54 protein-coding genes (2 of these 54 only partly in view) are annotated in these 56,614 nt (G+C 72.0%); 32 read left to right on the top strand and 22 right to left on the bottom strand.

Annotated elements, in window-relative coordinates; genetic code table 11:
- From ABTW72_RS13760 to ABTW72_RS13775, 4 genes are all read right to left on the bottom strand, one after another.
- On the bottom strand, positions 1-2,635 hold the 5' portion of the coding sequence (locus ABTW72_RS13760; RefSeq protein WP_350858338.1) for a multifunctional oxoglutarate decarboxylase/oxoglutarate dehydrogenase thiamine pyrophosphate-binding subunit/dihydrolipoyllysine-residue succinyltransferase subunit. The gene continues 1,136 nt to the left of window position 1, outside the view; only the first 2,635 of its 3,771 coding nucleotides appear in the window; its start codon is at positions 2,633-2,635; its stop codon lies off the left edge, out of view.
- Between the two features lie 287 nt (positions 2,636-2,922).
- Positions 2,923-3,735, bottom strand: a complete 813-nt coding sequence (locus ABTW72_RS13765) for an ABC transporter permease (protein WP_350858340.1) — start codon at positions 3,733-3,735, stop codon at positions 2,923-2,925.
- A complete protein-coding gene (locus tag ABTW72_RS13770; RefSeq protein ID WP_350858343.1) occupies positions 3,732-4,667 on the bottom strand; it encodes an ABC transporter ATP-binding protein in 936 nt (311 codons plus the stop codon). The genes ABTW72_RS13765 and ABTW72_RS13770 overlap by 4 nt, the downstream gene beginning before the upstream one ends.
- Positions 4,668-4,809: 142 nt before the next feature.
- Complete coding sequence (locus ABTW72_RS13775; RefSeq protein ID WP_350858346.1) at positions 4,810-5,457, bottom strand: hypothetical protein; 648 nt, start codon at positions 5,455-5,457, stop codon at positions 4,810-4,812.
- 149 nt (positions 5,458-5,606) lie between these two features.
- Here ABTW72_RS13775 and ABTW72_RS13780 point away from each other — a divergent pair, with 149 nt between their 5' ends.
- The 9 genes from ABTW72_RS13780 (at position 5,607) to ABTW72_RS13820 (ending at position 14,950) form a co-directional block, all read left to right on the top strand.
- A complete protein-coding gene (locus ABTW72_RS13780) occupies positions 5,607-6,377 on the top strand; it encodes a GNAT family N-acetyltransferase (protein WP_350858349.1) in 771 nt (256 codons plus the stop codon).
- Positions 6,374-7,312, top strand: a complete 939-nt coding sequence (locus ABTW72_RS13785; protein WP_350858352.1) for a lysophospholipid acyltransferase family protein — start codon at positions 6,374-6,376, stop codon at positions 7,310-7,312. The genes ABTW72_RS13780 and ABTW72_RS13785 overlap by 4 nt, the downstream gene beginning before the upstream one ends.
- 129 nt (positions 7,313-7,441) lie before the next feature.
- A complete protein-coding gene (locus tag ABTW72_RS13790; protein ID WP_350858355.1) occupies positions 7,442-8,266 on the top strand; it encodes a DUF4097 family beta strand repeat-containing protein in 825 nt (274 codons plus the stop codon).
- Entirely contained in the window at positions 8,263-8,874 is a 612-nt protein-coding gene (locus ABTW72_RS13795) for a PadR family transcriptional regulator (RefSeq protein ID WP_350858357.1), read from the top strand. Before ABTW72_RS13790 ends, ABTW72_RS13795 begins: the two co-directional genes overlap by 4 nt.
- An 86-nt stretch (positions 8,875-8,960) precedes the next feature.
- On the top strand, positions 8,961-9,662 hold the full coding sequence (locus ABTW72_RS13800; protein ID WP_110561683.1) for a response regulator transcription factor: 702 nt from the start codon (positions 8,961-8,963) through the stop codon (positions 9,660-9,662).
- Positions 9,659-11,215 carry a sensor histidine kinase gene (locus ABTW72_RS13805; protein WP_350858361.1) on the top strand — a complete coding sequence of 519 codons (1,557 nt, stop codon included), beginning with the start codon at positions 9,659-9,661 and terminating at the stop codon, positions 11,213-11,215. The genes ABTW72_RS13800 and ABTW72_RS13805 overlap by 4 nt, the downstream gene beginning before the upstream one ends.
- Before the next feature lie 62 nt (positions 11,216-11,277).
- Positions 11,278-12,894 carry a trypsin-like peptidase domain-containing protein gene (locus tag ABTW72_RS13810; protein ID WP_350858364.1) on the top strand — a complete coding sequence of 539 codons (1,617 nt, stop codon included), beginning with the start codon at positions 11,278-11,280 and terminating at the stop codon, positions 12,892-12,894.
- A gap of 179 nt (positions 12,895-13,073) precedes the next feature.
- On the top strand, positions 13,074-13,745 hold the full coding sequence (locus ABTW72_RS13815) for a BON domain-containing protein (RefSeq protein WP_210785378.1): 672 nt from the start codon (positions 13,074-13,076) through the stop codon (positions 13,743-13,745).
- Between the two features lie 149 nt (positions 13,746-13,894).
- Entirely contained in the window at positions 13,895-14,950 is a 1,056-nt protein-coding gene (locus tag ABTW72_RS13820; protein ID WP_350858898.1) for a glycosyltransferase family 4 protein, read from the top strand.
- Between the two features lie 18 nt (positions 14,951-14,968).
- Here ABTW72_RS13820 and ABTW72_RS13825 read toward each other — a convergent pair whose 3' ends face one another.
- A complete protein-coding gene (locus ABTW72_RS13825; RefSeq protein WP_350858367.1) occupies positions 14,969-16,468 on the bottom strand; it encodes a serine/threonine-protein kinase in 1,500 nt (499 codons plus the stop codon).
- 165 nt (positions 16,469-16,633) lie between these two features.
- On the opposite strand from ABTW72_RS13825, the gene ABTW72_RS13830 reads away from it, so the two are divergent.
- The 8 genes from ABTW72_RS13830 (at position 16,634) to ABTW72_RS13865 (ending at position 25,604) form a co-directional block, all read left to right on the top strand.
- On the top strand, positions 16,634-17,467 hold the full coding sequence (locus ABTW72_RS13830; protein ID WP_238661642.1) for a patatin-like phospholipase family protein: 834 nt from the start codon (positions 16,634-16,636) through the stop codon (positions 17,465-17,467).
- Entirely contained in the window at positions 17,467-18,471 is a 1,005-nt protein-coding gene (locus tag ABTW72_RS13835) for a 1-acyl-sn-glycerol-3-phosphate acyltransferase (protein ID WP_350858370.1), read from the top strand. Before ABTW72_RS13830 ends, ABTW72_RS13835 begins: the two co-directional genes overlap by 1 nt.
- A gap of 21 nt (positions 18,472-18,492) precedes the next feature.
- The gene (gene cutA, locus ABTW72_RS13840; RefSeq protein ID WP_091406014.1) at positions 18,493-18,813 is read left to right on the top strand and encodes a divalent-cation tolerance protein CutA; all 321 of its coding nucleotides are present in this window, start codon (positions 18,493-18,495) and stop codon (positions 18,811-18,813) included.
- A gap of 48 nt (positions 18,814-18,861) precedes the next feature.
- Positions 18,862-22,323 carry an SCO7613 C-terminal domain-containing membrane protein gene (locus tag ABTW72_RS13845; RefSeq protein WP_350858374.1) on the top strand — a complete coding sequence of 1,154 codons (3,462 nt, stop codon included), beginning with the start codon at positions 18,862-18,864 and terminating at the stop codon, positions 22,321-22,323.
- Between the two features lie 136 nt (positions 22,324-22,459).
- Positions 22,460-23,509: a fatty acid desaturase family protein gene (locus tag ABTW72_RS13850; protein ID WP_350858377.1), complete on the top strand. Its 1,050-nt coding sequence runs from the start codon at positions 22,460-22,462 to the stop codon at positions 23,507-23,509.
- A 291-nt stretch (positions 23,510-23,800) separates the two neighbouring features.
- On the top strand, positions 23,801-24,043 hold the full coding sequence (locus tag ABTW72_RS13855) for a hypothetical protein (RefSeq protein WP_350858380.1): 243 nt from the start codon (positions 23,801-23,803) through the stop codon (positions 24,041-24,043).
- 116 nt (positions 24,044-24,159) lie between these two features.
- The gene (locus tag ABTW72_RS13860) at positions 24,160-24,453 is read left to right on the top strand and encodes a 4a-hydroxytetrahydrobiopterin dehydratase (RefSeq protein ID WP_186718179.1); all 294 of its coding nucleotides are present in this window, start codon (positions 24,160-24,162) and stop codon (positions 24,451-24,453) included.
- Positions 24,450-25,604 (top strand): FHA domain-containing protein, encoded by a 1,155-nt coding sequence (locus ABTW72_RS13865; protein ID WP_112676988.1) that lies wholly within the window; start codon positions 24,450-24,452, stop codon positions 25,602-25,604. The genes ABTW72_RS13860 and ABTW72_RS13865 overlap by 4 nt, the downstream gene beginning before the upstream one ends.
- A gap of 53 nt (positions 25,605-25,657) precedes the next feature.
- On the opposite strand, the gene rocD is transcribed toward ABTW72_RS13865, so the two are convergent.
- The 4 genes from rocD to ABTW72_RS13885 form a co-directional block, all read right to left on the bottom strand.
- Positions 25,658-26,872 (bottom strand): ornithine--oxo-acid transaminase, encoded by a 1,215-nt coding sequence (rocD, locus tag ABTW72_RS13870; protein ID WP_350858901.1) that lies wholly within the window; start codon positions 26,870-26,872, stop codon positions 25,658-25,660.
- Positions 26,872-27,687: a dimethylargininase gene (gene ddaH, locus ABTW72_RS13875; RefSeq protein WP_350858904.1), complete on the bottom strand. Its 816-nt coding sequence runs from the start codon at positions 27,685-27,687 to the stop codon at positions 26,872-26,874. The genes rocD and ddaH overlap by 1 nt, the downstream gene beginning before the upstream one ends.
- 503 nt (positions 27,688-28,190) lie before the next feature.
- Positions 28,191-29,099 carry a DMT family transporter gene (locus tag ABTW72_RS13880; protein ID WP_350858383.1) on the bottom strand — a complete coding sequence of 303 codons (909 nt, stop codon included), beginning with the start codon at positions 29,097-29,099 and terminating at the stop codon, positions 28,191-28,193.
- A gap of 245 nt (positions 29,100-29,344) precedes the next feature.
- The gene (locus ABTW72_RS13885; RefSeq protein ID WP_350858386.1) at positions 29,345-29,863 is read right to left on the bottom strand and encodes a hypothetical protein; all 519 of its coding nucleotides are present in this window, start codon (positions 29,861-29,863) and stop codon (positions 29,345-29,347) included.
- Between the two features lie 323 nt (positions 29,864-30,186).
- Between ABTW72_RS13885 and ABTW72_RS13890 the strand changes: the two genes are divergently transcribed.
- The 3 genes from ABTW72_RS13890 (at position 30,187) to ABTW72_RS13900 (ending at position 32,283) form a co-directional block, all read left to right on the top strand.
- The gene (locus tag ABTW72_RS13890; RefSeq protein WP_350858389.1) at positions 30,187-31,074 is read left to right on the top strand and encodes a helix-turn-helix domain-containing protein; all 888 of its coding nucleotides are present in this window, start codon (positions 30,187-30,189) and stop codon (positions 31,072-31,074) included.
- Positions 31,067-31,267 (top strand): DUF397 domain-containing protein, encoded by a 201-nt coding sequence (locus tag ABTW72_RS13895; RefSeq protein WP_350858391.1) that lies wholly within the window; start codon positions 31,067-31,069, stop codon positions 31,265-31,267. Before ABTW72_RS13890 ends, ABTW72_RS13895 begins: the two co-directional genes overlap by 8 nt.
- A gap of 206 nt (positions 31,268-31,473) precedes the next feature.
- Positions 31,474-32,283, top strand: coding sequence for an Fpg/Nei family DNA glycosylase (locus ABTW72_RS13900; RefSeq protein WP_350858393.1), 810 nt, complete (start codon positions 31,474-31,476; stop codon positions 32,281-32,283).
- A 149-nt stretch (positions 32,284-32,432) separates the two neighbouring features.
- Here the strand turns inward: ABTW72_RS13900 and ABTW72_RS13905 are convergent, their stop codons facing one another.
- Positions 32,433-32,582 carry a hypothetical protein gene (locus ABTW72_RS13905; protein ID WP_350858396.1) on the bottom strand — a complete coding sequence of 50 codons (150 nt, stop codon included), beginning with the start codon at positions 32,580-32,582 and terminating at the stop codon, positions 32,433-32,435.
- Between the two features lie 359 nt (positions 32,583-32,941).
- A complete protein-coding gene (locus ABTW72_RS13910) occupies positions 32,942-33,823 on the bottom strand; it encodes an aminoglycoside phosphotransferase family protein (RefSeq protein WP_350858399.1) in 882 nt (293 codons plus the stop codon).
- 99 nt (positions 33,824-33,922) lie between these two features.
- On the opposite strand from ABTW72_RS13910, the gene ABTW72_RS13915 reads away from it, so the two are divergent.
- From ABTW72_RS13915 to ABTW72_RS13930, 4 genes are all read left to right on the top strand, one after another.
- Positions 33,923-34,774 (top strand): LLM class flavin-dependent oxidoreductase, encoded by an 852-nt coding sequence (locus ABTW72_RS13915; RefSeq protein ID WP_350858402.1) that lies wholly within the window; start codon positions 33,923-33,925, stop codon positions 34,772-34,774.
- On the top strand, positions 34,771-35,196 hold the full coding sequence (locus ABTW72_RS13920; RefSeq protein WP_091405997.1) for a nucleoside deaminase: 426 nt from the start codon (positions 34,771-34,773) through the stop codon (positions 35,194-35,196). The genes ABTW72_RS13915 and ABTW72_RS13920 overlap by 4 nt, the downstream gene beginning before the upstream one ends.
- A gap of 236 nt (positions 35,197-35,432) precedes the next feature.
- The gene (locus tag ABTW72_RS13925) at positions 35,433-36,698 is read left to right on the top strand and encodes an AGE family epimerase/isomerase (RefSeq protein ID WP_350858404.1); all 1,266 of its coding nucleotides are present in this window, start codon (positions 35,433-35,435) and stop codon (positions 36,696-36,698) included.
- Positions 36,695-37,648 carry a carbohydrate kinase family protein gene (locus ABTW72_RS13930; protein WP_350858407.1) on the top strand — a complete coding sequence of 318 codons (954 nt, stop codon included), beginning with the start codon at positions 36,695-36,697 and terminating at the stop codon, positions 37,646-37,648. Before ABTW72_RS13925 ends, ABTW72_RS13930 begins: the two co-directional genes overlap by 4 nt.
- Before the next feature lie 174 nt (positions 37,649-37,822).
- On the opposite strand, the gene ABTW72_RS13935 is transcribed toward ABTW72_RS13930, so the two are convergent.
- The 3 genes from ABTW72_RS13935 to ABTW72_RS13945 form a co-directional block, all read right to left on the bottom strand.
- Positions 37,823-38,791, bottom strand: a complete 969-nt coding sequence (locus ABTW72_RS13935) for a LacI family DNA-binding transcriptional regulator (protein WP_350858907.1) — start codon at positions 38,789-38,791, stop codon at positions 37,823-37,825.
- 72 nt (positions 38,792-38,863) lie between these two features.
- Positions 38,864-40,243, bottom strand: coding sequence for an FAD-dependent oxidoreductase (locus ABTW72_RS13940; protein WP_350858409.1), 1,380 nt, complete (start codon positions 40,241-40,243; stop codon positions 38,864-38,866).
- A gap of 23 nt (positions 40,244-40,266) precedes the next feature.
- Complete coding sequence (locus ABTW72_RS13945) at positions 40,267-41,409, bottom strand: carboxylate-amine ligase (protein WP_372488423.1); 1,143 nt, start codon at positions 41,407-41,409, stop codon at positions 40,267-40,269.
- Positions 41,410-41,565: 156 nt separating this feature from the next.
- On the opposite strand from ABTW72_RS13945, the gene ABTW72_RS13950 reads away from it, so the two are divergent.
- The 4 genes from ABTW72_RS13950 (at position 41,566) to ABTW72_RS13965 (ending at position 45,728) form a co-directional block, all read left to right on the top strand.
- Positions 41,566-41,859, top strand: coding sequence for a DUF6412 domain-containing protein (locus tag ABTW72_RS13950; protein WP_350858412.1), 294 nt, complete (start codon positions 41,566-41,568; stop codon positions 41,857-41,859).
- Between the two features lie 102 nt (positions 41,860-41,961).
- On the top strand, positions 41,962-42,714 hold the full coding sequence (locus ABTW72_RS13955) for a YidC/Oxa1 family membrane protein insertase (protein ID WP_350858414.1): 753 nt from the start codon (positions 41,962-41,964) through the stop codon (positions 42,712-42,714).
- A 71-nt stretch (positions 42,715-42,785) separates the two neighbouring features.
- A complete protein-coding gene (locus ABTW72_RS13960; protein ID WP_502892197.1) occupies positions 42,786-44,192 on the top strand; it encodes a carbohydrate-binding protein in 1,407 nt (468 codons plus the stop codon).
- Between the two features lie 150 nt (positions 44,193-44,342).
- Positions 44,343-45,728, top strand: coding sequence for a chitinase (locus tag ABTW72_RS13965; protein WP_350858417.1), 1,386 nt, complete (start codon positions 44,343-44,345; stop codon positions 45,726-45,728).
- A gap of 51 nt (positions 45,729-45,779) precedes the next feature.
- Here the strand turns inward: ABTW72_RS13965 and ABTW72_RS13970 are convergent, their stop codons facing one another.
- Together ABTW72_RS13970 and ABTW72_RS13975 are read right to left on the bottom strand one after the other, a co-directional pair.
- Positions 45,780-46,451 carry a DedA family protein gene (locus ABTW72_RS13970; protein WP_350858420.1) on the bottom strand — a complete coding sequence of 224 codons (672 nt, stop codon included), beginning with the start codon at positions 46,449-46,451 and terminating at the stop codon, positions 45,780-45,782.
- A gap of 69 nt (positions 46,452-46,520) precedes the next feature.
- Positions 46,521-47,135: a DUF1349 domain-containing protein gene (locus ABTW72_RS13975; RefSeq protein ID WP_350858423.1), complete on the bottom strand. Its 615-nt coding sequence runs from the start codon at positions 47,133-47,135 to the stop codon at positions 46,521-46,523.
- An 86-nt stretch (positions 47,136-47,221) separates the two neighbouring features.
- Between ABTW72_RS13975 and ABTW72_RS13980 the strand changes: the two genes are divergently transcribed.
- Positions 47,222-48,874 (top strand): alpha-amylase family protein, encoded by a 1,653-nt coding sequence (locus ABTW72_RS13980; RefSeq protein ID WP_350858912.1) that lies wholly within the window; start codon positions 47,222-47,224, stop codon positions 48,872-48,874.
- A gap of 43 nt (positions 48,875-48,917) precedes the next feature.
- Positions 48,918-49,676 (top strand): 3-oxoacyl-ACP reductase FabG, encoded by a 759-nt coding sequence (gene fabG, locus ABTW72_RS13985; protein WP_091405975.1) that lies wholly within the window; start codon positions 48,918-48,920, stop codon positions 49,674-49,676.
- Between the two features lie 103 nt (positions 49,677-49,779).
- Here fabG and ABTW72_RS13990 read toward each other — a convergent pair whose 3' ends face one another.
- The 3 genes from ABTW72_RS13990 to ABTW72_RS14000 all read right to left on the bottom strand — a co-directional run bounded on the left by ABTW72_RS13990 (position 49,780) and on the right by ABTW72_RS14000 (position 51,367).
- Positions 49,780-50,196, bottom strand: a complete 417-nt coding sequence (locus ABTW72_RS13990; protein WP_091405972.1) for a hypothetical protein — start codon at positions 50,194-50,196, stop codon at positions 49,780-49,782.
- Positions 50,189-50,581 carry a hypothetical protein gene (locus ABTW72_RS13995; RefSeq protein ID WP_350858426.1) on the bottom strand — a complete coding sequence of 131 codons (393 nt, stop codon included), beginning with the start codon at positions 50,579-50,581 and terminating at the stop codon, positions 50,189-50,191. The genes ABTW72_RS13990 and ABTW72_RS13995 overlap by 8 nt, the downstream gene beginning before the upstream one ends.
- A gap of 138 nt (positions 50,582-50,719) precedes the next feature.
- Positions 50,720-51,367: a cupin domain-containing protein gene (locus tag ABTW72_RS14000; protein WP_350858429.1), complete on the bottom strand. Its 648-nt coding sequence runs from the start codon at positions 51,365-51,367 to the stop codon at positions 50,720-50,722.
- Between ABTW72_RS14000 and ABTW72_RS14005 the strand changes: the two genes are divergently transcribed.
- Complete coding sequence (locus ABTW72_RS14005) at positions 51,342-52,244, top strand: Gfo/Idh/MocA family protein (protein WP_350858431.1); 903 nt, start codon at positions 51,342-51,344, stop codon at positions 52,242-52,244. The two genes, ABTW72_RS14000 and ABTW72_RS14005, sit on opposite strands and share 26 nt — an antisense overlap.
- Positions 52,245-52,424: 180 nt before the next feature.
- Here ABTW72_RS14005 and ABTW72_RS14010 read toward each other — a convergent pair whose 3' ends face one another.
- Entirely contained in the window at positions 52,425-52,616 is a 192-nt protein-coding gene (locus tag ABTW72_RS14010) for a DUF2795 domain-containing protein (RefSeq protein ID WP_350858434.1), read from the bottom strand.
- 127 nt (positions 52,617-52,743) lie between these two features.
- On the opposite strand from ABTW72_RS14010, the gene ABTW72_RS14015 reads away from it, so the two are divergent.
- Positions 52,744-54,000, top strand: coding sequence for an erythromycin esterase family protein (locus ABTW72_RS14015; protein ID WP_350858437.1), 1,257 nt, complete (start codon positions 52,744-52,746; stop codon positions 53,998-54,000).
- A 99-nt stretch (positions 54,001-54,099) separates the two neighbouring features.
- On the opposite strand, the gene ABTW72_RS14020 is transcribed toward ABTW72_RS14015, so the two are convergent.
- Both ABTW72_RS14020 and ABTW72_RS14025 read right to left on the bottom strand, forming a co-directional pair.
- Positions 54,100-56,301, bottom strand: a complete 2,202-nt coding sequence (locus tag ABTW72_RS14020) for an MMPL family transporter (protein WP_350858440.1) — start codon at positions 56,299-56,301, stop codon at positions 54,100-54,102.
- Positions 56,301-56,614: the 3' portion of a TetR/AcrR family transcriptional regulator gene (locus ABTW72_RS14025; protein WP_350858443.1), read on the bottom strand. 274 nt of this gene lie beyond the right edge of the window; only the last 314 of its 588 coding nucleotides appear in the window; its start codon lies off the right edge, out of view; its stop codon occupies positions 56,301-56,303. The genes ABTW72_RS14020 and ABTW72_RS14025 overlap by 1 nt, the downstream gene beginning before the upstream one ends.

A 56,614-nucleotide genomic window follows, 5' to 3' on the forward strand; every position in this document is an offset into this window, starting at 1 on the left:
CCTTGACCACTGACGCGTCGGTGGCGGTCTCGACCTGCGGCTCCGGCTCCTCCTCGCGGCGCGGCCGGTTGAGCTGGCGCGGTGCCGAGGCGGCGTCCCGGGTGGCCTTGAAGACCTTCTCCAGCTGCGCCTGGTAGTCGCGCAGCAGCTCCTCCGCGTCCTCCACGGTGATGTCACCGCGACCGATCAGCTCCTCGGTGTAGAGCTTGCGGACCGAGCGCTTCGAGTCGATGATCTTGTACATCTGGGGGTTGGACATCGACGGGTCGTCGCCCTCGTTGTGCCCGCGCCGGCGGTAGCAGACCATGTCGATCACGACGTCCTTGTTGAACGTCTGCCGGTATTCGAACGCCAGCCGGGCCACCCGGACCACGGCCTCCGGGTCGTCGCCGTTGACGTGGAAGATCGGCGCCTGGATCATCCGGGCCACGTCGGTGCTGTAGAGGCTGGACCGGCTGTACTCCGGGGCGGTGGTGAAGCCGACCTGGTTGTTCACCACCACGTGCACGGTGCCGCCGGTGCGGTAGCCGCGCAGCTGCGACAGGTTGAGCGTCTCGGCGACCACGCCCTGCCCGGCGAAGGCGGCGTCACCGTGCACCGCCAGCGGCAGCACGGTGTAGCCCTCCAGCTTGAGGTCGATCCGGTCCTGCTTGGCCCGGACGATGCCCTCCAGCACCGGGTCGACGGCCTCCAGGTGCGACGGGTTGGCCACCACCGACACCTTGACCGCGTGCTCGCCGTCGGGGGTGGTGAACTTGCCGTTCTGACCCAGGTGGTACTTCACGTCGCCGGAGCCCTGCGTCGAGCGCGGGTCCAGGTGACCCTCGAACTCCGAGAAGATCTTCTCGTACGGCTTGCCGACGATGTTGGCCAGCACGTTGAGCCGACCCCGGTGGGCCATGCCGATGACGACCTCGTCCAGCCCGTTCTCGGCGGAGGACTCCAGCACCTCGCCGAGCAGCGGGATCAGCGACTCGCCGCCCTCCAGCGAGAAGCGCTTCTGGCCGACGTACTTCGTCTGCAGGAAGGTCTCGAACGCCTCGGCGGCGTTGAGCCGGTTGAGCACGTGCTTCTGCTCGTCGGCGGAAGGCTTCTCGTACTTGCGCTCGATCCGTTCCTGGACCCAGCGCCGCTCCTCCGGGTCCTGGATGTGCATGTACTCGATGCCGACCCGGCGGCAGTACGAGTCGCGCAGCACACCGAGGATCTCGCGCAGCTTCATCCGCTGCCGGCCGGCGAAGCCGTTGACCGGGAACTCGCGGTCCAGGTCCCACAGGGTGAGCCCGTGCTGGAGGACGTCCAGGTCGGGGTGCTTGCGGATCTTGAATTCCAGCGGGTCGGTGTCAGCCATCAGGTGACCGCGCACCCGGTACGCGTGGATCAACTCGTGCACCCGGGCGGTCTTGTTGATCTGACCCTCGGAGTTGACCGCGACGTCGCGCATCCAGCGCACCGGCTCGTACGGGATGCGCAGCGCGGTGAAGATCTGGTCGTAGAAGCCGTGCTCGCCCAGGATCAGCTCGTGCATCACCTTGAGGAACTCGCCGGACTGCGCGCCCTGGATGATCCGGTGGTCGTACGTGCTGGTCAGCGTGATGATCTTGCTGACCGCCAGCTCGGCCAGGGTGGCCTCGGACATCCCCTGGTAGGGGGCCGGGTACTCCATCGCGCCGACGCCGATGATCGCGCTCTGCCCCTGCATGAGCCGCGGCATCGAGTGCACGGTGCCGATGCCGCCCGGGTTGGTCAGCGAGATCGTGGTGCCGGAGTAGTCCTCCATGGTCAGCTCGTTGCGCCGCGCCCGTCGGACCACGTCCTCGTACGCCTGCCAGAACTGCCGGAAGTCCATCTGCTCGCAGCCCTTGATGGAGGGGACCACCAGGTTGCGGCTGCCGTCCGGCTTGGCGAGGTCGATCGCGATGCCGAGGTTGACGTGTGCCGGGCGGAGCACCGCCGGCTTGCCGTTGGCCTCGGTGAAGGAGTTGTTCATCTCGGGGTGCTGGACCAGCGCGCGCACCATCGCGTAGCCGACCAGGTGGGTGAAGCTGACCTTGCCGCCCCGCCCACGGGCGAGGTGGTTGTTGATCACGATGCGGTTGTCCACCAGCAGCTTGGCCGGGACCGCGCGCACGCTGGTCGCGGTGGGCACGCTCAGCGAGGCGTCCATGTTCTGGACGATCTTCGCCGCGACGCCCCGCAGCGGCGTGGTCTGCGGGCCGTCGGCACTCGGCGCGGCGGCCTTGGCGGCCGGCTTGGCCGGGGCGGCCTTCTCCGGAGCGGTCTTCTCCGGAGCGGCCTTCGGTGTGGCCGGAGCGGCGGGCTTGGTCGGTGCCGGCTGGGCCGCGGCCGGCTTGCTCGCGGTCGCCGGCTTGGCCGGGGCGCTCGGCTGGGCGACCGTGGCGGCTGCCTCCGGCTGACCGTCCGGCTCCGGGGCGGCGGCCGGCTTGTCCGACGACTCGGCGCCGCGCGGGGTGCCCGCTCCCGGTGCCGGTCGGTAGTCGGCGAAGAAGTCGTGCCAGGCCGAATCGACGCTCGATGGGTCGGCGAGGTAACGCTGGTACATCTCCTCGACGATCCACTCATTCGGGCCGAAACCCGCCAGTGGGTTCTCCTGCGAAGTCTGCTGGGTCGACACGGCCGGTAATCGCCTCTTTCACGCGGGTTTGTGTGGCACGCGGTGGGTCCGTCGCGCCCGATGAGGAGCACGGACTGGACAGCTCCCAGGCTACGCCGTACCGATCCCGCGGGCATTTCCGCCTCGGTCCCGTGGCCGGTTTCACAGAAGATGCCAGAAGTTCAGCAACGCCTGCGCGCGCCGTGTCGAACTGGTAACACCCGGCCCTCGCGCGGCCGGTCGCCGAGGGTGACGCCCGACCCCGGGGCGGCCAGCCTGTCGTCGCCGCCCCGGGGTCGCAGACGCCATCAGGCGATGTCGCGCCGCCGGGTGAGCAGAACTCCGGCAATTCCGCTGACCAGCGCGTAGCCGATCAGCACCAGGGCACCGACCCACCAGGACGGTGTGAACTCCGAGGTGCCTTCCGTGATCATGACCTGGGATGCCACAGCGGGCCAGATCACCTGCCACTTGAGCACCGCCTGGCTGTCGAGGAGGTTCGACAGGAGCAGGAAGAGCAGCCCCACCACCTGGGTGCCGATCAGATAGAGCACCGCCGCCGTGATCACCGCACCGAGCTGGTTGGTGATCAGCGTGCCGATGCCCACCCCGAGGATCGTCCAGATGGCGTAGGCCAGCAGGTTGAACAGCAGCGCCCGCTGCACCGGCCACTCACCGAGCTGAGTTCCGTAGTCGTTCACGGACAGGAAGATCGCGCCGGCGGCCAGGTCGATGAGCGTGGTCGCCAGCCAGAACATGAAGCCGAGCAGGCTGGCGGCGACGAGCTTGCTGACGATGACCGACGTCCGCCGGGGGGTCGTCAGGAAGGTCGTGGTCGCGGTCTGGTGGAAGAACTCGTTGGTGACCATCAGGATGCCGATGAGCATCACGAACATCAGCCCGAGGTACTGCCCCGAGGTGTAGAGGTTCGCCGCCTGCGCCGGCGCGGTCGCCTGCTCGGCGCTGACGCCGATCTCCTCGGCGTCGCCGCCGAGCGTCGTGACGGCCAACCACGCGTTGACCGCGAACGCCAGGGCGATCGAGAGGAACGCGCCGAGGGCCAGCCACCACCAGGTGCTGGTGGTACGGATCTTGAGTAGCTCGGATCGGACCAGGTTCATCGGATGCCCGCCTTTCCGGCCGTCAGCTCCAGGAAGACCCGTTCCAGATCGGGCCGTTCGGTGGTCAGTTCGTGCAGCTCGACGCCGGCCGCGAGGGCGGACCGGCCGATCGTCGGGGCGTCCACCCCGCCGACCAGCAGCACACCCTGCTCGTCGGTCTCGATGGTCGCCGACTGCGCCTTGAGGGCGGCGGTCAACGCCTCGGCCTGCGGGGTGCGGACCCGGACCCGGGCGCCCTGGGCCATCGACCCGAGCACCTGGTCGACCGGACCCTGCCGGACCAACTGGCCGGCCGCGATGATCACCACGTCGTCGGCGAGGAGCTGCATCTCCGACAGCAGGTGGCTGGAGACCAGCACCGTGCGGCCCTCGTGGGCGAGGTTCTTGAGGAACCCACGCATCCACCGGATGCCCTCCGGGTCCAGCCCGTTGGCCGGCTCGTCGAGGATCAGCACGCGGGGGTCACCGAGCATCGCGGCGGCGATGCCGAGCCGCTGCTTCATGCCCAGCGAGTAACCCTTGAACTTGCGCTTCGCCGCCGGGGTCAGCCCGACCAGGGCCAACGCCTCGTCGGCCCGCTGCTTGGGCAGCCCGGCCGCCGCGCAGATGACCCGGAGGTGGTTGATGCCGGTGCGGCCCTTGTGCGCGCTGGACGCCTCCAGCACCGCGCCGACCTGCCGCAGCGGGTTGGGGAGGTCGGCGTACCGCTGGCCGCTGATGGTGGCCGTGCCGGCGGTCGGCGTGACCAGATTCAGCAGCATGCGCAGCGTGGTGGTCTTGCCTGCGCCGTTCGGGCCGAGGAAGCCGGTCACCCGTCCCGGCGCCACGGTGAAGGACAGGTTGTTCACCGCCCGGACGTTCTTGTACTGCTTCGTCAGACCGGACACCACGATCTGACCGTCGCTGGTGGGGCTTCGCTGCCCGTCAGTCATCGTTCTCCTCCCGTGTGTGGCGTCGAGGTACGCCGTGGCACAGCGTGACGGCCCGTGGCAACAAGGTCAATCAGGCGCGGTCAGTACGTTTGCCTCCGTCGCGGGGTGGACGCGACTCATCCCTGCGGACTACGGACCGGGTTCAGCGGGCGATCCAGGTTGCCCGCGCCGAGCCGAGCAACGACCCGTCCGGGCCGTACAGGCTGGTGTGCACGAGCGCCTTGCGCCCATCGACGCGCAGCAACGCCCCGGTCACCACGCACTCGTCGCCCGGCTCGGGCAGCGCCGCGACCACGGCGGCGATCCGGCCCAGCAGGTACGGGCGGCCCGGCGCGAGCACCGCCCAGCCACCGGGGCAGTCCAGCGCAGCCCAGACCGTGGCCGCACTGACCTCCGCGGGCCCGCGGAAGGGCGCGGCGGTCCGGCCATCGGGCAGCCGGCCGGGGAAGATCCGCAGCCCGTCGGCCCGCTGCGGCCCGCAGACGTAACAGCTGGGGAACGGATGCTCGACCAGGCCGGGGTAGCGGGCCGCGGCGGCCACCGCCGTCTCCAGGTCGACCGGGGGTACGACGGCATCGATCACCCCGGCCGGTCGCACCTCGGCCACCAGTTCGCCGGCCGGGTCCCGGACCTCGCCGTCGACCAGTGTCAGCTCGGTCTCCAACGGTGGCGGCCGGCGCAGCGTCACCTCGACCGGCCCGCTGCCGCCCGCCTCGGCGGCGAAGATCCCCGCGCTCCAGCCGCCGTTGCCGGAACCCGCGGGCCCGTTGTAGCGGGTTTCGATGCGCATCGTGGACCTCCGGTGGGGCGTGCCGGCGTCGTCGCCGGTCCGTTCCGCAGCCTCGCACGCCCGAGGTGGGAGCCATCTGCCGGCCGGCGTTCATCCTGCCGACACCAGTGGTCCCCGTGAATGGCAACCCGGGCCCTTACACAGATCCCATGGCCGTTCTGCATGCCGCTGGCGCACCCCTGAAGACCAGCGGATACACCCTGCTGATCGCCGACGACCCCACCCAGGTCGCGGCCGCGCAACGCCTGCGCCACGAGGTGTTCGCCACCGAGCTCGGCGCCACCCTCCCCGGCGAGGCCGGGTTGGACGTCGACCCCTTCGACGCGTACTGCGACCACCTGATCGTCCGCGAGGACAGCACCGGCGAGGTGGTCGGCACGTACCGGCTGCTGCCGCCCGGGCGCACCACCCGGCGCTACGCCGAGGACGAGTTCGACCTGAGCCAGCTCGACCCGCTCCGCGACGACCTGGTCGAGGCGGGTCGCTCCTGCGTGCACCCGGACCACCGCTCCGGCGCGGTGATCAACCTGATGTGGGCCGGCATCATCCGGTACCTGCACCTGCGCGGCTCCCGCTGGCTCGGCGGCTGCGCGTCGGTGCCGGTGGCCGACGGCGGGCGGACGGTGGCCGAGGTGTGGACCCAGGCCCTGGCCCGGCACCTGTCACCGCCGCCGCTGCGGGTCCGCCCGTTGCGGCCCTGGTTCACCGAGGCGGCTGCCGCCGGCCCGGTCGCCGCCGCCCCGGCCGGGCGGGTGGCGGTTCCGCCGCTGCTGCGTGGCTACCTCCGGCTCGGCGCGTGGATCTGCGGCGAGCCGTCGTACGACAGGGACTTCGGGTGCGCGGACTTCTACGTCCTCTTCTCCCTGGACCGGATGAACCCGCGCTACCTGCGGCACTTCCTCGGCGGGGAGCAGCGGTGACCGCCGTGGCGCGCGACCTGTGGCGCCCCGCCTCGGGTTGCGACGACGACTGTCTGCCGGCGGCCGGTGAGGTGCCCACGGTGCCGGTGGCCCGCCGGGTGCTCCGGCTGGTCGCCGCGCTCGGCATGCTGCTGGCCGGGATCCCGGTGGTGGTGCTGCTGCCCGTGCTTCCCACTCGGGAACGGCAGGCGCTGGTCAGTGGCTGGGCGCGGGCCACCGCGCGCGCCTTCGGCGTCCGCCTCGTGGTCCGGGGTCGGTTGCCCCGGCGGCGCGCGCTGCTGGTCGCCAACCATGTCTCCTGGCTGGACATCCTCGCGGTGCTGGCGGTCGCGCCCACCCGGATGGTGGCGAAACGGGAGGTCCGCTCCTGGCCGGTGGTCGGTCTGCTGGCCGCGGCGGCGGGCACTGTCTTCGTGGACCGCGCCCGGCCCCGGGCGCTGCCGAGGACTGTCGCCCGGGTCGCCGACGCGCTGCGCGCCGGGCGGTCGGTGGCGGTCTTTCCGGAGGGTACGACGTGGTGTGCCGGGAACGGTGCCACCGACTGCCGCCCCGGCGGTGGGTTCCGGCCCGCGACGTTCCAGGCGGCCATCGACACGGGCAGCCCGGTCGTTCCGCTGCGGCTCACCTATCGCTGTGCGGCCACCGGGTCGACCACCACGGCGGCCGCCTTCCTCGGTGCGGACACCCTGCTGCGCTCGGTGGCACGGGTGGTCGCGGCGCGGGAGCTGGTGGTCTCGGTGACGATCGCCGCCGCGCTGCACCCGGCCCGTGACGCCGACCGGCGGTTGCTGGCCCGGGCCGCCGAGTCGGCCGTACACCTGGTGCCGACGGCGGGGGCCGTGGCGCGGGCCCGGCTGCGGCCGGTGCCGACGGTGCCCCCGGCCGTTTCCGTGGCGGCTCCGCCTTCTGATCGGAAGCTGGACCTGGCGGCCTGAGGGAAGCACGCCGAAGGCCGGGCCCGGCCGGCCACCAACTCGCGACCTGTCTTGTGGTGTCGCGATGTATCGCGTTACATTCTCCTCCTGTTCGGCGTGCCTCCCGCGCGTCGTCGAGAGGGGGACGCCATGGCCGGATGGACGGTCGAGAGCCCGCAACGACTCACGGTGGACGCTCCGGTCGTGCGGCTGGACGTTCGACTGATCAGTGGGCGGCTCAACGTGGTCGCCACCGACGGGCCGACCCGGATCGACGTGACCCAGGTCGGCCGTCGGCCGGTTCTGATCGACCACACCGACGGTCGGCTCAGCATCCGCCAGGAGCGCGGTCGGGGCTGGTCGGACGTCCTGCGCTGGTTCCGGATGATCCACCGCTATCCCCGGGTGGACGTCTCCATCGCCGTGCCCGCCGACGTCCTCGCCGATCTGGGCCTGGTCGCGGGCTCCCTGGTCGCCTCCGGCCTGCGCCGGCAGACCACCGCCAACGTCGTCGCCGGCCAGATCACGCTGATGGGGCTGCGCGGCAGCACCTCCGCGAAGCTCACCTCGGGGCCGGTGGAGGCGCTCGGCGTCCGCGGCGACCTCACGGTGGAGACGGTCTCCGGGGAGGTGATCCTCGCCGACAGCGCCGCCGACCGGGTCCGGGCGCAGACCGTCTCAGGTCAGATCACCTGTGATCTGGACAACCCCCGGCGCAGCGAGATCCGGTTGACCACCATCTCGGGCAGCATCACCGTCCGGGTCCGCGCGGACAGCGACCTCGCCGTCCAGCTGAACACCGCCTCCGGCCGGATCACCAGCGGCTTTCCGCAGCTGCGCACCTCGACGTTCCCACTGCCCAGCAGCGAGGGAGTGCTCGGCGCCGGCGACGGTAAGCTCTGGGCTTCCGCGACCTCGGGGAGCATCGCCCTGCTCGCCCGAGCCGTCGACGACGACGCAGAGGAGCTGCCGTGACCGCCGTGTTCAGCCACGGGCGGCTCCGGCTCTACCTGCTCAAGCTCCTCGACGACGGCCCGAAGCACGGCTACGAGCTGATCCGCCTGCTGGAGGACCGCTTCCTCGGGCTGTACGCGCCCAGCGCCGGCACCATCTACCCCCGCCTGCAACGGCTGGAGGTCGAGGGTCTGGTCAGCCACACCGCGGCCGGCGGCCGCAAGACGTACGACATCACCGATGCCGGCCGGGCGGAGCTGCGCCAGCGGGCCGGCGAGTTGACCGCGCTGGAAACGGACATCGCGGCCTCCGTGGCGGACCTCTCCAGCCTGGCCGGCGAGATCCGCAGCGAGGTACGCGGATCGGCACGCGACCTCAAGCGGGAGCTGAGCGAGGCCACCCGGCAGACCCGGCGGGCCCGGTGGGAGGCGCCCGCACCGCCGCCCCGGCCGGCGTCGGCCGGAGGGCCGCAGGCCGAGCTGCTCGACGAGTTGGACCAGCGGCTGGCCGCGTTCACCGCCGAGGTGGGCCGGCTGACGCGCGCCCGACAGTTCAGCGACACCCAGCTGCGCACCGCGATCCGGCTGCTCGACGGCGCCCTCGACGGGCTGCGTCGCCTGCTGCGCTGACCAGCCTCGCCGGACGGCCGGCGACTCACAGCCTTTTTGCAGGAAGCGTCCAGCGCTGGCGCAGTGACGTCACCGATGATGGGCGCATGCCCGCTACCCAGACCGAGGCGCGACTGCTCGTCGTCGAGGACGACCCCAACATCCTCGAACTGCTCTCCGCGAGCCTGCGGTTCGCGGGCTTCGACGTGGCGACCGCGACAAGTGGAAGCGCCGCGCTCCACGCCGCCAAGGACCACCGGCCCGACCTGGTGGTGCTCGACGTGATGCTCCCCGACCTGGACGGCTTCGAGGTCATCCGGATGCTCCGCGAGGGCGGCACGCGTACCCCGGTGGTGTTCCTGACCGCCCGGGACGCCACCGACGACAAGATCCGTGGGCTGACCCTGGGCGGCGACGACTACGTCACGAAGCCGTTCAGCCTGGAGGAGCTGACCGCCCGGATCCGCGCCGTGCTGCGCCGCACCACGACCGGCGAGCAGGCCCCGTCCCGGCTCACCTTCGCCGACCTGGAGTTGGACGAGGAGACCCACGAGGTGCACCGTGCCGGCCAGCGGGTGCAGCTCTCGCCGACCGAGTTCAAGCTGCTGCGGTACCTGATGCTCAACGCCAACCGGGTGCTCTCCAAGGCGCAGATCCTCGACCATGTCTGGAACTACGACTTCCGGGGCGACGACAACATCGTCGAGTCCTACATCTCGTACCTGCGGCGCAAGGTCGACACCACCCAACCCCGGCTGATCCACACCCTGCGCGGCGTCGGCTACGTGCTGCGCAAGCCGGCGGCGTGAACGCGGTCCAGCAGGCGAAAGGGCGGGTCCGCAGCGTTCCGCTGCGGGTGAAGCTGGTCACCTCGGTGCTCGCGCTGGTCGCCGTCGCGCTTCTGGTGATCAGCTCGCTGACCGCGTACTTCCTCCGCAACTACCTGGAGGGCCAGGTCGACGGGCAGGTCCGGTCGACCGCCCAGGGCCTCGGTCAGTTGCTTCCGAAGCTGCGCAGCGGTGAGGTCGGCGCGATGCTGCCCAGCGACTACGTCGTCATCGTGGCCGACGAGCAGCAGGTGTACCCGCCCAAATACGACGACCTCAGCTACGACCTCGACCAACTGCCCGCGTTCCCCACCAGCCGCGCGGGTTTCGAGGCGGAGGAGGGCGAGCCGCAGACCGTCCTGTCCCACAACGGCTACACCCGCTGGCGGGTGTACTACGCCCCCCAGCCGGACGGCTCCGTGCTGGCCGTGGGTCAGCCGCTGACCGACGTGGACCGGGCGGTGAAGCAGCTCGTCTGGATAGACCTCCTGGTCGGTGGCGCAGTGCTGATCATGCTGGCCTCGGTCGGCGCGGCGATCGTCCGGACCAGCCTCAAGCCCCTCGTCGAGATCGAGCAGACCGCCGCCGCGATCGCCGGCGGTGACCTGACCCGCCGGGTGCCCGACCCGGAGGAGGGCCAGGCCGAGCCGACCTCGGAGCTGGGCCGGCTCTCCCGCGCGCTGAACGCGATGCTCACCCAGATCGAGGCGGCGTTCACCGCCCGAGCCGCGTCGGAGACCTCGGCCCGGTGGGCGGAGAGCGCCGCCCGGGATGCCGCCGCCGCCGCTCAGGCGTCCGAGGCGCGGGCCATCCGCTCCGAGGAGCGGATGCGGCAGTTCGTCGCCGACGCCTCCCACGAGCTGCGGACTCCGCTCACCACCATTCGTGGCTTCGCCGAGTTGTACCGGCAGGGTGCCGCCCGCGCGCCGGAGCAGACCGCCGGTCTGCTGCGCCGGATCGAGGACGAGGCGGCCCGGATGGGGCTGCTGGTGGAGGACCTGCTTCTGCTCGCCCGCTTGGACATGGAACGGCCGCTATCGCTCACCCCGGTGGAGCTGCCGGTGCTCGCCTCCGACGCGGTGCAGGCCGCCCGGGCGATGGCACCGGACCGGCAAATCGAGCTGGAGATCGCGCCCGAATCGGGCCCACTCGTCGTCTCCGCCGACGACGCGCGGCTACGGCAGGTGATCGGCAACCTGGTCACCAACGCGCTCACCCACACCCCGCCGGAGGCCGAGATCCGGGTACGGCTGCGTGCCGAACCGGGTGGCTTCGCCGTCGTGGAGGTGGCCGACACCGGCCCCGGTCTCTCGGCCGAGCAGGCGGAACGTGTCTTCGAGCGGTTCTACCGGGCCGACGCCGCCCGTACCCGGCGGGCCGACGGCAACACCGGCACCGGCCTCGGCCTGGCCATCGTGGCGGCGCTGGTCGCCGCCCACCACGGCTCGGTCGAGGTGGCCGAGACGCCCGGCGGCGGGGCCACCTTCCGGGTTCAACTGCCGCTGCTGCCGCAGGTCGACGGAGCGGGCGAGTGACTTTCAGCCAACTTCCAGGACGGTTCCAGGTTGATTGCAGTGCCGGGGGAGAAGGTAGTGCCATGACCGAGTTCGAGTCCGACCCGCAGCGCCGGCCGGCCCCCACCGACGCCGAGCCGTCGCACCCCACCGCCGAGCTGCCGCGCGACGAGCGCGTGCAGTCCGACTCCCCGACCACTCCCGTACCGGTCGTCTCGACCGGCGGTGACCCGACGGTCGCCTCCACCACCGGTGACGCGGAGACCACCGCCGGCACCCCGGCCGCGTACACCGGCTCCTCCGCGCCCGCCGGCCAGCCGGCCGCCGCCCAGCCGACCGGGTACGAGCCGTCGACCGGCTACGAGCGCCCGGCCGCCGCCGCGTCCGCGCCGCCGTACCCGGTCTCCGGTCACCCGGCGCCCGGCCAGCCCGGCTACCCACAGCCGGCCGCCGGCCACTACCCCGGTGCTCCCTGGTACCCGGGCCAGCAGTCCGGCTGGGCCGGCGGGGGCCAGCCGGGCATGCCGTACGCCCAGCACCAGCAGCACCCCGGGCAGCACGCCCAGCACCCCGGACAGCACCCGGGCCAGCCGGTCCCGCCGTGGGGCCCGCAGGTCGCGCCGCCCGGCAGCGGCCCCCGGCCGGGTCGGATCGCCAAGTTCGCCGGTGCCGGTGTCGCGGTGTTCGCCCTGATGCTCGGTTCCGGTGTTGCCGGTGGGGCACTCGCGCTCGCCCTCGACGGCGACGGCGGTGGCATCACCCGCACCTACTCCGCGGCTCCCGTGATCAATGGCGCCGACCTGCCGAAGATCGCCGCGTCGGTGCAGGACAGCGTCGTCTCGATCACCACCAACAGCGGTGAGGGTTCCGGGGTGGTGCTCAGCGCCGACGGGTACGTGCTGACCAACAACCACGTGGTCGCGTCCGCCGCCGGCGACGCCGTACGGGTGGTCTTCGCCGACGGCAAGACCGCCGACGCGAAGATCATCGGCACCGACCCGAAGACCGACCTGGCCGTGGTGAAGGCCAATGGGGTGAACGACCTCAAGCCGGCCAAGTTCGGCGACAGCGACGCCATGCAGGTCGGCGACCAGGTGCTCGCCCTGGGCAGCCCGCTCGGTCTGCAGGGTTCGGTGACCTCGGGCATCCTCAGCGCCCGGGACCGCACCATCCGGGCCGGTGAGGGGCAGCCGCAGGACCCGACCCAGCAGCAGAGCCAGCCGGTCAGCTCGATCTCCGGCCTGCTCCAGACGGACGCGCCGATCAACCCCGGCAACTCCGGCGGCGCACTGGTCAACACCCGAGGTGAGGTGATCGGCGTCAACACCGCCATCGCGACCTCCGGGCAGAGCACCGGCAACATCGGTGTCGGGTTCGCCATCCCCAGCAACAAGGCCAAGGACGTCGCGGGCAAGCTCCAGCGGGGCGAGAAGGTCAGTCACCCGTCGCTCGGAGTCGGCGTCAACCAGGCTGAGGGCGGCGGCGCCCTCGTCGCGTCGGTCACCCCGGGCAGCCCGGCGGAGAAGGCCGGCCTCCAGCGCGGCGACGTCGTCACCCGGTTCGGCGACAAGCCCGTCAACGACTCGGACGACCTGGTCGGCGCGGTGCAGGCCGGCAAGGTCGGCGACCGGGTCGAGGTGCAGTTCAAGCGCAACGGTGTCGAGAAGTCGGCGACCGTGACGCTCGCCGAAACGTCCTGACCAGCTGTCTGAACCTGCTTCCTCCCTCCGGCGGCGGGTGGCGGGGCCGAGGGGGTCGGCTCCGTCACCCGCCGCTTCTTTCCGCCCGGACGGCGGTTCACCCGGATCGGGTGAACCGCCGTCACCCGTCCGCCCGGCAGGTTCGGAGGGCGACGACCGGAACCGGGGGGTGGGGTGCCATGACCGAGGTGGTGGGTGTCCGCGACGACCAGCGGATCCAACGCGACGTTCTGGCCGAGCTGGCCTGGGACGCCCGGCTGCAACCGAACGAGATCGGCGTGACCGTCGATCAGGGCGTGGTCACCCTGACCGGATTTGTGGACGGTGCCGCCCGCGGCTGGGCCGCGACGCGGTGCGCACAGCGGGTTCGCGGCGTACGGGCGGTTGCCGACGAGATGGAGGTGCGGCTGCCCGGCACTCCGGGGCGTACCGACGCCGAGGTCGCCAACGCCGCCACCCGTGCCTTGGAGTGGGACAGTTTCGTGCCCGCCGAACGGCTGGACGTGACAGTGGCCAACGGCTGGCTGATGCTGCGCGGTGAGGTCGAGTTCGGATGGCAGCGGCGGGCCGCCGAGGGCGAGGTGCGCCGGCTCGACGGCGTACGGGGGATCACCAACCTGATCGAGGTACGACCCGCGGCGCCACCGGCTGCCGAGCGGCTGCGGCGCGACGTCCAGCGGGCGCTGCTGCGCACGCTCGGCGGCGAGCGGGTGACCGTCGAGGTGGACGGCGACACGCTGGTCCTCGCCGGCGTGGTCCGTTCCTGGTGGGAACGCGATCAGGTCGAGCGGGTGGCGTGGTCCGCGCCCGGGGTGCGGGTGGTCCACGACCAACTCCTGGTGGGTGGGTGATCGTCCGCCATGTCCGGTTTACCCGGGACGCCACCGGGAAACCGCCGCCGACCGGCGGTGCCGCCGCACCGGGGGAGCAACGGGGAGGACTCGTGGCCGTGAACCACCCGCCTGCGGGCCGCCCCGAGGAGCGGTCGCTGCGCATCGCGATGGTGGTTCCGCCGTGGTTGTCCGTACCGCCGCCCGGCTACGGCGGCCTTGAACAGGTCGTCGCCGCCCTGGTGGACGCGCTCTGCGGGCAGGGGCACTCGGTGACCCTGTTCGGCGCCGGAGGTGACCACGGCACGGCGGCCGACGGCTTCGTCTCCACGGTGGCCGAGGTCCAGTACGAGCGGCTCGGCGAGTCACTGCCCGAGCTGGCACACCTGGCCCGGGTGAATCGGCTGATCAGCCCGGCCGACTTCGACGTGATCCACGATCACACCACGATCGGTCCGCTGGTCGCCGGCCGCCGGGCCGTGCCGACGGTCGCGACCGTGCACGGCAACCCCGTGGGGGAGTACGGCGACGTGCTGAGCGACATCGACGCGGGCGTCGCACTGGTGGCCATCTCGCACGCCCAGCGCCGGCTGAACCCGAACCTGCCCTGGGCCGGCACGGTGCACAACGCGCTCGACATCCGCGGCTTCCCGCGCAAGCACACGCCCGGCGCGGGGCCGGTGCTGTGGCTGGCCCGGTTCAGCCCGGACAAGGGCCCGGACACCGCCATCCGGGCGTGCCGGGCGGCCGGGCTGCCCCTGCTGTTGGCCGGCAAGTGCAACGAGCCGGCCGAGCGTCGCTACTACGAGCAGGTCGTCGCGCCGATGGTCGACGACGACGTGACCGTCGTGCTCAACGCGGACCGCGCGACGACGTTGCGGATGCTTGTCGACGCGCGCTGCCTGATCATGCCGATCCAGTGGGATGAGCCGTTCGGCATGGTGATGCTGGAGGCGATGGCCACCGGCACGCCGGTGGTGGCGCTCAACCGGGGTGCGGTGCCGGAGCTGGTGCGGCCGGGGCTGACCGGGCTCGTCGTCGAACGGTCGGAGGAGCTACCGGCCGCGTTGCTCGCGGCGGAGCGACTCGACCCGGAGGACTGCGTGGCGCACGTCGCGCGGAACTTCTCGGTCGAGCGGATGGCGAGCGGCTACGCGGAGGTCTTCCAGCGCTTCGCCCTCGGCCGGCACGGCGTCCGTGAACCGGCCCGGATGCCGGTGCGCTGACCTGCCGGTGTCGCCGGGTCAGGCTCCGGTCGCGCCCAGCTCGGCCATGGCGGCGTCGAGCCGAGAGGCGTACGCCGGGCTGATGCCGCCCTCACCGAGACGGACGGCGACCTTCGCGCGTAGCCGGGCCACCGGCGGCGCGAGCTCTTCGCGCCCGGAGCTGACCGCCACGGTCAGGTTGCGCAGCTCGTTGCGCAGGTCGAGGGCCACGTCGTCGCGGATCTCACCGGCGTTCAGGCCGGCGCCGATCAACCCGTCGACCCGGTTCGCGACCTCGGTCAGGGTGCCCGGGTTCGAGGTGGGCGCCCCGGTGGTCGGTCTCGTCGACGGTGCCGCGGCCGGTGGGGTCGATGTGATCGGCGCGGACGACTCGGGGGCCGGCGGGTCGGTCGACGGGGTCGTCACCGGCCCGGCGGAGGGCTGCGCCCGGCGGGTCGGCTGCTGTTCGGGCAGCAGGGCCACCCCGGCCAGTGTCACTCCGACGGCCAGCACCAGCAGCAGCACCAACCGCCGCCGCGACCAGCCGGACCCGCTAGCCGGCTCGCCCGCGCCGGAGGGGGTTCCGCCGTCCGAGGTGTCTCCGCCCAGTCGTGCCGCCGCCGGTACGCCGGCCGTCGCGACCGCCGGCGACTGCGGTGGCAGGGGCTGGGTGGGCACCCGGATGGTCGCCGTCGGGGGCTCGGCGGGCAGCGAGTGGTCGCGGAGCGCGGTGGCTACCTGCCGGGCCGTCGGCCGATCGGCCGGGTTCCGGGCGAGGCTGCGCAGGCAGATCTGGGCCACCGGTGCGGGCAGGTCCGGTAGGTCGGCCAGCGTCGGCGGCGGACCACTGGCCAGCGCGGCGCTGAGCTGCTCCCAGGTGTCCGCCGGATACGGGACCCGGCCGGTGAGCGCCTCGTGCAGCAGTACGCCGAGCGAGTAGACGTCGGTGGACGGTTGGGCCGGCGCGCCGTCGAGGCGTTCCGGGGCGACGTACGCCGGGGTGCCGAAGGTCTCGCCGTCCTCGTCCTCGTCGGGCGCGCCGATCCGGGTGGCGATGCCGAAGTCGAGCACCTTGACGCCCGTCCCGGTCATCATCACGTTGGCCGGGGTGATGTCCCGGTGCACGATGCCGAGCCGGTGGGCGGCGGCCAGCGCGTCCGCGACCTGCGCGCCGACCTGGACCGCCTCGGTCCACGGCAGCGGCCCCTCGGTGAGCCGCAGCTTCAACTCCTCGCCGCTGAGCAGCTCCATCACCACGAACGAGGTGATCGAGCCGTCCGGGTCGACCGTCTCGCCGTAGTCGTGCACGGAGGTCAGGTGCGGGTGCACCAACTGGGCGGCGGCCCGTGCCTCCTCGCGCACCATGCCCCGGAACCGCGCGTCGGCGGCGAGTGACGGGGCGAGCACCTTCAGCGCGACGACCCGGTCCAGTACCTCGTCCCGGGCACGCCAGATGACCGACATGCCGCCGGCGCCGATCTGGTCCAGAAGTCGGTATCTGCGAGCCAGCAATCGGCCCGGATGCAGTGCTGCCTTCACGGATCGCACCTGCCTCAGGGGTGGGAGCGGTATCAGGTTGCGCGAATGCGTCCTGCCTGTCAACGCCGTCGCCACCAGCCGTCGACGGACGGTGCCTGCCGTGCGCTGACCGCCGGTCGACAGCGGCCCACCGGTCGGCGGCGGGCCCGTGCCAGGATGAGAGACATGGCGGGGGGACCGGTGGCGTTCGTGCTCGGCGGCGGGGGAGTGCTCGGCGCGGTCGAGGTCGGCATGTTGCGTGCCCTGTTCCGGGCCGGCATCCAACCCGACATGGTCCTCGGCACCTCGATCGGCGCGGTCAACGGCGCGCTGGTCGCCGCCGATCCGTCCGAGGCGGTGACCGACCGGCTGGTCCGGCTCTGGGCCTCACCGGAGGCGAGCGAGGTGTACGGCGACTCGGTCGCCCGCCAGTTGCGCCGCTTCGCCGCCCGCACCCACCTGCACTCACCCCGGCCGCTGCGCCGCCTCTTGGAAACCGAACTGGGGGTGGACACCACCTTCGCCGACCTGCGGGTGCCGTTCCGGTGCTGCGCCGCCCACATCGAGCGGGCCGCCGAGCACTGGTTCGACAGCGGCCCGGTGGTGCCGGCGGTGATGGCGTCGGCCTCGGTGCCGGGCCTCCTTCCGCCGATGCAGATCGACGGCGCGCACTACGTGGACGGAGGCATCGTCAACTCCATCCCGATCGGCGAGGCGGTGGCCGTCGGTGCCCGCCGGATCTACGTCCTCCAGGTGGGTCGGATCGAACGGGAGCTGACCCCGCCCCGTCGGCCGTGGGAGATCGCGCAGGTCGCGTTCGAGATCTCCCGCCGGCACCGCTTCTTCCGCGAGATGGCGGCGCTGCCGGAGGGGGTGGAGGTGCACGTCCTGCCGACCGGCGGGCTCAACCCGCGCGACGACACGCCGTGGGCCTACCGGGACATGGCGGCGGTGGGACGCCGGATCAGCCGCGCGTACACCGCCTCCCGGCGTTACCTCGCCACCCACCTGGAGCGTTGATGCCGCTGCCTCCCCGGTGGCTGCGTCGGCTGCTGATCGCCCCCGCCGTCGTGCTGCTCGCCTTCCTCGTGGTCACCACGTTGCCGATCTGGGCGTTGCTCGCCGCGGCCGCGTCCCCGCTGGTCCCGGGCCGGTTGCGCCCGCTGCGACTGCTCTGGATCGGCTGCTTCTACCTGGTCTGGGACGCCGCCGCGCTGCTCGCGCTCTTCCTGCTCTGGGTCGTCTCCGGCTTCGGCTGGCGGACCCGGTCGCCGGCCTTCCAGCGCGCGCACTACGTGCTGGCCGGCTGGTTCCTGCGGGTGCTGTTCTGGCAGGCACATTGGACACTGCGGTTGCGCATCGACGTCGTGGGCACCGACCCGGACACCGCGCTGCCCGGCCGGCCCGAGCTGGTGCTCTGTCGGCACGCCGGGCCGGGCGACTCGTTCATCCTGATCCACGGGCTGGTCAACTGGTTCCACCGGGAACCTCGGATCGTCCTCAAGGACAGCCTCCAGTGGGATCCGGCGATCGACGTGCTGCTCAACCGGCTGCCCAACCGGTTCATCGCGCCGACCCCGGAGCGCGGCGAGGAGACGGTACGCCAGGTCGGGCACCTCGCCACCGGCCTGGACGACAACGACGCGTTCGTGATCTTTCCCGAGGGCGGCAACTTCACCCCCAGGCGACGGCTGCGCGCCATCGCCCGGCTGCGCTCCCTCGGCCTGGAAAGGATGGCCCTGCGCGCCGAGCGGATGCGCCACGTGCTCGCCCCGCAGCCCGGTGGGATGCTCGCCGCGCTGGACGCGGCACCGGACGCCGGGGTCATCTTCGTCGCCCACACCGGTCTGGACCGGATGCTCACCGTCGCCGACGTGTGGCGGGAACTGCCGATGGACAAGCGGATCGTCATGCGGTTCTGGTCCGTGCCGCCGGAGGACGTACCGACCGGACGGCAGCAACGCATCGACTGGCTCTTCGATTGGTGGGCGCAGATTGACGCCTGGGTCGCCGCTAATCGGTAGATGTCCGCGTAGGGTGCGGGCGTGGACGAGATCTGCGTGGTGACAACGGTGGTGGATGCGCGTTCGGTCGCCGACGTGCTGGCGGCTGCGGCCGTCGCCGGCAGGCTCGCCGCCTGCGCCCAGGTGGGTGGTCAGGTGGACAGCACCTACTGGTGGCGGTCCGGGATGGAGACGAGCACCGAGTGGTCGGTGCAGTTCAAGACCGCACCGGATCGGCTCACCGCGTTGCTGGACCAGATCCGGGTCAGCCACCCGTACGAGGTGCCGGAGATCCTGGTGTCCAGGGTGGAGAGCGGCAACCCCGACTACGCCACCTGGGTGTACGAGCACACCCGCTCCTGAGTACGCGCACTCTGGGTCGCATCCCGGTCGGTTGTCGATGATGACCGGGTGGACGACACCCGTTACCCCTGCCCCGCCTGCGGTGCGCCGGCCGATCTGAGCGCCGGTTGTTCCGGCTGCCGGCGTGCGCCCGACCCGATCGCCGCCGAGGTGGTTCGGCTGAGCCGGGAGGTCGCCGAGCTTGAGCCGCAGGTGGAGCGGGCTCGCCGCGCGTACACCGAGCTGGCCGGACGGCTGTCGACCGTGTCCGGGCGGCGGGCCGAGCTGGCCGCGGTCGTCCGCGCCGGGTTGGCGGCCTCGGTCGTGGCGCGCCCGGCGCCTCTCGTCGGCCCGGCGCCGTCCATCGGCCCGGGTCCCGGGGTGGCGGCGGATCCTCGGCCGGGTGCGGCGGAGACCTCGACCCGGACGGTCCAGGGTCTGCTCTTCGTCCTCGGTGGACTCCTGCTGGGCACCGCGGCGGTGGTGTTCACCGCGGTCGCCTGGGCGGCGGTGGGGGTCGCCGGGAGGGCGTTGATCCTGGCGGCGTTCACAGCGCTCGCGCTGGGCGTACCGCTGCTGGCGGTCCGCCGGGGGCTGCGCGGTACGGCGGAGACGTTCGCCGCGGTGGGATTGCTGCTGGTGGTGCTGGACGGTTACGCGGCCTGGTCGGTGGACCTGGCCGGCGTGGCCGACTGGCCGGGCAGCCGGTACGCCGCGCTGGTCGGGGGGGCCAGCGCGGCGGTTGCCGTGGCGTACGGCCGGTGGAGCGGGTTGACGGGGCCCTGGTTCGCCGCCCTGGTGGCCGCCCAGCCGGCGTTGCCGCTGCTCGCCGCCGAGGCCGGGCTGGGTGCGGCGGGGTGGGCGTTGGTCCTGCTCGGGGTGGCGTCGCTGAACCTGGCCGTGCTGGCCGCGTTGCGCGGCCGGGAGGGGGCGGCACAGCTCGTCGGCCGGGTCCTGGCCGGCGCGGGTCACGTCGCCGCGCTGGTGGGCGCCTCGGCGTGCGCGGTGGTGCCGCTGGTCAGTGGGCGGGCGGGGGGTTCGCCACTGCTGGCCGGGGTGCCGCTGCTGCTGGTCGCGCTGACCGGGCTCGGCGCGGCCTGGCTCGTCGGGGGGCGGGCGCTGCGGGCGGTGGCGGCCGGGCTGCTGGTGCCGGTGCTCGCCGCCGCCCTGCTGCGTCCGGTGGCGGAGCTGCGGCCATCACTGCTGCTGCTCGCGGCGGCAATGGTGGCGCTGGGGATGGCCGCAGCCGTGCGGCTCCTGCCGACGGCGGCCGGGGCGGCGGTGGACGGTGGCGGCGGTTGGCGGACCGGTCCGCGGGCCGGCGCGCTGTTCGTCGCGGTGGGCACGGCGCAGCTCACCGTGTTGATCACCATCGGGCTGGCGGTCGCTGCCGTCGGCCGGTCGCTGCCGCCCTGGGGCGGGGCCGGGACGGGGCCGGAGCTGCGCTGGGGTTGGCAGCTGGCACCCGCTGTGGCGTTGGCGATCGGCGCGGTGGTGCTCCTGCTGCCCCGTGGCGCGCGGACGGTGCTCGCCACGGCCGGCGCGGTGGCGGTGCTGTTCGCCGTACCCGCCGGCTGGTCGGCCTCCTGGCCTCAGGTGGTGACCGTCGACCTGGTCGGCGGGGTCGCGTTGCTGCTCGCCGTGCTGGCCCGCCCGAGCACCCCATCGGTCGCCCTGCGCACCCGGGCGCTCGGCGGTGGCGTCCTGCTCGGGCACGGGCTGCTGGTCGCCCTGGCCACCCCGATCGGTGTTCTGGTGGCACTCGGCGTGCTCGCCGTGGTCGGGCTGGCGCTCGCCGTCCGACGGGGGGCCGGCGCGTACCGGGAGGTGGCCGGCGCGGGTCTGCTGGTCGGGCAGCTCGCGCTGCCCGGGATCGCGGCGGTGGCGATGTTCGCCGCGGGCGGGCCGTCCTGGTGGCAGGCCCGGATCGCGCTGGCCGCCGCCGCGCTGTCGCTGGTCGCGGCGCTCGCGGCCCGCCGCCACCGGGTGGAGCTGATCGGGTACGCGGTGACCGGCGCCGCCGCGGCGGTGGCCGTGCCCGGCCTCGCGCCGCTGGTCGGCGCGGGTGACGAGCCGCTCGTGCTGTACGCGGCGCTGGCCGCGCTGGGCGTCTGCTGGCTGCGGTCGGCGAGCGCATCCGGCCAGGCGGTCCTCGGGGAACGGCCGGCGGCCGACGGGTGCGAGTCGGCCCGGTCGGCGCTGTTGCTGGCGGCCGGCGGCACGCTGGCGGCGGTCGCCGTCCTGGCGGCCCTGCCGACGGTGCTGACCGCGCTCGGGTCGCCCTACGGCGGCGGGAACCGGGTGTGGTCGGGGGTGCCGACGGTCGTCGCCGACCCGTCGGTGCTCCCGGTCGGGTTCGCGCTGGTCGTGTTGGCGGTGGCCGGCGGGCTGGCCGGTCGGAGGGTGGGCCTGCCGGTGCCGCCCGCCCTGCCGTTCGTCGCGGCGGCGCTGCCGGTGCTGCTCATCGCGGTCGGCGCGCCGTGGCCGGTGCTGCCGGCCGCCGTCCTGCTCGCCGGCCTGGCGGCGCTGCTGTTCACCGCGCTGGCGGCGGCCCGCCCGGCGCTCACACCGGTCGCCGTGCCGGTGGGCGTGGTGCTGGTGGCCTCCGGTGTGCTCGGTCTGCTGGCCACCCGGGCCGGGACACTCGCGGCCGAGGGGGCGCTGCTGGTGGCGGCGGTCGCGGTCGCCGCCGGGGCGCGCCGGTTCGAGGTGCGGGTCGCCGGTTGTCTCGCCGCCGTGGGCGCGGCGTCCGCGTTGGCGGTGACCGCCCCGCTCGCCGGTGGGCTGCCCTTGCGGGCTGCCGCGTACCCGCTGCTGGCGGTGGCCGGGTTGGTGCTTGCCGCCGCGGCGGTCACCCCGGCGCGGGTCCGGCTGGGACGGGTGCTGGACGCCACCGCGCAGGCCGTCGCGCTGGTGGCGGCGGTGCTCGCCGTCGAGGTGGCACGGCACCTCGCCACCGTCTGCGTGCTCTGGGGTGTCGCCGTGGCGCTGCGGCTGCTGCGCCGGGGCGAACCGGCCGGTCGGCGGTGGGCGTTCGTCGGGATCGCCGCCGGCAGCGAGTTGCTCGGGGCCTGGGTGCTGCTCGCGGCCGGTGGGGTGACCGTGCTGGAGGCGTACACCCTGCCGGCCGCGGCGCTCGCCGTCGGCGCGGGTCTGTTGGCGCTGCGCACCCGGCCGGGGCTGACCAGTTGGCCGGCCCTCGGCCCGGGGCTGGTCGCGGGGTTGCTGCCCAGCCTCGTGTCGGTGCTGGCCGGGGCGGACCCGCAGCCGTGGCGGCGACTGCTCCTCGGGGCGGCGGCGACCGGCGCGGTGCTGGCCGGCGCGACCCGCCGGTGGCAGGCGCCGGTGCTGCTCGGGGGTGGTGCGCTGACGCTGTTGGCGCTGCACGAGCTGGCCCGGGGTTGGGATCTGCTGCCCCGGTGGATCTACCTGGGGGTCGGCGGGCTGGCGCTGGTCGGGCTCGCCGCCACCTACGAGCGGCGGCGACGTGACCTGGCTCGACTGCGCGCCGCGGTCGGCCGACTGAGCTGAGTCGAGCCCGTAGGGGTAGGGCCTGCCCTACCTCCCATTCGGGGGTTGTCGGGGTTACTCACCGCTACCGCAATCGGGAGACTTGACATTAAGCCCGAACCACCCCGGTACGGGCGCAAGCGGAACGGGAGCAGCGATGGCGCTCGGAGCGGTGGCGGAACCGCCGGTACGACGGCGAGGTAGTGACTACGCACAGTTGTCCCGACGGATCAGCCAGGCGGGCCTGCTGGAGCGGCGCCCCGGCTGGTATGTCACCCGCATCGTGCTCACCCTCGGTGCCTTCGTGGCCGGCTGGGTGGCCGTTTTCCTGCTCGGCGACTCCTGGTGGCAGCTTCCGCTCGCGGCCCTGATGGCGGTGGCCACCACCCAGGTCGCGTTCCTCGGTCACGACGCCGGGCACCGCCAGATGTTCCGTCGGCGTGGCCCCAGCGAGCTGGTGGGGCTGCTCGCCGGCAACGTGGCGGTGGGGATCAGCTACGGCTGGTGGGTCGACAAGCACAACCGGCACCACGCCAACCCGAACCACGAGGACGAGGACCCGGACGTCGGCGCGGGGGCCCTCGTGTGGACGCCCGAGCAGGCGTTGGAGACCCGGGGGATCGGCCGCTGGATGGCCAAGCGGCAGGCGTACTTCTTCTTCCCGATGCTCCTGCTGGAGGGCCTGAACCTGCACGTGGCGAGCATCAAGGCGATCGTCGGCCGGGAGGACGGGAAGTACGCCGTCCCGATGCGGCACCGGGCGGTCGAGGCGGCGTTGCTCGTCGCGCACACCGCCGCCTACGTGGCGCTGCTGTTGGCGGTCATGTCCCCGGTCAAGGCGCTGCTCTTCGCCGTCGTGCACCAGGCGCTGTGGGGCCTCTACATGGGCTGCGCGTTCGCGCCCAACCACAAGGGCATGCCGATGCCGACCGCCGAGGACGAGCTGGACTTCCTGCGTAAGCAGGTGCTGACCTCCCGCAACGTGCGCGGCAGCCGACTGGTGGACACCACACTCGGCGGTCTCAACTACCAGATCGAGCACCACCTCTTCCCGAACATGCCCCGGGCCAACCTGCGCCGGGCCCAGCCGATCGTCCGGGCCTACTGCGTCGAGCAGGGCATCCCGTACGCCGAGACCGGGCTGGTCGAGTCGTACCGGCAGGCGCTCGGTCACCTGCACGAGGTGGGTCGACCGCTGCGCGGCTGACGCGAGGACTGATCGATGGGGCGGCATCTGACGATGCCGCCCCTTCTATACCCTGACCACTACGGCAGCTTCTACTACGTCGGGGAATATCCGTGAGCAATTCCGTGGTGTCGTTCGACCTCGCATCGCCGGTCGGGCCCTGGGTGGTGGTCGCGCGGAACGACGACCGCGTGGCCCACGAGAAGGTGGCTGCACTGACATCCGGCGGTGTCGTCCGGAGGCTGGACTCTCGGAGGATGCGGCAGTTGGCACGGCAAGCGCCCTGTTGCCGTTGTTGTGGAAGAGGCTGACGTGCTGGTCGGTAAGGGTTTCTTCCCGCTGTTCGTCGCCGTGCTGTGCGAGGCTGCTGACCGAGCCAATCTTTCTCTCGATGCGGACGGGCTTCCCCGGAGTCGCCCGCCGTTTCCACTTCACTTCATGTTCTTCCTGGCGCGTTGTGAAGTCCGGGAGGTGGCCAAGGAGTTGAGCTCGCGAGACGACATGCTGATTCGAGAATCCGGCGGCCGTCTTCTGGTGTGGTCCCAACCCGAGTAACTGAACGGGGCATGGCTGCGCCCGTACGAGCTGCTCCCTGCTTCCACCTGGCACTGGGCGGTTGACGGGAGGTGGCGCGTCCGGCTCGTCGGACGCGCCACCGGTAGGGTCTGGTCATGGCAGACCTGCTCACCGCGGACGCGGTGCGAGAAGAGCTGAGCCGGTTGCCCGACTGGTCGGGTGACCCGACCGGCATCGGTCGTACCGTCCAGCTCGGCAGTTTCCCGGCGGCCATCGCGGTGGTGGACCGGGTGGCGACGGTGGCCGAGGAGCTCGACCACCATCCCGACATCGACATCCGATGGCGGACCCTGACCTTCCGCTGTGTCACGCACTCGGCCGGTGGGGTCACCCACCGGGACATCGAGCTGGCCCGGCGAATTGACGACATCGTCCGGAGTGCGGCATGAGATTCGAGATCAGCAAGGTTCTGGATGCCATCGAGGGTCGGGTCTGCACGGACCCGTCACTGGCCCGGGCCGTGGTCGACCTGGCCGAGGTGATCCGTTACCAGGACATCGACGGTGGCCGGCCGGCCAGCCTGCTGCGGCTTGGCATGGTCATCGACGCGCTCTCCCGCGAGCTGGAGGAGGACAGCGTCCAGGTCTACGCGGTCGTGCACCGGGCGTTGCTCTCCGACGCCGACCTCACCTCGAACGAGCGGATGGTCGTCCGCCGCTGGGCCGACGACGGGCTCGTCGAGGTGCTCGACAACCCGGGTGACCGGATGTTGGAGGTAGCCGACCTGCTCGGTCTGCCGGTGCTCAGCCGGGTCCGCTTCGACGGGTTGCGCGGTCGGTTCCCATGGCTGGTCGAGCAGCCCGGTCGGGTGGTCGCGCCGGTGCCGGGTGCCGGCGGGCCGGTGTTCATCGCCCACGTCGGTGGTGGGCACTCGCCGGTGGCCGGCAAACGGTCGCCGACCGGCGTCAAGCTGCTGGCCCGCCAGTGGCGCTGCCCGGAGTCGGGCTGCGCGCTGTTCGGCGGCGGTGGTGGGGGTGGCGCGTTCGCCGACCTGGCCGGGGGCGCTGATCGCAGCCCCGCCGCGCAGCCGCCGCCCGCGCTGCGCAACGGCGTGCCGACCTGCCCCCGACACGGCGTACGGCTCGGGGACGGCGGCCCGCGTCCGCGTACCGAGGTGCTCGCGGTGCGCGTCGGCGGCCTGGTCCGGCGGCGGTTCGTGCTCAGCGAGGAGCAGCCGATCGTGGCCGGTCGGGCTCCCGAGCAGGACGGCGGGATCATGCTCGGGCAGTGGCTCAACGACGAGGCCCGGCGCTGGATCAGCCGTGGTCACGTCCGCTTCGAGCTGCGGGTCGGCGAGGTCATCGTGACCGACGTCAGCACCAACGGCTCCGGCATCCGCCCGGCCGGTTCGATGACCGAGTCCGACCGGATTCCGCTGGCCCCTCAGCAGTCCCGGGTGCTGGGCGAGAACGACATGGTGGAGTTGTATCCGGGGGTGCAGATCGGTCGGGCCGAGGAGCTGCCCACCGGCGCCCCGTTCACCCCCACCTCGGTGATGGCCGAGGCTCCGACCATGGCCATGCGCCTGCCCCGCCCCTGACGCGAAAGGCGGGCGCCGGAACCCCGACGCCCGCCTTTCACCACGTTGCTGGGTCAGCCGGCCAGCACCTCGGCCAGCTGGCTCACCGCCAGGTCGATCTCGTCCTCGGTGATCACCAGCGGCGGGGCGAGTCGGATGGTGGAGCCGTGGGTGTCCTTGGCGAGCACTCCACGCTCGGCGAGGCGCTCGCACGCCTCCCGACCGCTCATCAGCGCCGGGTCGATGTCCAGACCGGCCCACAGGCCACGGACCCGTACCCCGACCAGGCCCTTGCCGACCAGCCCTTCCAGGCCGGCCCGCAACCGCTCACCCAGCTCGGCCGAGCGGCGCTGGAACTCGCCGGTGGCCAGCAGCCGGACCACCTCGATCGCCACCGCGCAGGCGAGCGGGTTGCCGCCGAAGGTGGAGCCGTGCTGGCCGGGCTTGAGCACGCCGAGCACGTCGGCGTTCGCGGCCACCGCGGACACCGGCACGATGCCGCCGCCGAGCGCCTTGCCGAGCAGGTACATGTCCGGCACGACGCCCTCGTGGTCACAGGCGAAGGTCGCGCCGGTACGCCCCAGACCCGACTGGATCTCGTCGGCGATGAAGAGCACGTCGCGCTCGGTGCAGACCTGGCGTACGCCCGGCAGGTAACCCTCCGGCGGCACCACCACACCCTGCTCGCCCTGGATCGGCTCCAGCAGCACGGCCACGGTGTTCTCGTCGATCGCTGCGGTCAGCGCTTCCAGGTCGCCGTACGGCACGACAGTGAACCCCGGGGTGTACGGCCCGAAGTCGGCGCGGGCGTCCTCGTCGGTGGAGAAGCTCACGATGGTGGTGGTACGCCCGTGGAAGTTGCCCTCGGCGACCACGATGTTGGCCTGCCCGGCGGGCACGCCCTTGACCTGGTAGCCCCACTTGCGGGCCACCTTGATCCCGGTTTCGACCGCCTCGGCGCCGGTGTTCATCGGCAGCACGAGGTCCTTGCCGCACAGCTCGGCCAGCTCCCGGCAGAAGTCGGCGAACTGGTCGTGGATGAACGCCCGGCTGGTCAACGTGAGCCGGTCCAGTTGGGCGTGCGCGGCGGCGATCAGCTGCGGGTGCCGATGACCGAAGTTCAGCGCGGAGTAGCCGGCCAGGCAGTCCAGGTAGCGGCGGCCGTCCACATCGGTGAGCCAGGCGCCCTCGGCGGACGAGATCACCACCGGCAGCGGGTGGTAGTTGTGCGCAGTCCAGCGCTCGGCGTCCCGGACCGCTCCCGGCGTACGCAGCTTGTCATCCACTATCACTTGCTTGCCTTTCCCTGACGGAGTCGCAGCGTGCAGCACTTCGGTCCGCCGCCGGCCTTACGTAGCTCGGACAGGTCGACCCCGATGGTCTCGTAGCCCCGGTCGCGCAGCTTGGCGGCCAGGTCGGTGGCCTGCGCGGGCAGCACCACGTGCCGTCCGTCGCTGACCGCGTTCAGCCCCAGCACCTCGGCGTCGGCCATGGTGGCGTGCACCGCGTCGGGGAAGAGTCGGCGCAGCACGGCCTGACTGCCCGGGGAGAACGCCTCCGGCAGGTACGCCACGGTCCGCTCGTCGAGCACTGTCAATGCGGTGTCCAGGTGGTAGAAGCGCGGGTCGACCAGCTGCATGGTGATCACCGGGTAGCCGAAGACCTCCTGCAACTGGGCGTGTGCGGCGTGTGCCGTGCGGAAGCCGGTGCCGGCCAGCAGGTGGTCACCGGCCAGCAGGACGTCGCCCTCGCCCTCGTTGATGTGCTTCGGGTCGTACATCTCGAAGCCGGCGGCCTCGAACCAGGCTCGGTACGCCGGCGCCTCGTCGGCGCGCTGCGGGTCGCGGAACTGCACGGCCATCGCCTTGCCGTCGATCACGGTGCCGCCGTTGGCGGCGAAGACCATGTCGGGCAGGCCGGGCACCGGAGTGATCTCCTCGACGGTGTGGCCCAGGTCAAGGTACGTCTGGCGCAGCTGCTCCCACTGCCGGACGGCCAGCGCGGCGTCGACCGGCGCGCTCGGGTCCATCCAGGGGTTGATCGCGTAATCGACGGCGAAGTACGTCGGCCGGCACATCAACAGGCGCTGGCTGGTGGCGTCCATCGTCATTGTCCTGCTCCCAGGGGTCGGGCGCGCCCGGCCACCGTGGCCCACGGGCTGGCGCCGTTGCTCAACGGTATGCGGCGTCAGCGGCAGGATCCACCACCGAGAGTTGCGCAGACCGAAGATTCGTTGCGTCTGGCCGCTCTCCGGCTGTGAATCGTTGCGTCGGAGGCTGCCTGGGTCGGGATTCGTGTCCCGGGCCACCTGCCGCAGGGCCTCTCGCGCGGCCTTTGCTCTGCTCACCGGACGCAACAGCCAACGTCCGGATACCACGCATGCGGTCTCGCCTGGAGTGGAGCAGAGCACAGTGGCGTGGCGGGGCGGCCGGGCCGTCGCTGACCCGGGGGCCTCGTTGTCGGGCCGGGCCCCGGACACACTTCAGGGGCGGCGAACCGCCGCCCCTGAAAGGGTGTCGCCCGGCCGGTGAACCACCGGACTGATCGGGCTGCCGGCGAACCGCCGGCTGTTCGCCGGTGCATCACCGGCGAGCGGAACAGTGCCCGCTAGAAACGATCCACAAACTGTGAGTCAAGCCACTCCCGGAAGCGCGACACCCAGTCGCCGTCGGTGGTCGGCCAGTCGAACTGGCCGGTCATCGCGAGCACCCCGATCACGACAGCGGCCAGCCCGATCAGCACGCCGAAGAGCGCGTCGGTCTTGCCGGCGACGTGCCGACGACGGGTGGCCATCAGGCCGAGCACCGCCAGCACCGCACCGAACGCGCCGAGCCCGATGCCGTACCCGGCCAGGGTCCCGGTCAGCACGAACATCGCGCCGGCGACCGAGACGATCAGGCCGAGGGTGGCGAGCAGGCTGGCCCGCGGCTTCGGGCCACGGGTCACCGGCGGCTCGGGCGTGCTCACGCCCGGGGTCGGGTCGACCGGACGGTCCGTGGTGACCCGGTCGGTGGTGTCGGGTCGACCGGTGGCGCTGTCGAGGTCGGCGTCCCGCTCGGCGGTACGCGCCGTCGTCGGGGCGACGGTGGGCCGGGACCCGGTCTCCACCTTGTTGGCGGTGCCGGTGCGGGGCTCGGGGGTGACCGGGCTGGTCGTGCCGTTCACCGGCTCGGGTGCGACCGGGCTGGTCGCGCCGTTCACGGGCTCGGGTGCGACCGGGCGGGAAGCGGCGCCCCGCGACTCGGTCTCCACCGGTCGCGCGGTGGCGGCTCGGGCCACGGCCGCGCGCTCGTTGGCCCGCCGCTCGGCCTCGCTGGTCTGGCCGCCGGTCGTGCCGGCGCTGCGGTACGTCGTCTGGTCGGCGTCCCGGTCGGTGACCACCGGGCGGCCGACGCCGTCGTCCGACTGACCGGTCTCGGAGACCGGAGTGTCGCGGCCGTCCACGCGGCCGTCGAGGTTCTCGTCCCGCGTCGGTGCCGGCTCGGACCGGCGGGACAGCGAAGGAATCCTGACCACTACACACCTCCTGATGAATGCGTGGTGGCCGACGAAGAGGGTGGCACCCACGCGGTGTCGCCCCTCAAATACCCACCTGGGCGTTTCCTGACACCAATCCTGGGTACGGACGCCGAGACCGGCCTTGACCGGCTCTCGTCCTGTCTCGGCCCTGGCCCTGTCCCTGGCCCTGTCTCGGTCCCGGGCCTGCCTCGGCCTGGCCTGGCCTTGACCGACTCGGTTTCCTGAAAGTCGGGGTGTTCCGCCTACGTGGACACCCCGGTTTCCTCGAACCCGAGCGGATCAGCGGCGGACCGCGTCGACGTGCCCGGCGTGGGCACGCTGACCGGCGCCAACCTGTCCGGTGTGGGCGACTTGCCGGGTGCGGGTGCGGGTGCGGGTGCGGGTGCGGGTGCGGGTGCGCGGGGGACGCGGGTGCGGGGTGCGGGCGTGATCGCGGGTGCGGCGCGGAGCACCAGCACGCTGGCCTGTTGCACGAACACCTCCCGCTTGTCGACGGCCAGGCCCTTGTCGTTCAGTACGTAACCCGTCAGCCAGACCCACCCGTGGTAGGTCGGGCGTGGGTCCACACTCGCGAGTCGAAGGCGCAGCGCGCGGTCGCCGGCGAACTGCACCGAGCACGCCTCGCCGATCAGCAGCAGGTCGCCGGGCTTCAGTTCGGTCACGTCGGCCAGTGCCCGCGGTTGATCGGGATGCGGTGGCGCACCCGGCAGGGCAGCTCCGCGCCGCAGCGGCACACCGTGCACCAACGCGTCCAACTCCACACGGGCCGGTGTCGACGGGCGAGGGTCAGCGCGGTGACCAAGAGGTATTCGTTGTACGACACACGCACGGCGGCGTCCTTCCCGAAGAACAGCGGCACACCACCTGCGGCTAATGCGGGAGCGTGAGGCAGCGGGCTATTGTCGACGCCATTCCCGACGCCATTTTGGGAGATCCTGACGCGTGACAGCATGTTCCACACTGGCCACCTTGTGCAACGTCCATGCCCGCCTTAACCTCAGGCCGTATTGACGCACGAGGAATGGTAAAGGAATGCGTACGGGGTGAAACATTCGGCGTTGCAGGAGGAGAGCGGTGATGTTGCATGACGGATGAAACAAGCGGGTCCACCGTCCCGCGGCGGCAGCTCGGTCGGCTGCTCACGCAGCTCCGCGAGGATGCCTCGGTGACGCTGGACGCCGCCGCCGAAGCACTGGACTGTTCGCGGCAGAAGGTGTGGCGCATCGAGAAGGGGTTGGTCCCGGTGCGTGTCGTCGACGCCCGCGCGTTGTGCGCTCTCTACCGGGTGCCTGACGCCATGGGAGAGATCGTCGCCGGCCTCGCGAAAGAGACTCGCGCCCAAGGTTGGTGGCATTCGTACGGTGACGTCGTCCCGTCGTGGTTCTCGCTGTACGTCGGCCTGGAATCGTCCGCCGCCGCGCTGCGTCAATATGACGCCGAGTTAATCCCCGGGCTCCTGCAAACCCGGGAGTACGCCAGCGAGCTGTTCCGCCGGAAGAATCCGACGATGGCCGGAAAGGATCGGGAGAAGTTGGTGGAGGTGCGGCTGCAACGGCAGGGCATTCTCGTGCGCCGGCTGCCCACCGCGCCCACCCTGCGGGTCGTCCTGAGCGAGGCAGTGCTGCGGCGCACGATCCCCGACCGCCGGGCGATGGCTGAGCAGTTGCGCCACCTGCTCGACGTGGCCGCGCTGCCGAACGTGAGTCTGCGGGTGTTGCCGCTCGCCGCCGGCCCGCCGTTGGCCAGCGAGACCGGCACCTTCGTCCTGCTGGACTTCCCGCAGGCCTTCGGCAGGGCGTCGACCGAGCCGACCACCGTCTACGTCGAGAACATCACCGGCGCGCTCTACCTGGACAAGCCCGCCGAGGTGGCCGCCTACGAACATGTCTGGTCGGACCTGGAAGCCCTCGCCTCGGGTGAGGCAGAATCAGAGAAAATGATCACTTCGATCATCGAGGAGCATCATGACTGACCTTGCCGGTGCGACCTGGCGCAAGAGCACCCGCAGCGGCGGGAGCGGCGGCAACTGCGTCGAGGTGGCCGACAACCTGCCCGGCGTCGTCGGCGTACGGGACAGCAAGGACCCGAGCGGTCCGGCGCTGGCCTTCGCCCCGGCCACCTGGGCCGCGTTCGTGAGCGGCGTCAAGGAGCAGCGCCAGGGCTGACCGCGCCGCCCACCTTGATCGACCCGCCTTCCTGGAAGTCGGGGCGTCCCGCTCATCCGAACACCCCGCCTTCCGGAAACTCGAGTCGATCAACGCGGCGGTCCCGCGCCGGTCAACGCAGTGGGGGACCAGGGCGATCAGCGCGGCGGGGGACCCGAGCGATCAGCGCGCGGCCCGGTCGGGCGGGCTGACTATCCTTGGCACCTGTGCCAGAGGGACACACCATCCACCGCCTGGCAGCCCGGCACGCCGAGCTGTTCGCCGGGGACAAGCTGCACGCCGCGAGCCCGCAGGGCCGTTTCGTCGAGGGTGCCGCGCGGCTCTCCGGGACCGTGCTGGAGGGCACCGAGGCCTACGGCAAGCACCTGCTGCACCACTACGCCGGCGAGCTGACGCTGCACGTACACCTCGGGTTGTACGGCAAGTTCACCGACGGGCCGGGGGAGCCGCCGGAGCCGGTCGGTCAGCTGCGGCTGCGGCTGGCCAGCGACCGGCACTGGCTCGACCTGCGCGGGCCGACGGCCTGCGAGCTGCTCACCCCGCCCGAGGTGGCCGCGCTGCGGGATCGCCTCGGGCCGGATCCGTTGCGCGCCGACGCCGACCCGGAGCGGGCGTACGCCCGGATCTCGCGCAGCCCCACACCCCTCGCCGCACTGTTGCTGGACCAGTCGGTGGTGGCCGGCACCGGCCTGATCTTCGTGACCGAGGCGCTGTTCCGGGCGGGGCTGCCGCCGAGGATGCCGGGCCGACAGGTGACCAGAGCCGGCTGGGACGCGCTCTGGGCCGACCTGGTCGGGCTGATGCGGCTCGCGGTCACGCACGGCCGGATCGACACGGTCCGCGACACGCACCTGCCGGAGGTGATGGGCCGCCCGGCCCGGGTGGACCGGCACGGTGGCGAGGTGTACGTCTACCGCCGCCCGGGAGCACCCTGCCACGTCTGCGGCACCGACGTCAGCCGCGGCGAGTTGGCCGGCCGCAACCTCTACTGGTGTCGTACCTGCCAGGCCGGCTGAACCGGTCACCCGGATCACCACCCTTGTCGACCCGGCCTGGCAGCGCGAACCCACCGCGCCGTGACGATCGGACCCATGTCGAACGGTCGATCGACCGGGGCCAGGTCGTTCGTCGCGAGTGCGAGCCCTGGCCCCAGTCGATCGGACGATCAGCAGTTCTCGGTGGTGTACTGGACCCACGGGTTGAGGTACGCCCCGCTGATGAAGCCGGACCCACCGGTGCTGAAGCGCACGTGCCACCAGACGGCGATGCCGTTGACCGTGTCGCCGCGCGTGGCGCAGTCCAGGTACGCCGTCACGCCACGATTCACCTGGCCATAGGCGGTGCAGGACGTGTGCGGCCCAGTACGGTAACGGACACCGTTTGCCGTCACCACGGCTGTGCGGCTGCTCCGGTCCGACCAGCCCTGCCCACAGGCCGCCGACGCCGGTGCCGCGGGCACAACGTAGGTCACCGCCGCCGCGAGCACCGCGATACCTGCCAGCCGAGCACTCATTCGTCGCGTGGTCATCGGTCTCCCTCCACAAAGGTGAGTGTCGGCACAGCGTATATCGATGGATGTGCGCAGAGCTGTCGCTTCTCATCGACATCGGGCCGCTGTCGACGGCGCCAGCCCACCACCATCAACCTCGAAATCTGCGGGTGCGCTGCCGGGCCTCAGTCGCCGTCGAGTAACCAGCGGACCACGTCGATCTTCTGCGAGAAGATGATGCCGTCGGCGACGCTCCAGGCCAGCGTGTGCCCGATCGTCCAACCTCGCACCCGTTCGGGGTCCAGTCCCAGTTCGGTGCTGAGCCGGTGCAGTCGATGCCGCACGGCAACCGGGGAGTGGCCCAACTCCGGGCCGCGCACCATCGGCACTACCGAGAACTCCCGTTCCCCGGTCAGCGGCTTCGGGTCGATCGCCAGCCACGGCCCTCGTTCGGCGGTGAGCGAGTCGGCGGCGAGGATGTTGCCGGCGTGCAGGTCCTGGTTGACCAGCACCTGCTCGCCCTGGCTCGACGCCAGGCCGCTGAGCAGGTCGAGCGCCGCGTCCAGCAGCCGCCGCTCGTACGGCCGGCCGGCCCGTTCCCAGGCCCGGGGCATCCGGTCGATCCAACCGGCGGCCTCCTGTGCCAGCGGGGTGAACGGCGCGCCGGCCGGTCGCCAGAGCCGGGGGAGCAGTCCGATCACCACGTCCAGCGCTCGGTCCGGCGGAAGGTCGTGCAGGGGAGTGCCGGGCTGACAGCGTTCGAGCAGCAGGGCACGCCGCCCGGGGTCGTGGGCGAGCAGACGGATCGCCGCGTCACCGTCCCAGTGCGCCAACGCGTCGGCTTCGTGCCGGCTCTCCTCGTCGGGGTACTGGAGCTTCAGCACTGCCGCCGTGCCGTCGGCCAGGTGGGCGGGGAGTGCCAGTGAGGCGTACGCCTGCCGGAAGGGCGGGCCGACCCGCAACGACCACCGCTCGGCGCACTCGTTCAGCCACGTCGGGAGTGCGGCCAGCCAGGCGCGACCGGCGGGTGATCCGCGTACCCAGTCGAGTCCCTCGGGCAGATCCATCCGGCGCTCCTGAGTCGTGCGGTGATTCGTGCCGGCTGCCGGGTGATTCAGCCGGGCCACGGCGTTCACACACCGGTCCACAGTGGCTAGCGTGGACGGGTGCAGATTGGTGTGAACGTACCGAACTTCGCCCCGGGCACCGACCCCGACGTGCTACGTCGGTGGGCGCAGACGGTGGAGGGTCTCGGCTTCGACCTGTTGATGGTCTCCGATCACATCGCTGTGACCCCGGACGTGGCCGAGCAGTATCCGGGGCCGTTCTACGAGCCGTTCACCACGCTGTCCTGGCTGGCCGGGGTGACCAGCCGGGTTCGGCTGGGCACCACGGTGCTCATCGTCCCGTACCGGCACCCGCTGCTCACCGCCCGGATGGCGGCGAACCTCAACCGGCTCAGCGGCGGCCGGCTCGTTCTCGGTGTCGGCGTCGGCTGGGCCCGGCAGGAGTTCGAGGCGCTCGGCGTGCCGTTCCGGCAGCGCGGCGCGCTGACCGACGAGTACCTGCACACCATGCGCGAGGCCTGGCAGGACACCGACGACTACGACACGGCCGCTATCCCGATCTGGGTCGGTGGCAACAGCGAGGCCGGCATGCGGCGCGCGGTACTGCTCGGTGACGCCTGGCACCCGCTGCGGGTCACGCCGGCACGGCTGGCCGAGGCGGTCGGACGGCTGACGGACATCGCTGACGAGTTGGGTCGCCCGGTGCCCGCGTTGGTGCCGCGGATCGCGCTCCAGGAGACCTGGGAACCGGTCACCGACCCGGACCGGCTCGCCGGTGTCGGCACCATCGATCAGATCGTCGCCGACCTCGACCAGCTTCGTGCGCTCGGCGCGGAGACGGTGGTGCTGGACCCGTTCAACGGCGACCTGACCGAGATCCGCCAGCCCGAACGCGCCTGGCGGACCCTCGCGGCCGTGGCCGCACATCACGCAAACCAGGAGGACCGATGACCCCCGACGACGAGAAGTTTCTTCGCCACGCCGTGGAGATCGCCAGGCGGGCGGGGGCTTCCGGCGAACGGCCGTTCGGCTCGTTGCTGGTCGACGCGGCCGGCGTCGTCCTGATCGAGGACCACAACACGGTGGTCTCCGACGCGGACATCAGCGCCCATCCGGAGTTGAAGCTGGCCCGCTGGGCGGCTCGGGAACTCTCCCCCGAGGTGGCCGCCGGCACCACCATGTTCACCAGTTGTCAGCCCTGCGCGATGTGCGCGACGGCGATCGACCGGTCCGGCCTCGGGCGGGTGGTGTACGCGCTGTCCACCGAGCAGTTCGAGGAGGTCAAGCCGGCCACCCCGCCGCTGCCCCCGGTCCGCTACGAGGGGCCGGCGCTGTTCGACGAGGCACGCCAGCCGATCGACGACTACTACTGACCGAAGCTGCCCCGAGGCGGTGTGACGCAGCCGGAATTGACAGTCGGCCGGCTGCCGGAGCAGGGTTGAGCGGTGACAACGATGTCAACGGGCAAATGGGAGTAAAAGCCTCCCGCCGCGTGCCGACCCTGGCCAGTCGACTCGTGGCGTACCGTTGGCGGTTTTGCGGCGCGGACCCGGTCCGTCCGCCGATCCTGGCCGTATGTCCCTTTCCTACCCGACGGTGACCAGCTGAAATGACCGACGTGCCCCGATCCGACGCCGCAACGACCCCCGCTCCGACGGGGTCACCAGACCTGCCCGATCTGGACGAGTTCCTCGTCGACCAGACCCGGACGCTGCTCGACACCGCCCGCCGCTCGGTCCGGCCCGAGGGCGGCTTCTGGTGGCTCACCGACGACCGCACCCCGGATCGCGGCGAACCGATCCACACCTGGATCACCTGCCGGATGACCCACGTGGCCGCCCTCGCCCACCGCAACGGCGATCCGGACGCCGCCGCCCTGGTCGACCACGGGATCGCCGCGCTCAGCACGCTGCTGCGCGACGACCGGTTCGGCGGCTGGTTCGGCGCGGTGGACCAGCAGGGAGCGCCCGTCAACGACCGCAAGGCCGGCTACGACCACGCGTTCGTGCTGCTCGCCGCCTCCAGCGCCGCGCGCGCCGGACGGCCCGGCGCGGACCGGCTGCTCGCCGACGTGCTGGCCGTCGTGCGGGACCGGTTCTGGGACGACGACGCCGGCGCGGTCCGCGAATCGTGGAACCGGGACTGGACGGTCACCGAGGACTACCGGGGCGCCAACAGCAGCATGCACATGGTCGAGGCCTTCCTCGCGGCTGCCGCCGCCACCGGCGACGCGAGCTGGGCCGACCGGGCCCTGCGGATCGCCACCCACCTCGTGCACGGTGAGGCGGCCCGACACGACTGGCGGCTGCCCGAGCACTTCACCACCGACTGGACGCCGCTGCCCGACTACAACCGGGACCAGCCCGCCGACCCGTTCCGGCCGTACGGCTCCACGATCGGGCACTGGCTGGAGTGGGCCCGGCTGCTGCTGGAGTTGGAGGCGGTGCTGCCGCAGCCACCCCGCTGGCTGCTCGCCGACGCCCGCGCCCTGTTCGCCGCCGCCGTGCGTCGCGGCTGGGCGGTCGACGGCGCGGACGGCTTCGTCTACACCATCGACTGGGACGACCGGCCGGTGGTGCGCTCCCGGATGCACTGGGTTCTCGCCGAGGCCATCGGCGCGGCGATCACCCTGCACCGCCGCAGCGGGGACGCTGTCTACCTCGACTGGTACCGGGTCTTCTGGGCGTACGCCCGCCGAAATCTCATCGACCAGACCGGATGGCGGCACGAGTTGGACGCGCAGAACCTGCCCGCCGACACGGTCTGGCACGGCCGACCGGACGTCTACCACGCCTACCAGGCGGTACTGCTGTCCCGCGCGGCCAACGGGCTCGGCGGCCCCGGCCCGCTCGCACCGGGGGAGGTGACCGCGTGATCGTCGTCGCGGGTGAGGCGCTGATCGACCTGGTCGTCACCGCCGAGGGGCAGCGGGCCGTGCCCGGTGGCTCCCCGGCGAACGTCGCGGTCACGCTGGCCCGGCTCGACCAGCCGGTACGGCTGCTCGCCCGGCTCGCCAGCGACGAGTACGGCCGGCAACTCGTCGAGCATCTGAGCGCCAACCGGGTGGACCTGGAGTGGACGGTACGCGCCGAGGAGCCCACGTCGGTGGCGGTGGCCACCCTGAACGCCGCCGGGCAGGCCAGCTACGAGTTCCGGCTGGCCGGTGCGGCCGACTGGCAGTGGACGCCGCAGGAGTTGCCCGAGCTGGCCGGGTCACCGGCGATCGCGCTGCACACCGGGTCTCTCGCGCTCGCGTTGGCACCCGGCGCGGAGGCGCTGGAGGGCCTGCTCGCCCGGGAACGCCAGCGCGACGGGCTCACCGTCTCCATCGACCTCAACCTGCGCCCGAGCATCGTCACCGACCGGGCGGCGGAGCAGGAGCGGGTACGCCGGCAGATTCGCCTCGCGCACCTGGTCAAGGCCAGCGACGAGGACCTGGCCTGGCTCTACCCGGACCGTTCGGTGGCCGACGTGATGACCGAATGGCGTACGGCCGGTGTGTCCTGCGCCGTGGTGACCCGGGGCGGCGACGGCGCCTGGCTGCTCGCGCCCGACGGCTCGCTGCACGAGGAGCCGGCGGTCCGCACCACAGTGGTCGACACCGTCGGTGCCGGCGACTCGTTCACCGGTGGCCTGCTGGCCGCGCTGGCCGGCCTCGACGCGCTGGGCGACCGCCCGGCCGACCGGCTCGCCGCGGTCACCCCGCAGCAGTGGGCGGAGGTCCTCCGCCAGGCCGCCACGGTGGCCGCGCTGACCTGCGCCCGCCGAGGCGCCAACCCACCGACCCGCGACGAGGTCGAGGCACTCCTGCACCCCGCAAGCTAACCCCACCCCACCCCACCCCACCCGCACCCGCGATCTTGCACTTTCTGTCCCGACAAAATGGGTCATCTGCCGCAAGTGGACAACCGAAAGTGCAAGATCGCGAGGGCGAGGGCGAGGGTGGGGGCGCGGGGCGGGGGCGAGGGGCGGGGGCGGGGGCGAGGGCGCGGGGCACGGTCAGGACAGGCCGCGCTTCAGCAGTCTGGTGGGTAGGACCGTGGTGGAGGGTGGGGTGTCGTCGCCGGCCACTCGTTGGAACAGTCGCTCGGTGGCGACCCTCGCCAGCTCCCGGGTGTCGTACGCGACGACGGTCAGCGGTCGGGGCATCAGGTGGGCCAGCTCGAAGTCGTCGAAGCCGACCAGCGCGGCGTCACTGCCCCTCCGGTGCAGCTCCTGAAGTGCGCCGACGGTGAGCCGGTTGTTGGCGCAGAAGAACGCGGTGGGCGGCTCCGGAAGGTCGAGCAGCGCGGCGACCGCTCGGCCGGCCTCCTCGGGCGCGATGAGCCGCTCACGGATCAACGACTCGTCCGGCTCGACCCCGGCGGCGTCCAGCGCCGCCCGTGCCCCGGCCAGCCGCTCCCGCATCGTGGGCACGCTCGGCGCGCCGAGCAGCAGCCCCACCCGCCGGTGCCCCTCGTCGAGCAGCGCGCTCACCCCGGCGTGGCTGCCACCCCGGTTGTCCAACAGCACGGCGTCGGCTTGCAGCCCCTGCGGCGGCCGGTCCAGGAACACCACAGGCATGCCCAGCTCGACCTCGCGACGCAGGAACGAGTGGTCGAGCCCCGCCGGCACCACCAGCAGGCCGTCGACCCGGCGCTGGGTGAAGTCCTGGAGCAGGGCGCGTTCCCGCTCCGGGTCCTCCTCCGACGACGCGGTGATCAGCATGGTGCCGTGGTCGGCGGCGATCTCGGCGGCGACGCTGGCGATGGTCGCGTAGAACGGGTTGGCGATCTCCTCGATCAGCAGCCCGACGGTGGCGTTGAGCTGCCGCGAGCGCAGGTTACGAGCGATGTCGTTGCGCCGGAAGCCCAGCTCGGCGATGGCGGCCAGCACCCGGCCGACCAACTCCTGCCCCACCGGCTCGTCGTTGACGACCCGGGAGACCGTCTTCAGGCTGACATCGGCCCGCCGGGCCACGTCGACCATCGTGGGACGCCGACGCACGGTCGGCCGGGTCGGGGTCTGGGTCACGGGGTGGTCCTCCACGGCGGGCGCGGGTCAACGGTCGAGGGCGGCGAGCGCGTCGACCGCTTTTCGGGCAGCGATGAGCACCGGATCCCACACCGGCGCGTACGGCGGAGCGTAGCCCAGGTCCAGCTGCGTCATATCGTCCACCGTCATGCCGTTCCACAGCGCCACGGCCAGCGAGTCGATCCGTTTGGCCGCCTCGGACCATCCGACGATCTGCGCGCCGAGCAACCGGCCGCTGGGGCGCTCGGCGATCAGCTTGACAGTCATCGGCCGGGCACCCGGGTAGTACCCGGCCCGGTTGGTCGACTCGGCGATCACCGAGACGAACTCGAAGCCGGCGGCCGTGGCGTCGCGCTCGCGCAGACCCGTCCGACCCACCTCCAGGTCGCAGACCTTGGTCACCGCCGTGCCGATCACGCCGGTGAAGGTGGCGTACCCGCCACCGATGTTGATCCCGGCGACCCGGCCCTGCTTGTTGGCGTGCGTGCCGAGCGGCACGTGCACCGGCATCCCGCTGACCCGGTGCAGGGTCTCCACGCAGTCACCGGCCGCCCAGACCCCGGGGTGCCCGGGCACCCGCATCCGCCGGTCCACCCGGATCGCGCCGGTCGGCCCGAGGGGCAGCCCGGCCGCCTCCGCGAGCGCGGTGTTGGGGCGTACGCCCAGACCCATGACCACGACGTCGGTCGGAATCGGCCCCTCTGCGGTGACCACGGCGGACACCCGGCCGTCCCGCTCCTCCAGGCCGCTCACCGGCAGGCTGCCGCGGATCGTGATGCCGAGGCCGCGCATCGCCTCGGCGACCAGCTCGCCCATGTCGCTGTCGACCGTCGACATGGGCTGCTCGCCGGCTTCCACCAGGGTCACCGAGAGGCCGCGTTGGATGAGGGCCTCGGCGATCTCGACGCCGATGTACCCGCCGCCGACGACCACGGCCCGGCGCGGCTGCGGGTCGGCGTCCAGCCAGTCGCGTAGCGCCGCACCGTCGTCGAGGGTCTGCATGCCGAACACGCCGCCCGCGTCGGTGATCGCCCACGACGGTTTCACCGGCACCGCGCCAGTGGCGTACATCAGGTCGTCGAAGCGTTCGCGGACCTCGCCGCCGCCCTTCAGGTCCCGCGCCACCACCTCGCGGCGTTCCAGGTCGATGGCAGTGACCTCGTGGCGCATCCGGACGTCCATCGCGTACTCGGTGCGGAACGTCTCCGGGTCCCGGGCGATCAACGCCTCGGGGCCGGGCACCAGGCCGCTGATCCAGTACGGGATGCCGCACGCCGAGTAGGAGGTGAAGTGGCCCCGCTCGAAGACCACGATCTCCAGGTCGCCACGGTCACGGCGGCGTCGGGCCTGGGACGCCGCCGACATTCCGGCGGCGTCCCCGCCGATGACGATCAGCCGTTGCGCCACGGGTTCATCCTGTCACGCGGTGATCAGCCGCGGGTCTGCCGTGCGACGTCCTGCACCACGTCGGTGAGTCGACCGGTGCGCTCGAACACCGCGCGCTGCCGTGCCGCGCCGCTGCCGTGCCGGCGCAACCCACCCAGCAGGTCGGTCACCTCGGCCCAGTCGCCGTGCTGCTCCAGCGCCGGCCGCATCCGCTCCACGAACCGGTCCAACAGCTCCCACGCCGGGCGCAGCTCGCCGTTGGTGACGTCGACGGCCTCGCCTTCCAGCCCGTCATGGGCGGCCCGCCAGTGCGCGCCGACCAGCAGGTGGTGGTCGGTCTGCAACGCCGGCCGGCCGGCCTCGACATCCGCCATCGCGGTGGCCACCAGTGCCCGGACCAGTGCGGCGACCAGCACCGCGTCGTCCACCGAGGGGCAGACGTCGCCGATCCGCAGCTCCACCGTCGGGTACTTCGCCGACAGGCGGGCGTACCAGTAGAGCATTCCCTCGTCGAGCATCACCCCGCTGGAGATCAACTGGCGGATCAGCCGCTGGTAGTGCTCGTGCGACTCCAGGAACGGCGTCGGCGCCACCGACGGCCAGCGCTCCCACTCCACCGAGCGCCAACTGGCGTAGCCGGTGTCCTCGCCCCGGGAGAACGGCGAGTTGGTGGTCACCGCGTGCAGCATCGGCAGCCACGGCCGTACATGGTTGAGCACCTGCACGCCGGTGTCCGGGTCGGGCACCCCGACGTGTACGTGCATGCCGTTGTTGCCGGGGCCGGGGACGAGCAGCCGGAAGCGCTCGATCATCCGGTCGAAGCGGGGCTTGTCCACCACCGGCGGCACCGGGCCGTCCACCGGGCCGGTGCCGATGGCGAGCAGGCGTACGCCGGCCCGCTCGGCGGCGTCGGAGAGCGCCCGACGCAGGACGCCGAGGGAGTGCCGGATCGACGAGAGCTCCAGGCCGGGCGGGCTGCCGATCTCGATCTGACTGGTCTGGAACTCCCGCTCCACCTGCCCGCGAAGTTCGGCCGGCACCTGCTCCATGACCAGGTCCACGGCCGGAACCGCGGCCCCGGTGTGCGGGTCGACGAGCAGGAACTCCTCCTCGACACCCACGGTGAGCAACCCGGTCGCCGCAGCCATGTCGCTGGGCGCCTCTGCCACCTGACCGGTCATCGACATCACCCGTCCGTTCCTACCGTTCGCGGTCCGTCCGCGTTGGTCCGCCGTTGGTTACCCAACGTGGCGATGCCGGGAAACGTGGCGGCGGCGCGTCGTACTCGGGGCGGGCCGCCGGATTCGGCTGGATGACGTGACAGCGGGTCCTATGCTGAGCCCGTGCCGGTGCTGCTGGGCTATGTCGGGGTCGCGTGGATGTCCGCGTACGCCCAGCTCACAGTGCTCGCGGGCCGACCGGTCGACCTGCTGGCGGGTGCCGCGTTGACCGCACTGGTGCTGCTCGCGGTGGTGCTGGCGGCCCGGGTGCACGACCGGGCGGGCGCGCCCGGTGCCGGGCCGCGGTGGGCCGGCCTGCGGGCCCGCTCCCGAAGTCGCCGAATGCCTCGCCAGATCGACCCGGATGCGGCCGGTCGTCCTCGTCCCCGCGCCCCGGGGCACCCCTCGGCCGCGTAGCGCCTCGCCGCCACGCGGCCGATCCCGCCGTCACCGGCCCACCTCGCTGAGCGGACACCGCCCGGGGGAGGGCCTCACCGGAATCGGACCGAGGGGTTTCCCATGCTTGCCTTCGCACCACTGCACGACACTGTCGCCGCTGCCGGCAGCGCACTGTCCTGGCTCACCGAGCTGCTCGAACCACTGGCCGGCGGCGGAGCGACCGCCGCCGCCATCGTGCTCTTCACCATCGCCGTCCGCCTGCTGATCTCGCCGCTGACGGTCGCGCAGGTCCGCGGCGAGCGGCGCCGCGCGGCGCTCGCCCCACAGGTGCGTGACCTCCAGCAGCGGTACGCGGACGACCCGGCGACGCTTCAGCGCGAGGTGTTCACGTTGTACCGCGAGGCCGGCGCGAACCCGATCGCCGGCTGCCTGCCGCTGCTCATCCAGGCGCCGTTCCTGCTGGTGCTGTACCGGTTGTTCAGCACCAGTGAGGGCGGCACCGGGTTGCTGGACGAGCGGTTGGCCGGCGTGCCACTGGGTCACCATCTCAGCGACGGGCTGGCCGGTGCGGCCGGACCGCTGTTCGGCGTACTGCTGCTGGTGTTGCTGGTGGTGGCCTGGTGGTCGTCGCGGCGGGCCCGCCGGGCGTCGGCGGCGGTGGGCACGGTGGCCGGTACGCCGACCGAGGGGCCGGGGGCGGCCACGCTCGGCCGGCTGCTGCCCCTGCTGCCGTTCACGACCGTGCTGGTGGCGCTGGTGCTGCCGCTCGCCGCGGTGATCTACCTGGTGACCACGAGCGTGTGGTCGGCCCTTGAGCAGGCGGTGCTTCGGCGACCGCAGGCGACTCCAACGGCCGACGGAGATCGACGTTGACAACTGTGTTGACGGGACGTACAACTCTGAGAGAGCGCTCTCTCGATCCGTCCCCGCAGAGAGGCACGTCCATGCCACCTCCCCTGGCGGTCACCGCCGCCGCACCCGTCCGACGCCGCCTGCTGGCGTCCGTCCTGCTCGTCTCCACCACCATCGCCCTGGCCGGCGTCACGATGACCGCGCAGGCCGCCGTTCCGCCGCCGCCCGCCGGCTGGAGCACGGTCTGGAGCGACGACTTCACCGGCGCGGCCGGCACCCTGCCGTCGGCCGCCAACTGGATCATCGACACGGGGCACAACTATCCGGGCGGCCCGGCCAACTGGGGCACCGGTGAGATCCAGAACTACACCGCCAGCACCGCCAACGTGAGCCACGACGGCGGGGGCAACCTGCGGATCACGCCGCTGCGCGACGGTGGGGGAGGCTGGACCTCCGCCCGGATCGAAACCGTGCGCAGCGACTTCAAGGCCCCGGCCGGCGGCGTCCTGGCGATCGAGGGTCGGATCCAGATGCCGAACGTCACCGGTGCGGCGGCGGCCGGCTACTGGCCGGCGTTCTGGGCCCTTGGCGCGCCCTACCGGGGCAACTACCAGAACTGGCCGGGCATCGGCGAGTTCGACGTGATGGAGAACGTCAACGGCATCAACTCCGTCTGGGGCGTGCTGCACTGCGGCGTCGCCCCGGGCGGGCCCTGCAACGAGTCGAACGGCCTTGGCGCGTCCCGGGCGTGCCCGGGCGCCAGCTGCCAGTCGGCGTTCCACACGTACCGGTTCGAGTGGGACGCCTCGATCAGCCCGCAACAACTGCGCTGGTACGTCGACGGGCAGCTCTACCACACCGTCACGCAGAGTCAGGTCGGCGCGTCCGCCTGGTCGCAGATGACCTCGCACGCCGGCTACTTCCTGCTGCTCAACGTGGCGATCGGCGGTGCCTTCCCGAACGGGGTGGCCGGCAGCGGCACGCCGACCGCGGCCACCGTCCCGGGTCGACCGATGCTGGTCGACTACGTGGCCGTCTACCGCCGAGGTGGCGGGACCACGCCGCCGCCGACCACCCCGCCGCCCGGCGGCACGAGAGACGCGTACGCGCAGATCGAGGCCGAGTCGTTCAACGGGCAGAACGGGGTGTTCGTCGAGGCGTGCTCGGAGGGCGGGCAGAACATCGCCGCGCTGCGCAACGGCGACTGGGCGCGCTACGACAATGTCGAGTTCGGCTCCGGCGGGCCCCGGGACTTCGTGGCCCGGGTCGCCTCCGGCGCGGGTGGCGGTGTGAGTGGCCTCGTCGAGGTGCGGGTGGACAGCCCGACCGCGGCACCGATCGGCAGCTTCGCGATCGGCAACACCGGCGGCTGGCAGAGCTGGCGCTCGGTGCCCGGCAACGTCGGCGCGGTGACCGGCCGGCACTCCGTGTACCTGACCTTCACCAGCGGCCAGCCGAACGACTTCGTCAACGTCAACTGGTTCACCTTCCGCCGCTGAGCCGGACCCTCTTCGGCCTCCCGTCGCGCCGCCCACGCGGCGGGAGGCCCGCTCATCCGGGCAACCCCTGGACATTAACAGTTAACTGTCTTAATAATTAGCGACGACGTTGACGTCCGTGGATGCCCGTTGCCGGGCGTGGAGGGTCGCATGAAGCCTGCCAGATCCCTTGTCCTGTCCCTCGTCGCCGCCCTGGCGGCGACACTCGGCGCGGCCTGGGTGGCGCTGCCCGCGTACGCCGCCGGGGCCACCGCCAGCTTCGTCAAGACCGCCGACTGGGGCTCCGGTTGGGAGGGGAAGTACACCATCACCAACGGCGGCAGCTCGACCATCAACGGCTGGAGCCTCGCCTTCGACCTGCCGTCCGGCACCACCCTCGGCAGCTACTGGGACGCGTTGCTCAGCTCATCCGGCCAGCGGCACACCTTCACCAACCGGTCCTGGAACGGCACGATCGCCCCGGGCGCGTCGGTCTCCTTCGGCTTCCTGGCCAGCGGCTCCGGCTCACCGGGCGGCTGCCAGCTCAACGGGGCGTCCTGCGGCGGCGGCACCCCGCCCACCACGCCGCCGCCCACCACGCCCCCGCCGACGACGCCCCCGCCGACCACCCCTCCGCCGACCGACCCGCCCACCGGTGGGCTGCCGAAACACCTGCTCACCGGGTACTGGCACAACTTCGACAACCCGGCCGTCGAACTGCGGCTACGCGACGTCCCCGCCGAGTACGACCTGGTGGCGGTCGCCTTCGCCGAGGCCACCGCGACCCCCGGCGCGCTCACCTTCGGCGTCGACCCCGGGCTGGCCGCCGCGCTCGGCGGCTACACCGACGCGGACTTCACCGCCGACGTGCGCACCCTGCACAGCCGAGGCAAGCGGGTCATCCTCTCCGTCGGTGGCGAGACCGGCCGGGTCACCGTGAACAACGCCGCCTCGGCCACCGCGTTCGCCGAGACGGCAGCCGCGCTGATCGCCCGGTACGGCTTCGACGGGATCGACATCGACCTGGAGAACGGGCTCAACCCCACGTACATGGCGCAGGCGCTGCGCGCGCTGCGGGCCACTGTCGGGTCGGGGCTGATCATCGCGATGGCGCCGCAGACCATCGACATGCAGAACCCGGCCGGCGGCTACTTCAAACTGGCGCTCGACATCAAGGACATCCTCACCGTCGTCAACACCCAGTACTACAACTCCGGCGCGATGCTGGGCTGCGACCAGAACGCCGCGTACGGCCAGGGCACCGTGAACTTCATCGTCGCGTTGGCCTGCATCCAGTTGGAGGCCGGGCTGCGCCCCGACCAGGTCGGCCTCGGCCTGCCCGCCGGAGCTGGGGCGGCCGGCGGCGGCATCGTCGCGCCCAGCGTGGTGAACGCCGCCCTGGACTGCCTGGCCCGGGGCACCAACTGCGGCAGCTTCCGCCCGCCGCGCACCTACCCCGGCATCCGGGGTGCGATGACCTGGTCGGTGAACTGGGACGTCAGCAACGGCAACGGCTTCGCCAACACGGTGGGCCCGCACCTGGACACCCTGCCCTGACCATGCTCGCCGGCGCCCGTTCCGAACGCCGGCGGTAGGCGGTAGCGCGGATCAGCGACCGGCGGTCACCGACCGCCGGTCGTCGCGCTCCCGGCGGCGACGAATCTTGCGGATCGCCCAAGTGACCACCATCACGACGAAGACCGCGACGATCGCGTAGTTGAACCAGTCGCTGTAGCGCTCGACGTTCTGCCAACGGCTCCCGAGTGCGTAACCGGCCCCCACGATGAGACCGTTCCACAACCCGCTGCCGATGGTGGTGAGCAGGATGAACTCGCCCAGCGGCATCCGGTTGGCCCCGGCCGGCACGGAGACCAGGCTGCGGACCACCGGCACCACCCGGCCGATCAGCACCGCCCACCGGCCGTGCCGCTCGAACCACCGGTCGGCCTTCTCCAGATCGTCGCGATCCACCAGCGGGATGTGGTCCAGCCAGCGCTTGAGCCGCTCCTCGCCGAGCGCCGCGCCCAGCCAGTAGAGCACCAACGCGCCGACCAGCGAGCCGACCGTCGCGGCCAGCACCACCAGGAAGACGTTGAACTGACCCTCGTGGGCCAGGAAGCCAGCCATCGCCAGCACGATCTCGCTGGGGATCGGCGGAACGATGCTCTCCAGCGCCACCAGCAGCGCCACGCCGACCGGGCCCATCGCCTCGATCACCGTGGCCACCCACCCGGTCAACCCGGTGAACTCGGACGGGTCGCCACTCTGGGCGTAGGCCATGGTCGTCCTTCCGGTCGGCTGTCGGGGATCGGAGGGTCATACCCAGCCGGGCCCGGACTACACCTGCGCTCAGTGCTCCGGGTGCAGTGCGGTGTCCGCCGGCCCCTGCCGCCAGCCGGTGAACACCACAGTCAGGCCGGCGCGGGACGGCGCGCAGCAGAACGGGCCGGCGACGGCCTCGGCCGTCGGGTCCAGCGGGGCGAGGCGAACCAGTTGCCACGGCTCGTCGTCGACCCGGGCGCGGACGGTCAGCGCGTCGCCGGCCCGGCTGACCCGGACGGTCACCTCCCGGCCCGCCCACTGCGGCACCGGCCCCACCGACCAGTCGGAGAACTCCCGGGTCACCACCGCGCCGAGCTGCACCTCGCCGTCGCTGATCTCCACACCGGCCTTGGTCCAGGTCCGTTCGTCGACGCGGACGAACGCACCGGCCTGGTCGAACTGCGCCGAGAAGTCGAGCCGGAAGCTCACCTCCATGGCGGTGCCCACCGGCAGCGGTGCCAGCAGGGCCGGGCCGTTGTCGTGCACGAAGCCGTAGCTGGTGCGCCGCCAGAAGTCGCTGTCTGCGGCCGGCTCGACGACCAGCTCGCCGGCCGGGCCCTCCTCGACGCGTACCGGCGGGTGCAGCCACGAGCCCCGGGACCAGTCCAACAGTTCGCTCGGCGGTACGAGGTCGTTCTCCATGACCGGCACGGTAACCAACGCCGCCCGCCGCCCGCCGCCCGACGGACGGGTTTGCCGCGGTGATCGAACGGAGATGTTCCTTCGGCATGGGTGACCGTTGGTATTCCGAAGCCGTCGTCTACTGCCTCGACATCGACACGTACGCCGACTCCGACGGCGACGGGGTCGGTGACATCCGTGGGCTGATCGGGAGGCTGGACTACCTGGCCCGTCTTGGGGTGACCTGCCTGTGGCTGCACCCCATCCACCCGTCGCCCAACCGCGACGACGGCTACGACGCCACCGACTTCTACAACGTGGACCCGCGCTTCGGCACCCTGGGCGACTTCGCCGAGCTGCTGCACCAGGCGCAGAACCGGGGCATCCGCGTGATCATCGACCTGGTGGTCAACCACACCTCCGACGAGCACCCGTGGTTCCAATCCGCCCGCTCGTCGCCGGACTCGCCCTACCGGGACTGGTTCGTCTGGTCCGACACCGAACCGGACGACCGGCACCAGGGCATGGTCTTCCCCGGCGAGCAGGACGAGACCTGGAGCTACGACCGGACCGCCAAGGCGTGGTTCTACCACCGGTTCTACAAGTTCCAGCCGGACCTCAACTTCGCCAATCCGCAGGTCCGCGACGAGATCAAGAAGATCATGTCGTTCTGGCTCCAGCTCGGTGTCTCCGGCTTCCGGATGGACGCGGTGCCGTTCATCATCGAGCTGACCGAACCGGGCAACCCGAACTCCCCCAAGGACTTCGAGTTCCTCACCGAGATGCGCCAGCACGTCCAGTGGCGCCGCGGCGACGCCGTCCTGCTGGCCGAGGCGAACGTCGAGCCGGACCAGCTGCCGACGTTCTTCGGCGACGCCAGCGGTTCCGGCAACCGGATCCACATGCTCTTCGACTTCATGCTCAACGGTCGACTCATGCTCTCCCTGGTCCGCAAGGACCCGGAGCAGTTGATCGACGCGTTGCACGACACCCCGAAGCTGCCGGTCGGTGGGCAGTGGGCCACCTTCCTGCGCAACCACGACGAGATCGACCTGTCCCGGCTGACGACCGAACAGCGCAACCAGGTGTACGCGGAGTTCGGCCCGGACGAGAACATGCGCATCTACGACCGGGGCATCCGCCGCCGGCTCGCTCCGATGCTCGGCAACGACCGACGGCGCATCGAGCTGGCGTACGCCCTCCAGTTCTCGATGCGCGGCACGCCGGTGCTGCGCTACGGCGAAGAGATCGGGATGGGCGAGGACCTGTCGCTGCGGGGCCGGGACGCGATCCGCACCCCGATGCAGTGGTCGTACCAGCCGAATGCCGGCTTCTCCACGGCGGACCCGGAGAAGCTGGTCCGCCCGGTGATCGAGAAGGGTGAGTTCGGCTACCAGAACGTCAACGTCACCGCCCAGCGGAGCGACCCGAAGTCCCTGCTCGCCTGGTTCGAGCGCATGATCCGTACGTTGCGGGAGGCACCCGAGATCGGCTCCGGCTCGACCAGCCACATCGACGTGCCGGTGCCGCCCGGCGTGCTGACGCACCGGGCCGACGGGCCGACCGGGACGATGGTCTTCGTGCACAACCTCAGCACCGACGACGTCGAGGTGGACCTCAGCAGCCTTGAGCCGGAGGCCGACCTGCCGATCGACGTGCTCGCCGACCGTGGCTACGGAGAGTTGGGCAAGCTCGGCGCCGTGAAGGTCTCCGGCTACGGATACCGGTGGATTCGCCTATGCCGAGGGTCGGCCTGTTGAGGTTAAGCTCCTCCGATCGACCCCAAGTTACCGGGAGGTAATCATGTCGGAGGAGTCCCGCGTCGCCATCGTCACCGGAGCCGCACGCGGCATCGGCGCGGCCACCGCCCGACGGCTGGCCGCCGACGGAATGGCCGTCGCCGTGGTCGACATCGAGGAGGCGGCCACCAAGGAGACGGTGGACGCCATCGCCGGTGCCGGTGGCCGGGCGCTCGGGGTGGGCGCCGACGTGTCCGACCGGGACCAGGTCGAGGCGGCGGTGAGCCGGGTCGCCGCCGAGTTGGGCGCACCCACCGTGCTGGTCAACAACGCCGGTGTACTCCGCGACAACCTGCTGTTCAAGATGACCAACGCCGACTGGGACACGGTGATGGGGGTGCACCTGCGCGGCGCGTTCCTGTTCAGCCAGGCCGCCCAGAAGCACATGGTGGACCGGAAGTGGGGGCGGATCGTCAACCTCTCCAGCACCTCCGCGCTGGGCAACCGGGGCCAGGCGAACTACGCCGCCGCCAAGGCCGGTCTACAGGGCTTCACCAAGACGCTCGCCATCGAGCTGGGTCCGTTCGGGGTGACCGTGAACGCTGTCGCGCCCGGCTTCATCGTCACCGACATGACCGCTGCCACCGCGGCCCGCATGAAGGTCGACTTCGACGACTTCCAGAAGCACGCCGCCGCCGAGATCCCGGTCCGTCGACCGGGTCGGCCGGAGGACGTCGCGCACACCATCTCGTTCCTGGCGAGCGAGGGCGCGGGCTTCGTCTCCGGTCAGGTCATCTACGTCGCGGGCGGCCCACGGGACTGACCCGTACTCCCGACGAGGGCGCTCCGGCAGTGAGCCGGCGCCCTCGTCGCCGGGTCCGCGCCCGGTCGGCCGGGGTGCGCGGCGGGTCAGCGGGTGCGGCGGATCAGGCGGGTGCGCGGCGGGTGCGCCAGAGCCAGATCAGGCCGAGCACCGGCAGCACCAGTGGGATGTACCCGTACCCGCTGCCGAACTGCGACCAGACCGTCTCGTCCGGGAAGAGGTCCTTGTCGACCAGGCTCAGGATGCCGACCGCGACCACACCGACCAGCTCCACCGAGCAGCACGCCAGCGCGACCCGACGGCCGGTGTGCCCGGCGCGGGCCAACCCCACCGCCGCCACGATGTAGATGAGCGCGGCCACCCCGGAGAGCAGGTACGCCACCGGCGCCTCGTCGAACTTGGTGGCGAGTTGCAGACCCGCCCGACTCGTCGCCGCGATCGCGAAGAGCAGGTAGACCGCGATCAACAGCCGACCCGGGCCGGAGTTCGTACGCTGCCGAGCCGATCCTGTCTCAACCACCGAGCACCTCCCAGGTCTGCTGCAACCGGACCACCACCACCGGGGTCACCAGGCAGACCGCGCACACGATCGCCGAGCCCCAGCGGGTCGGTTCCATCCGGGCCAGCACCCAGGCCAGTGGCGGCAGGCACACCAGCGTGACCAGGTAGCCGAAGAAGGCGCCGGGCTCGCCGGGCCGATCGCCGCCGCCGACCGCGACGAGCGCCAGCACGCTCAACACCAGCAACGCCACTTCGAGTACGGCCAGACCGACGAACTGCACCCGGTCCGGCGGCCGGTGGCGTACCGCCGCCACCAGCGCCCACACCGCCACGAGCAGCGACAGCACGATCGGCACGGTCGCGACGATCCCGTCCACCGGAGAGTCGGCGCTCACGCTGGTCACCGGCACCACCCGGTCGTTGCCTCGGTCACCGGCACAGCCTACTAACCGTCGTAGTAAAGGGGTGCCCTGCCTCTCCGCGTGTGACGCGTGCCCGTCGAGGTGCCCGCAGTCCCGGTGCCCGCGCTTCTCGGGTGGGCGTCAGTCGTCTGCTTGCAGCCAGTAGACGGAGATGGCGACGAGCGGGTCCGGTCCGTCGTTCCGAATCTGGTGCGGCACCCTGCTGTCGAACGCCGCGACGTCGCCGGCCCGCAGGACGCCTGTCTGGTCGGCGAACGTCACGGTTCCGGTCCCGGACACGATGATCCACACCTCGCGAGACCGATGGACGTCGAGGTCGTTGGAGGTGTTCGGGGCAACCGACCAGCGAGCGACCTCGAACGGGGCGGGCCCCGTCGACGGAAACGGCAGCAGCGCGCGGTGCACCGGGCCGCCCTCGGTGAAGTCGTACCAGTGCTCAAACGTCGCGACACCGCTGGTGATCGCTGAATTCGTGCTCTGCATGCCGTCGAGACTGCCTCGCCCGCACCTGGTGTGTCTGGCGGCGATCGGACCTGACGCTGCCGAGAGCGGCGCAGGCGGTGCCGGCAGACCACTGGCGGACCGCTGCACCGACAGCCGGGCGGGTAGCTCGGCCACCGACCCGGAAATGAAGGTGAGCTGCTTCGATTGGTCGAACCCGCCGCCGTCATGGCCGCCCGGGCGACTAGCGTGGATCACGTCCGTGGCGTTGCCGCGGTGCGGGGAAACAGCGGAGGTACACGTGCTGCGGTTCGGCTTGTTCGGCACCGGTCACTGGGCGATCGAGACGCACGGGAAGGCGCTGCACGCACATCCCGATGCGGAGCTGGTCGGAGTGTGGGGCCGCAACCCGGAGCGGGCCTCCGCGCTGGCCGAGCGGTACGGGGTGCCCGCCTACGCCGACGTCGACGCGCTGATCGAGCAGTGCGAGGCGATCGCCGTCGCGCTGCCGCCGGACATCCAGGCCGACATCGCGGTCCGGGCAGCCCGCGCCGGTCGGCACCTGCTGCTGGACAAGCCGCTGGCGCTCAGCGTGGCCGACGCCGACCGGGTCGTGGCCGCCGCCGAGGAGTCCGGGGTCGCCTCGGTCGTCTTCTTCACCCAGCGGTTCCAGCCGAACGTGACCGCGTTCCTCGCCGCCACCGCCGCCGCCGGGGGCTGGCAGCACGGCCGGACCACCGCGTTCGCCTCGATCTTCCAGGACGGCAGCCCGTACGGCGGCTCGTTGTGGCGTCGGGAGCACGGTGCGCTCTGGGACATCGCCCCGCACGCGCTCTCGATCCTCCTGCCGGTGCTGGGCCGGGTGACGCAGGTGGCGGCGATGGACGGCCCGAGCGGGATGGTGCATCTGCTGCTCACCCACGAGGGCGGTGCCACGAGCAGCGCCTCGCTGTCCCTGGACGCCCCGACCGAGTCGATGGCCCGGGAGTTCGTCTTCTACGGCGAGAACGGCATCGAGAACGTCCCGTTCGGGGAGAACGACGCCGCCACCGCGTTCGGCGTCGCCATCGACCAGCTCGTCGAGCAGGTTCAGGCCGGCACCCGGGACCACCGCTGCGACGTCCGCTTCGGCCGCGAGGTCGTCACCATCCTCGCCGCCGCCGAAACCGCCCGCACCGAATCCCGCACCATCCAGATCCCCTGACCCCCAACCCCACCCCACCGCCCACCCGTCCAGCCCCACCCGCCAGCCCAGGTTGATCAAGAGGTTTGCGTCACGGCACACCGACAGGCATGACGCAAACTTCTTGATCACCGGGCCGGGGCGGGGCAGGCCGGGGCGGGGCTCACCGGGCCGGGTCCGGGGCTGGGCGGGTTCAGCCGGTCAGGTGGTAGTGGAGAGGGCGGCGTTCAGCTCGTCGGGGGAGTTGAACTGCTCGGGTGGTAGGGCCTGGAGCATCTGCAACATCGCCGTGCTGGCCCCGTTCTCCTGACCCCAGCGGATCAGGTCCTCCCGGGAGACCGGGTAGTCGAGCCCGGCGAGGTACTCCTGCAACTGAACCCCGGTGACGGTCATGTCGGCCGGCTACCCGCTCGCGGTGGTCGTACACCGGCTTGGTCGGGCCCACGACGGCCCGCCGGCCGGCGTGTCGGCCCGCGATGCGCGCCCGGTTTGCCGCAGCGGCGGCCGGGTAGCCGCTGGCATGCTGGTTCAGCGGCTCGGCGCGCCGAGCGATTTCGACCCGTTGCTGGAGCGCGTTCGCAACGCCAGGGTGGTGATGATCGGTGAGTCCACCCACGGCAGTTACGACTACTACCGGTTGCGCGAGCAGCTCACCCGCCGGTTGATCGCGGAGTGCGGTTTCTCCTTCGTCGCGGTGGAGGGTGACTGGCCCGACTGCGACCGGGTGCACCGGTCGGTGACGGCCGCGCCGGGCGGCGCGCTCGAACCGCAGGTCGCACTCGACCAGTTTGAGCGATGGCCGACCTGGATGTGGGCCAATGCCGAGGTGGCCCGGTTCGCCAGTTGGTTGCGGGCCTGGAACGTGGAGCGGCCGGAGGAGCAACGGGCCGGGTTCCACGGCCTCGACGTGTACAGCCTCTGGGAGTCGATGCAGGCGATCTTCGACTACCTGGGGGAGGAGGACCCGAAGTCGCTGGAGGCGGCGCAGGACGCGTACCGGTGTTTCGAGCCGTACGGCAAGAGGGTCGAGGAGTACGGCGCGGCCAGCCGGTTCGTCTCCGCCCGGTGCGAGGAGGAGGTCGTCCGGTTGCTCGCCCGGACCCGCGAACACGCCCTCTCCGACGGCCCGGACCGCTTCTCGGCCTGGCAGAACGCGGAGGTGGTGGCCGGCGCCGAACGGTACTACCGGGCGATGGTGGCCGGCGGGCCGGACTCGTGGAACATCCGCGACACCCACATGCAGGACACCCTGGACCGGCTGCTGGACCGTTACGGCCCCGACGCCCGGGGCATCGTCTGGGCGCACAACACGCACGTCGGGGATGCGCGGGCCACCGACATGGCCGCCGACGGGATGATCAACATTGGTCAGTTGGCCCGGGAGCGGCACGGCGAGGACGCGGTGGCCCTGGTCGGGTTCGGCAGCTACCGGGGCACGGTGATCGCCGCACCCCGCTGGGGTTCGCCGCCCGAGGCGATGGTGGTGCCCCCGGCTCGGGAGGGCTCGATCGAGCGGCGGTTGCACGAGCTGATGCCGGAGCGGGCAGTGCTGATCTTCGGCGGTGACGACCAGCCGGGCTGGGTCACCGAGACCGTGGATCACCGGGCGATCGGGGTCGTCTACGACCCGTCGTTCGAGTCCTGGGGCAACTACGTGCCGACCCGGCTCGGTGACCGCTATGACGCCTTCATCTGGTGCGACGACACCACGGCCCTGCACCCGCTACCGGTGCCAGCGGCCCCCGGCGAGATGGAAACGTACCCGGCCGGGGTCTGATCCGACCCGTTCGCGTCGATCATGGAGTTGTGGTGCCGGACCAACGCCCCGGACCGGGGCACGGCAGACACCACAACTCCTTGATCGACGGGGTGGGCGTCAGACCCTCGTGGGGGTCCGGTCCTCCAGGTGTTCGCGCAGGCCCTCGCCTTCGATGTCCACGTTGGGCAGGGCGCGGTTGAGCCAGCGGGGCAGCCACCAGGCCCGGTCGCCGAGGAGTGACATCACCGCCGGGACGATGGTCATCCGAACCACGAACGCGTCGATTGCCACGCCGATGGCGAGCGCGAAGCCCATCGACTTGATGATCGGGTCGTCGAGGAACACGAAGCCGCCGAAGACGGACATCATGATCAGCGCGGCGGCGGTGACCACCCGGGCACCGTGGCCCATGCCGCTGATCGTGGCCTCACGCGCGGTCTCGCCGTGCACGAAGTCCTCCCGCATCCGGGAGACCAGGAACACCTCGTAGTCCATGGCCAGGCCGAACAGGATGCCGATCAGCAGGATGGGCAGGAAGCTGACCAGCGGGGCCGGGGTGTCCAGGCCGACCAGGTCGGCGAGGTGGCCCTGCTGGAAGATCGCCACCGTGATGCCGAACGTGGCGGCCACGGTGAGCAGGAAGCCCAGCGCCGCCTTGAGCGGCACCAGCAGCGAGCGGAACACCAGCATCAGCAGCAGCACCGAGAGCCCGACGACCAGCAGCAGGTAGATCGGCAGCGCGTCGGAGAGCTTCTCCGAGACGTCGATTCCGATCGCCGTGGCGCCGGTGAGCAGCACCTCGGCGCCCTTGACCCCGCCGACCGCGTCGCGGACGTCGTGCACCAGGGTCTCGGTGGCCTCGTCGGTCGGGCCGGTCTTCGGCACCACTCCGAGCAGGGCGGTCCGACCGTCCGGGCTCAGCTGCGGTGGCGCCACCGCGAGGACGTTCTCGGTGCGCTGGATCATCGCGGTCACCTGCGGCACTGCGGCCGCGGTCGCCTGCGCGTCGTCGCCCGCCACGACCACCGCGAGCCGGCCGGTGAAGCCGGGACCGAAGCCCTCGGTGGTGAGGTCGCTCGCCACCCGGGCGGGGGAGCCCACCGTCGCCGTGCTGGCGTCCGGCAGGGCCAGCCGCATGTCCGGCGTGGGCAGCGCGAGCAGCCCCAGGCCGACCAGCGAGACCAGGATGACCGGCACCCGGAAGCGGGTGACGAACCGCGCCCAGCGGAAGCCGAACCCGGAGCGGTCCTCGACCGGCAGCGTCTCTTCGCCCACCGGCTCACCTGGCGCGGCGGCGGCGACCGTGGAACGCAGGCGGCGCGGGAGCACCCGGTTGCCGGCGAAGCCGAGCAGTGCGGGCTGGAGGGTGATCGCCACGAGCACGGCGATGGTGACAGTGCCGGCGGCGGCGAGACCCATCACGGTGAGGAACGGAATGTTCACCACGGCCAGGCCGGCGAGGGCGATGACCACAGTGGCGCCCGCGAAGACCACGGCGGAACCGGCGGTGCCCACCGCCCGGCCGACCGCCTCCTCCGGGGACAGGCCTTCGAGCAGGTTCTGTCGGTGCCGGGAGGTGATGAACAACGAGTAGTCGATGCCGACGGCGAGGCCGAGCATCAGCGCCAGGATGGGCGCGGTGCTGGTCAACTCGATGACACCGCTCAGCGCGAACAGACCGGCCATGCCGACACCCACGCCGATCAGCGCGTTGAGCATGGTCATGCCGGCGGCGACCAGTGAACCGAAGGTGATGATCAGGACGATAGCGGCGACCAGTACGCCGAGCGCTTCGGTCGAGCCGATCTCCGGCTCGCCACCGAGCACCTCGCCACCCGGGGCGACCTGCCAACCCTTCGCCTCGACGGAAGCGCCGACCTCCTCGTACGCGGTGCGCTGCTCGTCGGTCACCTCGTCGCCGCCGGTGGCGAACTGGACCTGGACCAGCGCGTAGCGACCGTTGGGCGAGACCGCGCCGACCTGGAACGGGTTGACCGCGCCGACCACGCCGGGCAGTGTCGAGGCCTCCTGCACCAGCTCCTGCACCACGGCCTGGCCCTCAGGGGTGGCCAGTTGGCCGTCGGCGGGCGCCTTGACCGCGATGCTGCCGGTGGCGCCGCTGGCCGCGGGGAACTGGTCGGCCAGCAGGTCGAGCGCGCGCTGGCTCTCGGTGCCGGGCATGGTGAAGTTGCTCGCCGTCGGGCCGCGCAGGGTCGCCGCGGCCAGGCCGGCGACGACGAGTACGACGAGCCAGAGCGCGACGACGAGCCGTCGCCGGCGCAACGCGCCCCGGCCGAGCCGGTAGAGCAGGGTGGCCATCAGGAGTCCTTGTCCTCGGTCGTGGGTGGATGGGGCAGGGGTGCGTCGACGGGCTCGACGGCCCGCCGGGCGAGGGCGAGCAGGGCGGCGCGCAGCTCGTCGTCGGGGATGTCGGCGAACTCGCCGCACGCCTCGGAGATGCCGGCGAGCAGCACCAGCGCGGCGATCCGGGCGCCCGGCCGGTCGGAGTGCCCGGCCAAGGCGTCGCGTAGCCGGTCGGAGATCTCCTGGATGTGCGCGAAGGCCGGCTGGCACAGCAGCTCCGGGAACTCGCCGCGCAGTACCGCGATCTCCTGGCGGAACCGGACCGCGA

The sequence above is a fragment of the Micromonospora sp. NPDC127501 genome, assembly GCF_040302185.1.
In the GTDB taxonomy this organism is placed as follows: domain Bacteria; phylum Actinomycetota; class Actinomycetes; order Mycobacteriales; family Micromonosporaceae; genus Micromonospora.

Bases quoted from the DNA above. Each gene is read 5' to 3' on its own strand.
- ABTW72_RS13925 (WP_350858404.1), top strand. From the start codon at position 35,433: ATGACCGACGTGCCCCGATCCGACGCCGCAACGACCCCCGCTCCGACG.
- ABTW72_RS13945 (WP_372488423.1), bottom strand. From the start codon at position 41,409: ATGTCGATGACCGGTCAGGTGGCAGAGGCGCCCAGCGACATGGCTGCG.
- ddaH (WP_350858904.1), bottom strand. From the start codon at position 27,687: ATGGACGCCACCAGCCAGCGCCTGTTGATGTGCCGGCCGACGTACTTC.
- ABTW72_RS13910 (WP_350858399.1), bottom strand. From the start codon at position 33,823: ATGGATCTGCCCGAGGGACTCGACTGGGTACGCGGATCACCCGCCGGT.
- ABTW72_RS13790 (WP_350858355.1), top strand. From the start codon at position 7,442: ATGGCCGGATGGACGGTCGAGAGCCCGCAACGACTCACGGTGGACGCT.
- ABTW72_RS13780 (WP_350858349.1), top strand. From the start codon at position 5,607: ATGGCCGTTCTGCATGCCGCTGGCGCACCCCTGAAGACCAGCGGATAC.
- ABTW72_RS13835 (WP_350858370.1), top strand. From the start codon at position 17,467: ATGCCGCTGCCTCCCCGGTGGCTGCGTCGGCTGCTGATCGCCCCCGCC.
- ABTW72_RS14015 (WP_350858437.1), top strand. From the start codon at position 52,744: ATGCTGGTTCAGCGGCTCGGCGCGCCGAGCGATTTCGACCCGTTGCTG.
- ABTW72_RS13975 (WP_350858423.1), bottom strand. From the start codon at position 47,135: ATGGAGAACGACCTCGTACCGCCGAGCGAACTGTTGGACTGGTCCCGG.
- ABTW72_RS13765 (WP_350858340.1), bottom strand. From the start codon at position 3,735: ATGAACCTGGTCCGATCCGAGCTACTCAAGATCCGTACCACCAGCACC.
- ABTW72_RS13800 (WP_110561683.1), top strand. From the start codon at position 8,961: ATGCCCGCTACCCAGACCGAGGCGCGACTGCTCGTCGTCGAGGACGAC.
- ABTW72_RS13830 (WP_238661642.1), top strand. From the start codon at position 16,634: ATGGCGGGGGGACCGGTGGCGTTCGTGCTCGGCGGCGGGGGAGTGCTC.
- ABTW72_RS13850 (WP_350858377.1), top strand. From the start codon at position 22,460: ATGGCGCTCGGAGCGGTGGCGGAACCGCCGGTACGACGGCGAGGTAGT.
- ABTW72_RS14010 (WP_350858434.1), bottom strand. From the start codon at position 52,616: ATGACCGTCACCGGGGTTCAGTTGCAGGAGTACCTCGCCGGGCTCGAC.
- ABTW72_RS13865 (WP_112676988.1), top strand. From the start codon at position 24,450: ATGAGATTCGAGATCAGCAAGGTTCTGGATGCCATCGAGGGTCGGGTC.
- ABTW72_RS13820 (WP_350858898.1), top strand. From the start codon at position 13,895: ATGGTGGTTCCGCCGTGGTTGTCCGTACCGCCGCCCGGCTACGGCGGC.
- ABTW72_RS13955 (WP_350858414.1), top strand. From the start codon at position 41,962: ATGCTTGCCTTCGCACCACTGCACGACACTGTCGCCGCTGCCGGCAGC.
- ABTW72_RS13815 (WP_210785378.1), top strand. From the start codon at position 13,074: ATGACCGAGGTGGTGGGTGTCCGCGACGACCAGCGGATCCAACGCGAC.
- ABTW72_RS13775 (WP_350858346.1), bottom strand. From the start codon at position 5,457: ATGCGCATCGAAACCCGCTACAACGGGCCCGCGGGTTCCGGCAACGGC.
- ABTW72_RS13890 (WP_350858389.1), top strand. From the start codon at position 30,187: ATGACGGATGAAACAAGCGGGTCCACCGTCCCGCGGCGGCAGCTCGGT.
- ABTW72_RS13970 (WP_350858420.1), bottom strand. From the start codon at position 46,451: ATGGCCTACGCCCAGAGTGGCGACCCGTCCGAGTTCACCGGGTTGACC.
- ABTW72_RS13980 (WP_350858912.1), top strand. From the start codon at position 47,222: ATGGGTGACCGTTGGTATTCCGAAGCCGTCGTCTACTGCCTCGACATC.
- ABTW72_RS13935 (WP_350858907.1), bottom strand. From the start codon at position 38,791: ATGGTCGACGTGGCCCGGCGGGCCGATGTCAGCCTGAAGACGGTCTCC.
- ABTW72_RS13860 (WP_186718179.1), top strand. From the start codon at position 24,160: ATGGCAGACCTGCTCACCGCGGACGCGGTGCGAGAAGAGCTGAGCCGG.
- ABTW72_RS13960 (WP_502892197.1), top strand. From the start codon at position 42,786: ATGCCACCTCCCCTGGCGGTCACCGCCGCCGCACCCGTCCGACGCCGC.
- ABTW72_RS13895 (WP_350858391.1), top strand. From the start codon at position 31,067: ATGACTGACCTTGCCGGTGCGACCTGGCGCAAGAGCACCCGCAGCGGC.
- ABTW72_RS13965 (WP_350858417.1), top strand. From the start codon at position 44,343: ATGAAGCCTGCCAGATCCCTTGTCCTGTCCCTCGTCGCCGCCCTGGCG.
- ABTW72_RS14020 (WP_350858440.1), bottom strand. From the start codon at position 56,301: ATGGCCACCCTGCTCTACCGGCTCGGCCGGGGCGCGTTGCGCCGGCGA.
- ABTW72_RS13920 (WP_091405997.1), top strand. From the start codon at position 34,771: ATGACCCCCGACGACGAGAAGTTTCTTCGCCACGCCGTGGAGATCGCC.
- ABTW72_RS13810 (WP_350858364.1), top strand. From the start codon at position 11,278: ATGACCGAGTTCGAGTCCGACCCGCAGCGCCGGCCGGCCCCCACCGAC.
- fabG (WP_091405975.1), top strand. From the start codon at position 48,918: ATGTCGGAGGAGTCCCGCGTCGCCATCGTCACCGGAGCCGCACGCGGC.
- ABTW72_RS13770 (WP_350858343.1), bottom strand. From the start codon at position 4,667: ATGACTGACGGGCAGCGAAGCCCCACCAGCGACGGTCAGATCGTGGTG.